Annotated in this window: 57 protein-coding genes, 1 tRNA gene and 1 pseudogene (1 of these 59 cut by a window edge); 36 read left to right on the forward strand and 23 right to left on the reverse strand. The window is 71.2% G+C overall.

Translation table 11 applies throughout. The annotated features are described in order from the left end of the window. Positions 1 to 317: pseudogene (locus ABD844_RS36180) on the reverse strand (L-talarate/galactarate dehydratase); the annotation flags it as partial. A 105-nt stretch (positions 318 to 422) separates the two neighbouring features. On the opposite strand from ABD844_RS36180, the gene ABD844_RS36185 reads away from it, so the two are divergent. Beyond that, positions 423 to 1,226 carry an NAD-dependent epimerase/dehydratase family protein gene (locus tag ABD844_RS36185; protein ID WP_344888177.1) on the forward strand — a complete coding sequence of 268 codons (804 nt, stop codon included), beginning with the start codon at positions 423 to 425 and terminating at the stop codon, positions 1,224 to 1,226. Between the two features lie 133 nt (positions 1,227 to 1,359). Then, entirely contained in the window at positions 1,360 to 2,319 is a 960-nt protein-coding gene (locus tag ABD844_RS36190) for an RNA-binding protein (protein WP_344888180.1), read from the forward strand. Between the two features lie 275 nt (positions 2,320 to 2,594). Here ABD844_RS36190 and ABD844_RS36195 read toward each other — a convergent pair whose 3' ends face one another. After that, positions 2,595 to 2,981, reverse strand: coding sequence for a tautomerase family protein (locus tag ABD844_RS36195; protein WP_344888183.1), 387 nt, complete (start codon positions 2,979 to 2,981; stop codon positions 2,595 to 2,597). A gap of 767 nt (positions 2,982 to 3,748) precedes the next feature. Between ABD844_RS36195 and ABD844_RS36200 the strand changes: the two genes are divergently transcribed. Both ABD844_RS36200 and ABD844_RS36205 read left to right on the forward strand, forming a co-directional pair. Then, complete coding sequence (locus ABD844_RS36200) at positions 3,749 to 4,081, forward strand: hypothetical protein (RefSeq protein ID WP_344888186.1); 333 nt, start codon at positions 3,749 to 3,751, stop codon at positions 4,079 to 4,081. A gap of 36 nt (positions 4,082 to 4,117) precedes the next feature. Continuing rightward, positions 4,118 to 5,053, forward strand: a complete 936-nt coding sequence (locus tag ABD844_RS36205) for a phosphotransferase family protein (RefSeq protein ID WP_344888189.1) — start codon at positions 4,118 to 4,120, stop codon at positions 5,051 to 5,053. A gap of 75 nt (positions 5,054 to 5,128) precedes the next feature. Here ABD844_RS36205 and ABD844_RS36210 read toward each other — a convergent pair whose 3' ends face one another. Together ABD844_RS36210 and ABD844_RS36215 are read right to left on the reverse strand one after the other, a co-directional pair. Further along, positions 5,129 to 5,938 carry a hypothetical protein gene (locus tag ABD844_RS36210; protein WP_344888192.1) on the reverse strand — a complete coding sequence of 270 codons (810 nt, stop codon included), beginning with the start codon at positions 5,936 to 5,938 and terminating at the stop codon, positions 5,129 to 5,131. A gap of 168 nt (positions 5,939 to 6,106) precedes the next feature. Further along, complete coding sequence (locus ABD844_RS36215; RefSeq protein ID WP_344888195.1) at positions 6,107 to 7,012, reverse strand: hypothetical protein; 906 nt, start codon at positions 7,010 to 7,012, stop codon at positions 6,107 to 6,109. A gap of 473 nt (positions 7,013 to 7,485) precedes the next feature. Here ABD844_RS36215 and ABD844_RS36220 point away from each other — a divergent pair, with 473 nt between their 5' ends. Further along, entirely contained in the window at positions 7,486 to 8,079 is a 594-nt protein-coding gene (locus ABD844_RS36220; protein ID WP_344888198.1) for a DUF4240 domain-containing protein, read from the forward strand. A gap of 329 nt (positions 8,080 to 8,408) precedes the next feature. Here ABD844_RS36220 and ABD844_RS36225 read toward each other — a convergent pair. Next, positions 8,409 to 8,485, reverse strand: a tRNA-Pro gene (locus ABD844_RS36225). A gap of 96 nt (positions 8,486 to 8,581) precedes the next feature. On the opposite strand from ABD844_RS36225, the gene ABD844_RS36230 reads away from it, so the two are divergent. The 3 genes from ABD844_RS36230 to ABD844_RS36240 all read left to right on the forward strand — a co-directional run bounded on the left by ABD844_RS36230 (position 8,582) and on the right by ABD844_RS36240 (position 9,839). Further along, positions 8,582 to 9,007, forward strand: a complete 426-nt coding sequence (locus ABD844_RS36230; protein WP_344888201.1) for a hypothetical protein — start codon at positions 8,582 to 8,584, stop codon at positions 9,005 to 9,007. 276 nt (positions 9,008 to 9,283) lie between these two features. Beyond that, positions 9,284 to 9,634 (forward strand): hypothetical protein, encoded by a 351-nt coding sequence (locus tag ABD844_RS36235; RefSeq protein ID WP_344888203.1) that lies wholly within the window; start codon positions 9,284 to 9,286, stop codon positions 9,632 to 9,634. 1 nt (position 9,635) lies between these two features. After that, positions 9,636 to 9,839, forward strand: coding sequence for a hypothetical protein (locus tag ABD844_RS36240; protein WP_344888206.1), 204 nt, complete (start codon positions 9,636 to 9,638; stop codon positions 9,837 to 9,839). Positions 9,840 to 9,882: 43 nt separating this feature from the next. On the opposite strand, the gene ABD844_RS36245 is transcribed toward ABD844_RS36240, so the two are convergent. Together ABD844_RS36245 and ABD844_RS36250 are read right to left on the reverse strand one after the other, a co-directional pair. Next, a complete protein-coding gene (locus ABD844_RS36245) occupies positions 9,883 to 10,404 on the reverse strand; it encodes an ATP-binding protein (protein ID WP_344888209.1) in 522 nt (173 codons plus the stop codon). Between the two features lie 19 nt (positions 10,405 to 10,423). Further along, on the reverse strand, positions 10,424 to 11,194 hold the full coding sequence (locus ABD844_RS36250) for a SigB/SigF/SigG family RNA polymerase sigma factor (RefSeq protein WP_344888212.1): 771 nt from the start codon (positions 11,192 to 11,194) through the stop codon (positions 10,424 to 10,426). A gap of 175 nt (positions 11,195 to 11,369) precedes the next feature. On the opposite strand from ABD844_RS36250, the gene ABD844_RS36255 reads away from it, so the two are divergent. Continuing rightward, entirely contained in the window at positions 11,370 to 11,726 is a 357-nt protein-coding gene (locus ABD844_RS36255) for an STAS domain-containing protein (protein ID WP_344888367.1), read from the forward strand. A 13-nt stretch (positions 11,727 to 11,739) separates the two neighbouring features. On the opposite strand, the gene ABD844_RS36260 is transcribed toward ABD844_RS36255, so the two are convergent. Next, positions 11,740 to 12,459, reverse strand: a complete 720-nt coding sequence (locus tag ABD844_RS36260; RefSeq protein ID WP_344888215.1) for an ANTAR domain-containing protein — start codon at positions 12,457 to 12,459, stop codon at positions 11,740 to 11,742. Positions 12,460 to 12,547: 88 nt separating this feature from the next. Between ABD844_RS36260 and ABD844_RS36265 the strand changes: the two genes are divergently transcribed. From ABD844_RS36265 to ABD844_RS36275, 3 genes are all read left to right on the forward strand, one after another. Then, a complete protein-coding gene (locus tag ABD844_RS36265) occupies positions 12,548 to 14,380 on the forward strand; it encodes a SpoIIE family protein phosphatase (protein ID WP_344888218.1) in 1,833 nt (610 codons plus the stop codon). A gap of 106 nt (positions 14,381 to 14,486) precedes the next feature. Continuing rightward, the gene (locus ABD844_RS36270; RefSeq protein WP_344888220.1) at positions 14,487 to 15,590 is read left to right on the forward strand and encodes a glycosyltransferase; all 1,104 of its coding nucleotides are present in this window, start codon (positions 14,487 to 14,489) and stop codon (positions 15,588 to 15,590) included. A 164-nt stretch (positions 15,591 to 15,754) separates the two neighbouring features. Further along, positions 15,755 to 16,603, forward strand: a complete 849-nt coding sequence (locus ABD844_RS36275) for an alpha/beta fold hydrolase (protein ID WP_344888223.1) — start codon at positions 15,755 to 15,757, stop codon at positions 16,601 to 16,603. Between the two features lie 28 nt (positions 16,604 to 16,631). Here ABD844_RS36275 and ABD844_RS36280 read toward each other — a convergent pair whose 3' ends face one another. Then, positions 16,632 to 17,702: a PucR family transcriptional regulator gene (locus ABD844_RS36280; RefSeq protein ID WP_344888226.1), complete on the reverse strand. Its 1,071-nt coding sequence runs from the start codon at positions 17,700 to 17,702 to the stop codon at positions 16,632 to 16,634. 76 nt (positions 17,703 to 17,778) lie between these two features. Here ABD844_RS36280 and ABD844_RS36285 point away from each other — a divergent pair, with 76 nt between their 5' ends. From ABD844_RS36285 to ABD844_RS36300, 4 genes are all read left to right on the forward strand, one after another. Next, on the forward strand, positions 17,779 to 18,696 hold the full coding sequence (locus ABD844_RS36285; protein WP_344888228.1) for a proline dehydrogenase family protein: 918 nt from the start codon (positions 17,779 to 17,781) through the stop codon (positions 18,694 to 18,696). Beyond that, on the forward strand, positions 18,697 to 20,322 hold the full coding sequence (gene pruA, locus ABD844_RS36290) for an L-glutamate gamma-semialdehyde dehydrogenase (protein WP_344888231.1): 1,626 nt from the start codon (positions 18,697 to 18,699) through the stop codon (positions 20,320 to 20,322). 162 nt (positions 20,323 to 20,484) lie between these two features. Then, positions 20,485 to 21,447 (forward strand): GlxA family transcriptional regulator, encoded by a 963-nt coding sequence (locus tag ABD844_RS36295; RefSeq protein ID WP_344888234.1) that lies wholly within the window; start codon positions 20,485 to 20,487, stop codon positions 21,445 to 21,447. Positions 21,448 to 21,453: 6 nt separating this feature from the next. Beyond that, a complete protein-coding gene (locus tag ABD844_RS36300) occupies positions 21,454 to 22,092 on the forward strand; it encodes a DJ-1/PfpI family protein (protein WP_344888236.1) in 639 nt (212 codons plus the stop codon). 173 nt (positions 22,093 to 22,265) lie between these two features. Here the strand turns inward: ABD844_RS36300 and ABD844_RS36305 are convergent, their stop codons facing one another. Next, positions 22,266 to 22,865 (reverse strand): ArsR/SmtB family transcription factor, encoded by a 600-nt coding sequence (locus tag ABD844_RS36305; protein ID WP_344888239.1) that lies wholly within the window; start codon positions 22,863 to 22,865, stop codon positions 22,266 to 22,268. 67 nt (positions 22,866 to 22,932) lie between these two features. Between ABD844_RS36305 and ABD844_RS36310 the strand changes: the two genes are divergently transcribed. Further along, on the forward strand, positions 22,933 to 24,180 hold the full coding sequence (locus ABD844_RS36310) for an MFS transporter (RefSeq protein ID WP_344888242.1): 1,248 nt from the start codon (positions 22,933 to 22,935) through the stop codon (positions 24,178 to 24,180). A gap of 56 nt (positions 24,181 to 24,236) precedes the next feature. After that, positions 24,237 to 25,043 carry a serine/threonine-protein kinase gene (locus tag ABD844_RS36315; RefSeq protein WP_344888244.1) on the forward strand — a complete coding sequence of 269 codons (807 nt, stop codon included), beginning with the start codon at positions 24,237 to 24,239 and terminating at the stop codon, positions 25,041 to 25,043. A gap of 109 nt (positions 25,044 to 25,152) precedes the next feature. On the opposite strand, the gene ABD844_RS36320 is transcribed toward ABD844_RS36315, so the two are convergent. Further along, a complete protein-coding gene (locus ABD844_RS36320) occupies positions 25,153 to 25,902 on the reverse strand; it encodes a lysophospholipid acyltransferase family protein (protein WP_344888246.1) in 750 nt (249 codons plus the stop codon). A 19-nt stretch (positions 25,903 to 25,921) separates the two neighbouring features. Further along, complete coding sequence (locus ABD844_RS36325; protein WP_344888248.1) at positions 25,922 to 27,088, reverse strand: cytochrome P450; 1,167 nt, start codon at positions 27,086 to 27,088, stop codon at positions 25,922 to 25,924. A gap of 54 nt (positions 27,089 to 27,142) precedes the next feature. Here ABD844_RS36325 and dhaK point away from each other — a divergent pair, with 54 nt between their 5' ends. The 3 genes from dhaK (at position 27,143) to ABD844_RS36340 (ending at position 29,193) form a co-directional block, all read left to right on the forward strand. Further along, positions 27,143 to 28,123, forward strand: a complete 981-nt coding sequence (dhaK, locus tag ABD844_RS36330) for a dihydroxyacetone kinase subunit DhaK (protein ID WP_344888250.1) — start codon at positions 27,143 to 27,145, stop codon at positions 28,121 to 28,123. Further along, positions 28,120 to 28,740 carry a dihydroxyacetone kinase subunit DhaL gene (gene dhaL, locus ABD844_RS36335; protein WP_344888253.1) on the forward strand — a complete coding sequence of 207 codons (621 nt, stop codon included), beginning with the start codon at positions 28,120 to 28,122 and terminating at the stop codon, positions 28,738 to 28,740. Before dhaK ends, dhaL begins: the two co-directional genes overlap by 4 nt. A gap of 87 nt (positions 28,741 to 28,827) precedes the next feature. After that, positions 28,828 to 29,193, forward strand: a complete 366-nt coding sequence (locus tag ABD844_RS36340; protein WP_344888256.1) for a PTS-dependent dihydroxyacetone kinase phosphotransferase subunit DhaM — start codon at positions 28,828 to 28,830, stop codon at positions 29,191 to 29,193. Between the two features lie 50 nt (positions 29,194 to 29,243). Here the strand turns inward: ABD844_RS36340 and ABD844_RS36345 are convergent, their stop codons facing one another. From ABD844_RS36345 to ABD844_RS36360, 4 genes are all read right to left on the reverse strand, one after another. After that, positions 29,244 to 30,917 (reverse strand): thiamine pyrophosphate-binding protein, encoded by a 1,674-nt coding sequence (locus ABD844_RS36345; protein ID WP_344888259.1) that lies wholly within the window; start codon positions 30,915 to 30,917, stop codon positions 29,244 to 29,246. After that, the gene (locus ABD844_RS36350) at positions 30,914 to 31,687 is read right to left on the reverse strand and encodes a cyclase family protein (RefSeq protein WP_344888262.1); all 774 of its coding nucleotides are present in this window, start codon (positions 31,685 to 31,687) and stop codon (positions 30,914 to 30,916) included. Before ABD844_RS36350 ends, ABD844_RS36345 begins: the two co-directional genes overlap by 4 nt. A gap of 115 nt (positions 31,688 to 31,802) precedes the next feature. After that, positions 31,803 to 32,255 (reverse strand): hypothetical protein, encoded by a 453-nt coding sequence (locus ABD844_RS36355; protein WP_344888265.1) that lies wholly within the window; start codon positions 32,253 to 32,255, stop codon positions 31,803 to 31,805. Positions 32,256 to 32,295: 40 nt separating this feature from the next. Then, positions 32,296 to 32,724, reverse strand: a complete 429-nt coding sequence (locus ABD844_RS36360; protein WP_344888268.1) for a CBS domain-containing protein — start codon at positions 32,722 to 32,724, stop codon at positions 32,296 to 32,298. 130 nt (positions 32,725 to 32,854) lie between these two features. Here ABD844_RS36360 and ABD844_RS36365 point away from each other — a divergent pair, with 130 nt between their 5' ends. The 11 genes from ABD844_RS36365 to ABD844_RS36415 all read left to right on the forward strand — a co-directional run bounded on the left by ABD844_RS36365 (position 32,855) and on the right by ABD844_RS36415 (position 43,993). Further along, positions 32,855 to 34,246 (forward strand): aminopeptidase P family protein, encoded by a 1,392-nt coding sequence (locus ABD844_RS36365; protein WP_344888271.1) that lies wholly within the window; start codon positions 32,855 to 32,857, stop codon positions 34,244 to 34,246. Between the two features lie 166 nt (positions 34,247 to 34,412). Next, positions 34,413 to 35,204 carry an MlaE family ABC transporter permease gene (locus ABD844_RS36370; protein WP_344888274.1) on the forward strand — a complete coding sequence of 264 codons (792 nt, stop codon included), beginning with the start codon at positions 34,413 to 34,415 and terminating at the stop codon, positions 35,202 to 35,204. Between the two features lie 10 nt (positions 35,205 to 35,214). After that, positions 35,215 to 36,066 (forward strand): ABC transporter permease, encoded by an 852-nt coding sequence (locus ABD844_RS36375; RefSeq protein ID WP_344888277.1) that lies wholly within the window; start codon positions 35,215 to 35,217, stop codon positions 36,064 to 36,066. Positions 36,067 to 36,070: 4 nt separating this feature from the next. Beyond that, positions 36,071 to 37,090: an MlaD family protein gene (locus tag ABD844_RS36380; protein ID WP_344888280.1), complete on the forward strand. Its 1,020-nt coding sequence runs from the start codon at positions 36,071 to 36,073 to the stop codon at positions 37,088 to 37,090. Between the two features lies 1 nt (position 37,091). Continuing rightward, on the forward strand, positions 37,092 to 38,135 hold the full coding sequence (locus tag ABD844_RS36385; protein WP_344888283.1) for an MCE family protein: 1,044 nt from the start codon (positions 37,092 to 37,094) through the stop codon (positions 38,133 to 38,135). Further along, positions 38,135 to 39,160 (forward strand): MlaD family protein, encoded by a 1,026-nt coding sequence (locus ABD844_RS36390; protein WP_344888286.1) that lies wholly within the window; start codon positions 38,135 to 38,137, stop codon positions 39,158 to 39,160. Before ABD844_RS36385 ends, ABD844_RS36390 begins: the two co-directional genes overlap by 1 nt. Next, the gene (locus tag ABD844_RS36395) at positions 39,157 to 40,182 is read left to right on the forward strand and encodes an MCE family protein (protein ID WP_344888289.1); all 1,026 of its coding nucleotides are present in this window, start codon (positions 39,157 to 39,159) and stop codon (positions 40,180 to 40,182) included. The genes ABD844_RS36390 and ABD844_RS36395 overlap by 4 nt, the downstream gene beginning before the upstream one ends. Then, positions 40,179 to 41,192 (forward strand): MCE family protein, encoded by a 1,014-nt coding sequence (locus tag ABD844_RS36400; protein WP_344888292.1) that lies wholly within the window; start codon positions 40,179 to 40,181, stop codon positions 41,190 to 41,192. The genes ABD844_RS36395 and ABD844_RS36400 overlap by 4 nt, the downstream gene beginning before the upstream one ends. Before the next feature lie 13 nt (positions 41,193 to 41,205). Further along, positions 41,206 to 42,585: an MlaD family protein gene (locus ABD844_RS36405; RefSeq protein ID WP_344888295.1), complete on the forward strand. Its 1,380-nt coding sequence runs from the start codon at positions 41,206 to 41,208 to the stop codon at positions 42,583 to 42,585. Further along, entirely contained in the window at positions 42,582 to 43,373 is a 792-nt protein-coding gene (locus ABD844_RS36410) for a hypothetical protein (RefSeq protein WP_344888298.1), read from the forward strand. Before ABD844_RS36405 ends, ABD844_RS36410 begins: the two co-directional genes overlap by 4 nt. Next, on the forward strand, positions 43,370 to 43,993 hold the full coding sequence (locus tag ABD844_RS36415; RefSeq protein ID WP_344888301.1) for a 4'-phosphopantetheinyl transferase family protein: 624 nt from the start codon (positions 43,370 to 43,372) through the stop codon (positions 43,991 to 43,993). Before ABD844_RS36410 ends, ABD844_RS36415 begins: the two co-directional genes overlap by 4 nt. Before the next feature lie 140 nt (positions 43,994 to 44,133). Here the strand turns inward: ABD844_RS36415 and ABD844_RS36420 are convergent, their stop codons facing one another. After that, the gene (locus ABD844_RS36420; protein WP_344888304.1) at positions 44,134 to 45,060 is read right to left on the reverse strand and encodes a cation diffusion facilitator family transporter; all 927 of its coding nucleotides are present in this window, start codon (positions 45,058 to 45,060) and stop codon (positions 44,134 to 44,136) included. Positions 45,061 to 45,094: 34 nt separating this feature from the next. Here ABD844_RS36420 and ABD844_RS36425 point away from each other — a divergent pair, with 34 nt between their 5' ends. From ABD844_RS36425 to ABD844_RS36435, 3 genes are all read left to right on the forward strand, one after another. Continuing rightward, the gene (locus ABD844_RS36425) at positions 45,095 to 45,553 is read left to right on the forward strand and encodes a MarR family winged helix-turn-helix transcriptional regulator (RefSeq protein WP_344888307.1); all 459 of its coding nucleotides are present in this window, start codon (positions 45,095 to 45,097) and stop codon (positions 45,551 to 45,553) included. Positions 45,554 to 45,671: 118 nt separating this feature from the next. Further along, on the forward strand, positions 45,672 to 46,322 hold the full coding sequence (locus ABD844_RS36430) for an LppX_LprAFG lipoprotein (protein ID WP_344888310.1): 651 nt from the start codon (positions 45,672 to 45,674) through the stop codon (positions 46,320 to 46,322). A 10-nt stretch (positions 46,323 to 46,332) separates the two neighbouring features. Further along, the gene (locus tag ABD844_RS36435; RefSeq protein WP_344888313.1) at positions 46,333 to 47,955 is read left to right on the forward strand and encodes an MFS transporter; all 1,623 of its coding nucleotides are present in this window, start codon (positions 46,333 to 46,335) and stop codon (positions 47,953 to 47,955) included. 40 nt (positions 47,956 to 47,995) lie between these two features. On the opposite strand, the gene aspS is transcribed toward ABD844_RS36435, so the two are convergent. The 5 genes from aspS to ABD844_RS36460 all read right to left on the reverse strand — a co-directional run bounded on the left by aspS (position 47,996) and on the right by ABD844_RS36460 (position 53,804). Then, complete coding sequence (gene aspS / locus ABD844_RS36440; protein WP_344888316.1) at positions 47,996 to 49,258, reverse strand: aspartate--tRNA(Asn) ligase; 1,263 nt, start codon at positions 49,256 to 49,258, stop codon at positions 47,996 to 47,998. 272 nt (positions 49,259 to 49,530) lie between these two features. Beyond that, complete coding sequence (gene der, locus ABD844_RS36445) at positions 49,531 to 50,922, reverse strand: ribosome biogenesis GTPase Der (protein ID WP_344888319.1); 1,392 nt, start codon at positions 50,920 to 50,922, stop codon at positions 49,531 to 49,533. Between the two features lie 39 nt (positions 50,923 to 50,961). Beyond that, on the reverse strand, positions 50,962 to 51,690 hold the full coding sequence (cmk, locus tag ABD844_RS36450) for a (d)CMP kinase (RefSeq protein ID WP_344888322.1): 729 nt from the start codon (positions 51,688 to 51,690) through the stop codon (positions 50,962 to 50,964). A gap of 78 nt (positions 51,691 to 51,768) precedes the next feature. Next, entirely contained in the window at positions 51,769 to 53,121 is a 1,353-nt protein-coding gene (locus ABD844_RS36455) for a carotenoid oxygenase family protein (RefSeq protein WP_344888325.1), read from the reverse strand. Next, positions 53,121 to 53,804: a TetR/AcrR family transcriptional regulator gene (locus ABD844_RS36460; protein ID WP_344888328.1), complete on the reverse strand. Its 684-nt coding sequence runs from the start codon at positions 53,802 to 53,804 to the stop codon at positions 53,121 to 53,123. The genes ABD844_RS36455 and ABD844_RS36460 overlap by 1 nt, the downstream gene beginning before the upstream one ends. 160 nt (positions 53,805 to 53,964) lie before the next feature. On the opposite strand from ABD844_RS36460, the gene ABD844_RS36465 reads away from it, so the two are divergent. Beyond that, a complete protein-coding gene (locus ABD844_RS36465; protein WP_344888331.1) occupies positions 53,965 to 54,159 on the forward strand; it encodes a DUF2795 domain-containing protein in 195 nt (64 codons plus the stop codon). Positions 54,160 to 54,228: 69 nt separating this feature from the next. Here the strand turns inward: ABD844_RS36465 and ABD844_RS36470 are convergent, their stop codons facing one another. Continuing rightward, a protein-coding gene (locus ABD844_RS36470; RefSeq protein WP_344888333.1) for a prephenate dehydrogenase crosses the window boundary here: on the reverse strand, positions 54,229 to 54,388 show its 3' portion. It continues 929 nt past the right edge of the window; the window shows 160 of its 1,089 coding nt (coding positions 930-1,089); the start codon falls outside the window, past its right edge — the gene reads right to left on this strand; its stop codon occupies positions 54,229 to 54,231.

Raw genomic sequence — 54,388 nt, forward strand, 5'->3', positions numbered from 1 at the left:
GCCACCCCCGACCTGCCCACCGACGCCCCGGCCCACAACAACGACTCGTACACCCTGCCGACATCCGACGGGTCCTGCCCGATCAGGTTCGCGCCGACCTCCTTCGCGTGCGCGTACTGGGCCGGGCCGCCCGCCCGCTTGGAGTAGCCGAAGCCGGTGCCGCCGTGCCCGTCCTCGGTGGTGATCTCGGCGAACAGGAAGGCGATCTCGGTCATGGGCTTCTGCCGCCCGGTGAGCACCTTGGCGTCGCTGACGGGGACGTCCAGCGGGAGCGTGACGGAGGAGAGAGCGACGTGACGTATGCGGTCGGAAGCCATGAAGGGTCCTCGGGGGTCGGCGGTGCGATTCCCGAGTCATCGTATGAATTCATAAGTTGTATGACAACCTCGAAATGTCGGGGCCCGATGGCACACTCATCTCCCATGACAGTCGAAACGGTCGTCCTCACCGGTGCCGCCGGGCGCGTCGGGTCCGTGTTGCGCGAGCCCCTGCGCCGCCGGCTCCACCGCCTGATCTCGGTCGACCGCGCCCCGCTCGCCGCCGGATCGGCCAACGAACGGGTCCACACCACGACGCTGAGCGGCGTCACCGACCTCCTGCCGATCGTCGAGGGCGCCGACGCGATCGTCCATCTGGCGGGCATCCCCGACGAGGCCCCGCTCCCCGACCTGCTGGAGGCCAACGTCCAGGGCACCCACCACGTCCTGGAGGCGGCCCGCCGCACGGGCGTCGGGCGCGTCGTGCTGGCCAGCAGCAACCGCCTGACCGGCTGCTACCCGGCCGCCCAGACGATCCCGGCCGACCTGCCACCCCGCCCCGACGGCCTGTACGGCGTCAGCAAGGCCGCCATGGAGGCCCTGGCCCGCCTCTACACCGACAAGTTCGGCCTGGAGGTGGTGTGCCTGCGCATCGGCAGCCTCGAACCTGAGCCCGCCGAGCCCCGCCACCTGGCTACCTGGCTGAGCCCGCGAGACTGCGCCGGCTTCTTCTGGGCCGCCCTGACGGCCGCCGTCCCCGGCTTCACCGCGGCCTACGCGGTCTCCGCCAACACCCGCCGCTTCTGGACCCTCGACGACCGGCTCCCCTACCACCCCCAGGACAACGCCGAGACGTACGCGCACCGCTTCCCGGCCGCCGACGCCTTCTTCACCGACGACCGTCCGCAGGGCGGCGCCTTCGCCTCCCCCGCGTACACGCTGCGGCACCTCACCCCAGCACAGGAATAGAGCGCTCAACCGCACGACCGTCCCGAGCGAGCACGCCCCCGACGGAAGACTTAACCATTGGCCGGACACACCAGGCCACCACCAGGATGGCCTGGTGAACGTCTCCACGGCCGGCTTACTTCCGAGGAGGGGCATGGGGCGCCGCGTCTACCGAATCACGAAGTATGACCCGGCGGACCGCGACGAGCACGGCCACTACCTCGGCCCTGAAGACGTGTACAGCGATCACGGCCCGGTCGAAGCGGCCTACCTGGCAGCAGTGGCCGCTTTCGCCCAAGCGACCGCCGTCACCCACCTCACGATCAGAGACCCCGGGGTGACCGGCATCGTCACCTTCGGCACCGAGCCCCCGATCGACGGCCATGGGCTGGCCGGACTGTTCCCACCCGATCTGACCGGCTACCACGACGGCGCGCAGGTGCCCATCGCCGTCGCCCTGGAACTGGTCCGGGCGATGCTGCGCGACAACGGCGTCTGGTGCCGCCTTGAGGCCGAGAACCGCTTCTCCGTCCACGTCGGATACGACCAGTACGTCTACGTGGGCAGTGCGCTACCGTGCTCGCACGCGGTGACGCTCACCCACCAGCGCGGCCTCTTCGCCGAGCCCATGGACCGGTCACCGTACGACCCGGAGTTCGACGAGAACGATCTCACGCGACGACGTCCGGCCGGCCCGACCTTCTGGGACGAATTGGAAGCCCTCATCGGTCGGCGCGGCGGGGTAGTACTGGAGGAGGAACACGTCCACAACGCCTCACGCTGGCACCGGGTCACGACCATGGCTGAGGTCGCCGCGATACGACCCCGGCTCACCCCCAGAGCCATGCTGCGGGTCTGGCCTGATCTGTCAACAGACGTGAACGCAGCCCTTGCCGAGCTACCCGACGAGGGCCTCAGCACAATCGTCCGCCAGAATCCGCAGGGGCACATCAGCGCTCTGACAGTCGACGAAACCGACTACCCGTCGCTGCCCACCGCACTGGCTGACACCCGCGCCATGCTCATCCTCCCCTCCTACGACGAGCGCCAACCGCTGGCGGCCGCTGTGCTCCCCGACCCCGACGGAGTGCTCCGCGCACGCTGGACACCTTGAGGTCACCAAGGCCGGGACGACGATCGCGCCCGCTGCCGAGATCAGCAGTCATCGCCACCGGCCGCCACCACAAGGCCGGCTACTGAGCGTGACTGGGTACACATATGCCGCCACAGTCGAGACAGCGAGCGAAGCGATGGCCATCGCAACATGACCTCTCCGATGAGGAGTGGGAACGGCTGGAACCGCCGCTGCCCCGCGACCCCGGTCTGGCTCCGCGACCCCGTCACGTGGTCCGGGGAAGAGTCTCACCTACCCGTGCCCAGTGGGGTCCTTCACAGGTTGACGGGGTAGCCGAGCGACAGCTCATCCGCCGGAACGCCCCGGATTCCCCAGTTCACTTTCGGCATCTCGACAATGGCGAGCTCGATGTCATCGACGGGCAGGTCGAGGTCCGGCGCCAGCCGCTCGTACACGGTACGGATCAGCTCACGCTTGGCGTCGTCGGAACGACCCGTGAAGCACAGGACCTCGATGATCAGATAGCGGTCACTTCGTTGCGGGCAGATCATGTCCTCGGGATCGAGCAGCAAGAAGCGGTGGAACCGCTTGTCCGACGGCAGCCTCCACGCCGACCCCAGGCACTCCTGCAGCAGATCGGAGATCCTCCGCTGCTTCCCCGCCCATATATCGCGCCGACCATAGACCTTGATCTGAGCCATTTGCCCAGTCTGCAGCGTACCGCCCGAGATGGCGAACCAAGATCCAGGAAACACGACCTCGGAAGTCCTGACAAATGATCAGAGCCGCGCCGAATGACGCCGCGGTTCGTTGATCTTCGGATGCAGCGGGCCGAGCGGCCGAAACCTACAACGACGGCCTGATCATCCCGCGCGTCGAGCCAGGGGCAGGCGCGACCCCACCACCCATCTTCCGAAGGGCCGCATTCCTGGTGCAGGCCGTACAGCAAACCTCGGCCCAGGTTTTCGTTCGGCGCGTCGACAGTAGCGGACTTTTGACCGAGAAGAGACGGGCTCCGGCGCCTATTCCGGACGCGGCACGGGGCGTCCACCTACCCGCAGAAGAAGCAGTTGCTCGGATTCTCCTACTCAAGCAAATCTCAGGGCATTCCCAGTTTTTCTGTCTACACCACGCCGATCGGGACGGCGAACGGATCGATCGGGCTTCAGGTCTACGACTACGCCGGTCCCGCGCCGTACTGATCGCGGACCGGCGGCGGGGAACGCCGACTACGCCCCGCCGCAGCGGCAGCCGACCGCTCGCCGGCACCCCCAAGACCGTCACGAGGGAGGGACGCCACCCGCGCCCCTCCCACTCGGCTACAGCGAGAGAGCAAAGCACAACAAAGATCATCTTGTTGGACGCACTTAGACTAACGCGGCTTGACGTTACAGAGAGTTGACAATCAATCACATAAGGTGATCAAAGTAAGGGCCGTATCTCGGCCGCGCCCACCGAAGGAACCCGCATGCGTATCCCAACCACCACCGTGGCCCTGGCCGCCGCAGGCGTCATGGCCATGGCTCCGCTGGCTCCAGCACAGGCTGCAAGGGGCTTGCTCATCATCGACGACCGCCACTACGAGAACCCGAGCGGCTGCCACCCCCTGAGCTCGAACGACGGGTCGCGGTTCGTTCACAATCTCACCGGCCAGAGCGCCTACTTCTTCTCCCAGGAAGATTGCCAGGGCCTCCCCGTAGATCAAGTGCACCCGGCCGAAACCGGGCGCGTCGACCACGTCAGAAGCTTCCACATCGCCCGACACCAGGCGCCTCCTGGCGGCAACGCCGAAAACCGGTGAGACAGCTCCCGGCCGCCCGTGTCAGCATGCTCGATCATGCTGGAATACGAGCCGAGCGACGAAACCTTGGCCGCCATCGCCAGTCGGCACGGTACGACCGCCGCGCAGGTGCGCCCGCTGCCCGCAGGGGTGGCCAACCGCGTCTTCCTGCTCGGAGACGACCTGGTGCTGCGCATCCCACGGACCAAGCGGTTTCTCCCGGACCTGGTCAAGGAGGCCGCGGTCATCCCCGTCGCCCTGCGTGCGGGCGTACGCACTCCGCGGGTCGTCGCCTTCGACGACACCTGCTCGGTGGTGGACGTGCCCTACATGGTGCTCACCCGAGCCCGGGGAGCCGACCTCGCGCGCCTCGACCTGCCTCCCTCGGACACCGACCGCGTCTTCCGCCAGGCGGGGCGAGAGCTGGCCAAGCTGCACCGGCTGTCCCCGGACACCACGCCTGCCCTTCCCGCCATCCCCACGGATGACGACGCCACAGACGCCACAGACCCCTGGGCACTCACCGACCGCCTTCTGATGGAAGGCTGGCTCGACACCGAGACCGCCCGCTGGCTCAGTGGCTGGTTCGACCGGCTCTCGAAGCAGCTCCCCGCGAGCCCGCCTCTGGTCCTGGTCCACGGCGACCTCGCGCCACAGAACCTGCTCGTCTCCCCGAAGCCGGCTCAGCTCAACGGAATCGTGGACTGGGGGGACGCCCAATGGGCCGACCCTGCCGTCGACTTCGCCAAGGTCCCCCTCACCGGCGTCCCGGCCATGCTCGACGGCTACCGGCAGGAGAGCGGCGCAAGCTCGACGACCGCGCCGACCTGGGAAGCCCGCGTCCTGTGGTGCCACCTCACCTGGGCACTCGGGCGCCTGGCAGACCCCGTCCCGCGCCCGGACGTACGCCACTGGACCCCCCTCCCGCCAGCCGCCTCCTGGCCCTGCTCCGCTTCTTCACCTCAGCCCCACCAGCCCCTTGGGCCGATCTGACCTGATCCAGCGCCGGCCCTTCGGCACGGCCGACCGCGCGTCGCTGTTCGCGGTCCGGGAGGCCCTCGGCTTCTCCTAGAAGGCGGCCTGTCCCGCCTCGACGACCCGGCGTGCGATCGACACGAGGGCTTTCGCCGCCTCGTTGGATTCTCTCGTGAACGCGACGAAGAGGTCGTTGTCGTCGTGATCCAGGCTCTGCCGGCAGTTCCCGCCGGCTCTCTCCGTCTGGGTGATGAACGTCCGCCACAGGCCCTGGATCTCGAGGTCGGGGGCCGGGAAGTAGCGGCCGGCGTCGCGGGCGATCTGCCCCAAGTTGCCGCACAGGGGGCGGAGGAGGGCCGGGTCGATGTCGCCGTTCCTCGAGTCCGCGGCATCTTTCTGGGCCGCGATGAGACGCTTGATGACGGTGATGTAGCGATTCTGCAGGTCCATCCCGCCGCGGAACCACCAGGCCATCAACTGCAGGCGCCTGGTCGTGTCAGGCATGGCCACGTCGTCGACGGATACCATCTGTCGCGCCTCGATCCCGGGGGTGCCCCCGGGCGGGCTCTGCTGTCCGGTGGCCGCAACGGTTGCCGCCACCGCCGCGGCGGACAACGCGTACACACAGAGGCGACGTACGGTGAGCCCGCTCCGCACCCCTCCCGACCGCGGTTCGGGGAGCGTGGCTTCCGTTCTGGACCGCCACGCCCTGTGCGCGGCCGACACGATCGCGGCCGCGATGACGGCGGCGATCGCGGTGAGCACAAGGACAAAGCCCAGGAGGGTGTGGACGAGCGGCCAGGCCACGCCCGGCCGCCACTGGCAACTGGTCGCCGGCGTGTTGAGCGGCTGGAAGCATCTCGTCCTCTGGCGCTCAGCAAGAACGGAGTCCTCGCCGATCAAGTCGGCAGAGAGCACGGACGGTCATGGTGAGGCTCGTCTGCACCGACAACTCGCGACAGTTCAATAAACGAGCCCACCAGTACGGCTCCCCAGGCAGGCGCAGCAGGTCGAAAATCACGTAATGAACAGACTCGCTGCTTTCAGCGGGGGCCCAAAAGCGTGACCGCGTCAGCTGCCGTATTCCTCGGCGACCTTCTGATAGATGGCCTCCGACTTGGGGGTGTAGACCCGATAGAAGTCCTTGCCGCACTCCAGATCGTCCAGAGCGGCCTTGATCTCCTTGTCCAGGTACGGTTTGGCCTGGGCAGACGTGAGCTGGGCTCCGAATTTCTGCACGGTGCCCTTCTTGGAGGGCGAGGGCATCTCGGGATCTTTCTCGCGCTGCCTGCGGCCGACCTCGTCCTCCAGATCAAGGAACGCGCCCCAGCCACGGCCCGCCATTTGTACCGGCCTGGTGTCGGAGACCTCGTATCCCTTGCCCGTCAGGCACGTGGCCATGTTCGATGCCAGCTTGACCAGTTCGGCGTCGCCGTCGATCTCGCGCTCAGTCGCCTTGTCCGAGGCTGCGGCGCGCTGATCCCACAGGTCCGTGTCGGACGTCACCTTCTTGCCGAGAACCTGCTTGGCCGCGACGACGATGCAGGCGCTCACGGCCTTCCAGTAGCTCTTGTACTGAGCCGGGGAGAGGTTCGCCCGGATCTTCCCGTTGGGGTCGCCGTCTGGGTACGGCATGCTCTCGGGGGCGTCTGGCCCCTTCGGCTGGACGTACAGCGAGAAGACCCCGAAGCCGTACTTCGCCCGCTGGGCCTTCAACGCCTCATAGTCGCCGGCTCTGCGCTTGGCCTCATCGTCGGTGAGGGGATCTTCCGGTGGCACGAAGGCGATGTACCTGAAGCCCTTCTGCTTCATGCAGTCCGCCTTGACGGACTCGAACTGGCGCCTCTTCTCCTGTGCCGTCGCGGCCGACGTCGAGGGAGGTGAGGCGCCCTTGGCAGCCGGTTCGGCGTCGCCCCCGCAGCCGCTGAGCACGGCCGTCGCAGCCAGGACCAAGGCGGACATTCTCATGGTGTTCATGATCGCTCTCCCCGTATTTCGACGTCACGCGCGCACGCGACCGCCGAGGCACCTGTACGGCTCGTGGTGGTGTCCGGCGCACCCGCCGGCGCGCGTGATCTGCTTCTTCCGTGGCTCACCTGCGAGCCGGCTACCGTCCGATCTGGCAGGTCGTGCGGGTCCGGCCACAAGCGACCCACGCGGCTGGCGCCGAGCGCTGCCGCAGCCGTCGCCCAGCCTGGACGTGCTGCGGCCCGTCGCCTGCGCCCTGGTCAGAGGCCGTGGACGCGACTGTCACGATCAGCGCCAATGTGGATCTTTCTAACATGCCCGGCAACCATACTGCGTTCAATGAAGTATGGTCAATCGCAGCCGCCTCCACGACTCCGCCCGGGTTGCACGACCAGCCCGTGGACACCTCAACCCCGCCTACCTTCGAAGAGCCGATCGATGTCTCTTGGCCGGCTGTACCGCGTCTGCGAAGATCACTCGTCGTGGACATCGACGAATTCTGGTTCCTGATCGAACAATCCGCACGAGAAACCACCAGCAAAGAGACACGTCTGAAATGGCTTCACGAGCGGTTGGCGCAACGTCCTGCCGAGGAAATCGTCGACTTCGGTGCCTGGATGCTCACGGCTCGGCGCCAGATTGACACGTGGCTGATGTGGAGTGCCGTACGCGCCCTGTACTTGGACGGATCCGACGATGGCTTCTGGTACTTCCAGATGTGGCTGGTCGGCCTGGGCCGTGAGACCTTCGAACGGGTCGTCCGTGACCCTGACACTCTGGTGGATGTGCCAGCGGTCCGGCGACTTGTCGTCATGACGCAGAAACGGCAGTCGTGGACCAACGATGACTGGCCCACGTTCGAAAGCCTGGATTACGTAGCCATGTCGGCTTGGGAACAAGCGACAGGCAAGGGACATGAGAAACTGTCAGAAGCCCTCAGGTCTCGCGGCTTCGAATTGTTCGCGCTGCCCAATCCTACGGACGAGGCATGGGAGCTCGACAATGCGGAAGAGTCGGCTCGCAGGCTCCCTCGGACACACCGATACATGCGCGAGCTTTACAGCCGCCGCACTTAGACCACGAGGTCTATGCCGTTGTCGCCGAGTTCCGGCAGGCAGAGAAGGACACCGGGGCGCCCACCTGCTGCTGGACGCCAGATGCGGCACAGCTTCGTCTCGCTGCTGTCCCACTCCGGAGGCCGACTGAAAGACATCGCCCGCCTCGTTGGCCACAGTGGCACCACTGTGGCACCACTGTCACCGAAGCCGTCCACCGTAAGCAGATCCGCTCCATACTCCTGCGAGGAACTGCGGCGATGGACGCCCTCTTCACTCAGTTAGTCACTCACCAACGCGAAAGGGTGCCACCCAAGAAGAGTGACACCCTGCTCGACCAGTAAAGAATCTGGTCGGGACGACAGGATTTGAACCTGCGACCCCTTGACCCCCAGTCAAGTGCGCTACCAAGCTGCGCTACGTCCCGGTCGTGTCGGCCGCCCCTCTGCGGGGCGGGACGTCATAACCTTAGCGCACATCGGAGGTGCACGCGTACACGTGAAGCGGGAGCGGAGGCGGCCAGGTGGGGCGTAAGCCGACCATTGATCGGAAGGAGTTGGCGCGGCTGGTCACCGAGGGCAGGAGCGTTCAGGAGCTGGCCGCGCACTTCGGGGTCAGCGAGTCCGGGGTGCTGCAGGCGAAGCGGGCGGCCGGGCTGGCCAAGCCGATGCTCGACCACAGTGCCGCCCTCCCCTGGAAGCTGGCCCGCGCGCACTCCCAGTCCGGGCCCGCCACCAATCTGCGCAACCTGTCGGCGGCGGCGCAGGGCAAGCCGCCGGCGGCCGAGCGGTTGAACACCGCGCTGCGGTGGGCGCAGCGGCTCGTCGACTCCGGCCTCGACATACGGTACGACGCCGCCGAAGGGTTCAGCGAGATCCCGGCTCCGCCGTCGGATTCCCACATCGCGAACGTGCTGGACGCGGCCAGGAAAGCGCTCGAAGCCCGCTGAGGCGGGGGTTTCGGCCCGCCCTTCGAGGGCAGTCTCCGGTCTCAGCACAGAGACCGGAGGCGAACATCATGACCACCTGGACCTGGGTGGCCGTCGTCGTGGTCGCGGTGATGGCGCTCACCGCAGCGAGGTACCCCGTGCCGCAGCGGAAGCGCCGCACCCGGCTCCGCGAACGCGTTCGGCTCTGACGAGTACGAACTCCGGCAGCCCCTGGTGCACTGCCGGCGTGCTGTTCGAGGAGTTACCGCAGACACCACGCGAGGACGGTGAAACGATATGAGCAGCGACGAGCTGAAAGTGCCGTCGCAACGTCAGAACACGACCGATTCGCCACACCGCGACCGCCTCATTGAGGCCACCAGCACCACCGAGCGCGATCGGCTCATCGACCCCAGCGAGGGCGACGGTCCCAATGCCGTCTCTCGCCCTTCACGAGACCCCAAAGATCCCAAAGATCCCACAGCGTCCACGGGGCTCACCGAGCGCGATGAGCTGGCCGACCGTGGGCGGCTCGCCCCAGGTGTCCCGGAGGCCACGCAGGGGGCGGCGCACGTTCCCACCGACCCCATCAAACCCCACCGAACCACCATCGAACCCACGTCACACCAGGATCAGGAAACGAGGTGACATGACCATGCTCGCAGTCATCGCGGCCATCATCTTCGGGTTGGGCTTCCTACTCGACCTGGTAGGCGCGTCGATTCCCGGCGGGTTCTCCGGCATGACGTTCGTCCTGCTGGGGCTGACTCTGCTGGCTCTGCATCAGGCGGGGGTCGGCACGGCCGGTATCCGCACCGGGTCCGGCAACTGGCGCAGCCGCGCCCGCCGATAGACGGCTTAATCGAACGGCGTAATCGAACGGCCTAGTCGAAGGGTCAGGTCTTGCCAGGGAAGCGCATGACGACTGTGCTGCCGCCGTTCCCGGTCCGCAGGGTCAGCTCTGTGGCCAGCAGGCGGGCCACCTGCAGGCCCATCCCGCCCACCGCGCCGGGTCTTGGGCCGGGCTGCCACGTGCCCCCGTCGTGCACCTCGATGACCAGGTCGCCGTCGGCGACCCAGGAGCGCAGGCGCGCGTCGGCGGCCCCGTGGGTGACGGCGTTGGTGGCCACCTCGTTGACGGCGATGACGAAGTCGGCGACGGCCTCGTCGGGCATGTCGACCGCGCGGGCCTCGTCCTCGGCGAAGCGCCGCACTTCTGGCAGGTCCGGCAGCCGGAAGGTGAGTTGTCTGACGGCCGCGCCGGGCGGCGGACCCAGCATGGCCGCGCCGGGCGGCGGACCCAGCATGGCCGCGCCGGGCGGCGGACCGGTCACGGGCGCACCGGCTGGCGGTCCCAGCATGGGCGCGCCGGGTGGCGGGGCCGTGTGGCCCGACGGAGGCTCGACGTCCTCGTTCACCCGGCGACCGTCCTCGCTACTAGCCGACCAGCTCCGCCCGCAACTGGTCGAGAACCTTGCGGAGGATGCGCGAGACGTGCATCTGGGAGATGCCGAACTCGGCCGCGATCTCGGCCTGTGTCATGTTCCCGAAGAAGCGCAGCAGCAGGATGTGCTTCTCGCGGGACGGGAGCGCGTCGATGAGCGGCTTGACGGCCTCCCTGTCGACCATGGTGCTCAGGGTGTCGTCGTCCTCCGGGATGACGTCGCCGAGCGAGGCGGCGTCGTCGTCGGTGCCCAGGGGCGCGTCCAGCGAGAGCGTGCTGTACGCGGCGGAGGCGTCGAGCGTCAGCAGGACGTCCTCCTCGCTGATGTTCATCTTGGCGGCCAGCTCCGCCACGGTCGGGGACCTGCCGAGGTCCTGGCTGAGGTCCGCGACCAGCCGGTTCAGCTCGGAGCGCCGCTCCTGGTAGAGGCGGGGCACCCGGATGGCCCAGGTACGGTCGCGGAAGTGCCGTTTGACCTCGCCGGTCATCGTCACCACCGCGTAGCCCCTGAACGCGTGGCCGAGGCTCGGGTCGAAGCCGTTGACGGCCTTCATCAGGCCGACGTACGCGGCCTGGAGGAGATCCTCCAGCGGTTCGCCGCGGTAGCGGTAGCGCCGTGCGATCTCCATGGCGAGCGGCCTGTGCATCTCGACGATGCGTTCGCGCAGGCGCTCCTTGTGACTGTCGGGTGTCTGCTCCCCGGCCATCTCGGCCAGGAGTTCTTCCGCGGTCATCTCCTCGAGGACGTATTCCTGCACAGCCATCGCTGCTCCTCATATGGATCGCAGGCGGCCTCCGGCAAAGCAAAAAAGCCCATGCAGAGGCACGCCTCGCTCTGGTCTCGAGACCGAAGCCCTCTGCTGGACTTCGCCTCCAGTGTCCCCCCTGTGGCGCGAAGTATTCCTCGATCGCGCGGGACAGTAGGGTTGCTCCGTGACAATGCCGGAGAACGGCGGGGAGCCGGTGGCGGCCCTGCGCCTGACGTCGTCGACTGTCGACGGGATCACCGTGGTCAGGGTCGACGGCGTGCTCGACGCCACGACACGCGCGCAGTTCGCCGACTATCTGGCGATGGCGGGCTCACACCTGATCCTCGACCTGGCCGGGGTGACGTTCATGGACTCGCGCGCGCTCGGGCTGATCGTGCACCACTGGCAGACGAGCCTGGCGGCAGGGGCCACGTTCGCGCTGATCGGGGTTGAATACTCCAAGTCCAAGGTGATGTGGATCACGGGGCTGGCGCAGCGGCTGCCGCTCTACGACACGCTGGACGACGCGCTGGCCGCCCGCAAATAGGGTCCGAATAGGGTCAGCGGCCGGAAGACTTGCGCTGGTGCTCGTCCACCAGGAGCCTGGCGAGGTCGGCCACCTTGACCTGGTGGTGCTGGGAGATCCGGCGCAGCTCCTCGAAGGCGGCCTCGGCGGTGCAGCCGCTGGTCTGCATGATGAGGCCCTTGGCCTGGTCGATGACCGCCCGTCCCACCAGGGCCTCCTGGAGCTGCGCGGCGTCGGTACGCACCTCCTCGAACTCCCAGATGTTCGCCATGGCCACGCCGACCTGCTCGGCCAGCATGTCGGCGAGGGATCCGGCCCCCTGGGGGGAGAACGCCCCCGGGCGTACCGAGTAGAGCCCGACGACCAGCAGCGCGGGCGGCGCCTCGATGGGCACGACGAGCGCCGAGCGCACGCCCCAGCGGGTGGCCAGCGCGTCGTAACGCGGCCAGCGCGTCTCTTTGAGCACATCTGTCACTGTGGCGCGCCCGCCGCTCTGCCTGGCCTCGATGGAGGGGCCCTCCCCCAGCTCGCGTTCGCCCTCGACGAGCAGGATCAGCTCGCTGTGCGAGCCGGAGACCAGCACCCGGTGGTCGCGCCAGTGTTCGGCGGAGGCCCCTGAGCAGCCGGGTACGCCCGCCGCCAGCGCCGTGGTGAGACCGCGCAGCACGCTCTCCGTCGAGGTGCCCTCGCCCAGCCGGCCCAGCGCGGCGAGCTCGCGGGCGAGACCGGGGGTGATCATAGCGGTCGATTCCATGGTGAAAGGGTTCTACCCGGCCGATTCCATAGCAAGATGCTTCTACCCCTTATGGCTGGCATTATCCCGGGTGGCGTAGCGTCAGACCATGACCATGCCGGACCTCGAACACGCCCTGGACGCGCTGACCGCACGCGTGTCCTCGTTGCATGACGCGAGGGCCGCATACCCGGCCGACCTGGCGCCCACGCTCGACGCCGCGCTGGCCGAGCTCGACACCGCCGCCGAGTTGCTGGCCGAGGCCCGCGAGGAGCTGCGCAAGGCCCCCAAGCGCGCGGGCGGCAGGAAGGACGGCACGCAGCGGGAGCTGAAGCTGCTGCGCCAGCTCCTGCGGGCCTTCCCGGTGCCGGTCATCGTGCTCGACGGCGGCGGCGTGGTCAGGCGGATCAACCCCGAGACCGCGCGCCTGCTGGGCAGCCCCGACGGCTATCTCGTGGGCCGGTCGTTCCCGCTGCTGGTGGACGTGTCGCGGCGGGCGGCGTTCCGCTCGCACCTGACGTCGGTGCTGCAGACCGGGCAGCCGACGGCGTTCGAGACCCGGCTGGCGCACCAGGGGCGCACGCACACCGTGCAGCTCGCGCTGACCAGGCTGACGATGCCGGGCGAGCCGCAGCAGATGGTGGCGGCGGTGGCGCTGCCGACCGAGGTGCGGCTCCCCGAGCCGAGCGCGCGGCGGGCCGAGCTGACCGACGGCGTGCTGCTGCTGGCCGCGGCCAGGCGGCAGGACCTGCTGACGCGGATGGCCGGGCTGCTACTGGACGAGGAGGCGCTGCTGCGCCCGGTCGCGCTGCAGCGGGCGATGCGGCTGCTGGCGGCGGAGTGGGCCGACTGGGTGATCGCCGACATGGTACGCGACGGGATCCCGCGCCGTTCGGCCGTCATGGCGCCGAAGGACCACCCGCTGGGCGACCTCGTACGGCAGGTGGAGTCGGCCGATCCCGCGGGCGGCCAGGTGGTGTCGCAGGTGCTGGAGCGTGGCTCCGGCGTCGTGCTGGAGATGGTGGACGACGAGACGCTGCTCGGCTTCTGCGCCGAGGGGCCGCTGCTGACGGCGATGGGCGCGGGGTCGCTGGTGTGCGTGCCCATCGGGCGTTCCGACGGCGTGCTGACGCTCGTGCGTACGCACGACAAGCCCCCGTACGCGCTGGCCGACCTGGCCGTCATGCAGGAGGTGGGCCTGCAGATCGGCCTGGCCGTACGCGCGCAGGGCAGCTTCCAGAGCCGTTCGCGGGCCGCGGACGCGCTGTCGGCCAGCGTCGCCCCGCGCAACCTGCCCGACGTGCCCGGCTACGAGGCGGCGGCCGTCTACCACCCGGGGGCGTCGGTGGGGGCCGAGTTCTACGACGTGTTCCCCGTCGCGCACGGGTGGGGGTTCGCGCTGGGCGGGGCGGCGGGCAAGGGCGAGGAGGCGGCCTCGGTCAGCGCCATGGTACGCGGCGGCCTGCGGGTGCTCAGCACCTGGGAGTCCGATCCCGACCTGGTGATGCGCAAGGTCAACGAGGCCCTGGTCGCGCAGGGCACCGGCATGTTCGTGATGGCGGTGGCGGGGTTCGTCAGAGGGCGCGAGATCCGGCTGTCGTCGGCCGGGCACCATCCGGCGGCGATGCTCCAGCCGGACGGCGGTGTGCGCTTCACCGCGGGCGGCGGGGTGCCGCTGGGCATCTCGCCGGAGGCGGAGACCGAGGTGGAGACGCTGACGGTGGCCGCTGGGGAGACGCTCGTGCTCTATTCGGAGGGCCTGGTCTCCTCACGCGACGAGCGCGGCGAGCCGTACGGGGAGGAGCGGCTGGCCGACGTGCTCAGCCGGTGCGCGGGGCAGTCGCCGTCCACCGTGGTCAAGACGGTGGAGGCGGACCGGCACGCGTTCTCGGGCGGCCTGGTTTGGGATGAGATCGTGGTTTTCGCGCTCCGAGGTGTCTGATCTGCGGTGGTTTGCGATCGCCGGATACCTGGGTATGGTCGAAATCGGAGAACGACGTGCCTAAGACGCAGGCACACCTTCGAGGCTTTCCACGCTGAGGTGTGCCATGAATATCGCGATCGTCGCTTCCGCCCACGGCAACCAGCGCCATCGCATCGTGTCGGTAGCCCGCGAGCTGGGCCGTGAGCACCACGTCACCATCTACTCCCGCCGTGACAACGCGGAGGGCAAGCCCAAGACGCGGGTGGCCCCGGGAGTCACGCTGGAGAACATCGACGTGGGCCCGGCCAAGGAGCTGGCGGCCGACGACCTGGTGCCGTACCTCAACGAGGTGGGCAACCAGCTCATGCGGCGCTGGAGCCAGGACCTTCCGGACGTCATCCACGCGCACTCGTGGACCGGCGGGCTGGTCTCGGTGGCGGGGGCCGAAGGGCTGGGCGTCCCGGTGACGCAGACGTTCCACACGGTCGACGCCACGCACCTGGAGCTGGAGCGGGCGCTCGGCCGCCGGGCCGACGCGGTCATCGCCGGCTCGGGTGACGAGGAGTCGGCGCTGATCCGGCTGGGGGTGCCGCGCGGCAACATCGCCGTGGTGCCGTACGGCGTGGACACGGAACGCTTCCAGCGCCGTGGCCCGATCGCCACGCGCGGCACGCGCAAGCGCCTGCTGCACCTGGGGCCGCTGACGATCGAGCGCGGTGCGCACACCGTCGTACGCGCGCTGCAGGGCCTCGACGACGTCGAGCTCGTCATCGCGGGCGGGCCCGAGCCCGAGGAACTCGACGAGGACAGGGACGCGCGCCGCCTGCGCGCGCTGGCCGACCAGCTCGGCGTGGCCGACCGGGTGACGCTGCTCGGCCAGGTGAAGCGGGCCGCGGTGCCCAAGCTGATGCGCAGCGCGGACGCCGTGGTGACGGTGCCGCGCGAGGCCGTGACAGGGGTCGTCGCACTGGAGGCGATGGCCTGCGGCGTGCCCGTGATCGCCTCTGCCGTGGGCGCCCACCTCGACTCCATCATCGACGGCGTCACCGGCCTGCTGGTGCCGCCGGACCGGCCCGCGCGCACCGCGCGGCTGGCCCGCGAGCTGCTGTACGACCCCACGCTGCGGACCGCGCTCGGCTACGCGGGCGCCGACCGGGCGCGCTCGCGCTACTCGTGGGAGCGGGTGAGCCAGGAGCTCGTACGGGTCTACGAGGCCACCCTCGCCTGACCGTTCCCCCCGCGCGCCTCCCGTCGGAACCCCGGCAGGCGGCGCGATGCCCGGACCGGCTCGGGGTGTGCCGGTCCTGCGCGTGTGAAGATCGAGGGGCGCCGGGCGATGAGTTTCCGCCGCCGCACCGGTCTGCACAGCAGACGCGAAAAAGGAGCCTTCACATGTCCCACACCCTTGAGGTGCCCGGCGCCGTCCTGCACTACGACGTGCGCGCGGCCGAGGCGAGCGGCAGGCCGGTCCTGCTCATGATCGGGTGCCCGATGGACGCCACCGGGTTCACCGCCCTGGCCGGTCTCTTCCAGGACCGTACGGTGGTGACGTACGACCCGCGCGGCATCGGCCGGAGCGAGCGGACCGACGACGCCCGCGAGTCGACGCCCGACCAGCACGCCGACGACCTGCACCGGCTGATCGAGGCGCTCGGCGCCGGGCCGGTGGACGTGTTCGGCAGCAGCGGCGGGGCCGTCAACGGGCTGGCGCTGGTGGCCAGGCACCCCGAGCAGGTGCGTACGCTGGTCGCGCACGAGCCGCCGGCCGCCCAGGCCCTGCCGGACCGGGAGAACGCGCTGGCCGCCGTGCTGGACATCCGCCGGGCGTACGAGCGTGACGGGTTCGGCGCGGCGATGGCCAAGTTCGTCGCGGTCACCGGTCTGCGCGGCGAGATCCCCGCCGACTTCGCCGACCGGCCCGCCCCGAGCATCCCCGGGATGCCGGAGCACGACGACGGCACCGGGAACGACCCGTTGTTCGGGCAGAACCTCATCGCCGTCACCCACTACGAGCACGACTTCGGCGCGCTGCGCGCGGCCTCGACGCGGGTCGTGATCGCGGTCGGCGCCGAGTCGGAGGGCGAGATGGCGCGCCGCTCGGGCGAGGCGGTCGCCGAGCGCCTCGGTACGAAGCCCGTCGTCTTCCCCAGCCACCACGGCGGCTTCATGGACGGCGCGTTCGGCATGGCCGGCGAGCCGGAGGCGTTCGCCGTCAGCCTGCGTCAGGTCCTCGACGACTAGCCTGCCGCCGCCGGACCCCGGGCCGCCTTCAGGCCCCGGGGTCGGGGACGAGCAGGTGGGCCGCCTTGAGGCCCAGGTGCACCGCCAGCCGGTCGTCGCCGTCGGAGAGGTCGCGGTGTGTGAGCCGTTCGGCCTTGCCCAGCCGGTAGTAGAGCGTCTGGCGGTGCACGCCCAGCTCGGCGGCCGTCTTCTGGACATGCCCGCCGCGGTCGAGGTAGACCTCCACGGTCTGGGCCAGCTCGGCGTCGAGCGCCGCAGTCTCGGCGGCCAGCTCGCGCAGGTCGGCCTGGCCGAGGCGAGCCAGCAGCCGGTGCACGCCCAGGTCCTCCCAGCGGGCGACCGGCCCGTAGCGGGGGAAGTGCTCGGCGACGCGCAGCGCCTGGCGGGCCTCCCGCCAGCTCAGCCAGGCGTCGGCCGGGTCGGACCGGGCGGCGCCGATGCCGGCCGCGGTGCCGTACGCGCCGCGCATGGTCTGGGCCACCTCACCCGCGAGGTGGGCGGGGGCGAGCAGGGCGACCGGCGAGCCGGGCCTGGCCAGGACGCCGCGCGGCAGCGTCCAGAGGGCGGCCACGCGCTCCTGCGACTCGCGTACGGCGATGGCCGCCACCGGGCCGGTCACCTCCAGCGAGACGCCGGCGCGTTCCTCGGGGTCGGCCGAGAACAGGGCGCGCAGGCCGCGTCCGAGGTCCTGCCTGCTCCTGGCCTCCTGCGCGAGCTCGGCGGCGGCCCTGGCCACCAGCGGCGCGGCGGCGGCCAGCCGCGCGTCGGGCAGCTCCCCCGAGTCGAGCAGCCACAGGTAGCCGTAGGTGACGTCGGCGTGGCGCAGCGGCCAGCAGACTCTGGCCAGCACCTTCAGCTCGGCGTCGGCGGGGATCCTGACCGGGCCGCCGGCGCGGGCGATGCCGTAGCGCTCGAAGTAGTCGCGCACCTCGCCGCTGGCCCGCCGGCGCAGGATCGACTCCTGGCGGACCGTGTCGATGTCGCCGTGCTGCGCGCCGTAGGCCAGCAGCCGGAACGAGCGGTCCTCCAGCGTCGCGGACGCCCCCAGGCGGGCGGCGATCTCGTCGACGATCTCTTGTAGGTCTGCCGAGTTGTGCATTTGTACGACAGCCTCCCACACCCGGCGTTACGCGCGTCGATGGCCCCCTCTGAGCTGCGTTTTTACACTTGGACACATGCTGGGTCAACTGCTGCTCGCCGCTTCCAGGAGCGGTGCCGTACGCCGCGCCGTGTCGGGCTTCACGCCCACGAAGAAGGTCGTGAAGCGGTTCGTCGCGGGAGAGAGCGTCCAGGAGGCCCGCGACGCCGTCGAACGGCTGCGCGACGCCCGGCTCGCCGTGACCGTCGACCACCTCGGCGAGGAGACCCTCGACGCGCGGGCCGCCGAGGCCACCGCCGGCGCCTACCTCACGCTGCTCCGGGCGATCAGGCCGCTGGGGCTCGGCTCCCGGGGCGAGGTGTCGGTCAAGCTGTCGGCCGTCGGGCAGCGGCTCGACGACACCATGGCGCTCGAGCACGCCCGCGAGATCTGCGCCGCCGCCGCGGCCGGCGGCTCCACCGTCACGCTCGACATGGAGGACCACACCACCGTCGACTCGACGCTGTCGATCCTGCGCAAGCTGCGGGAGGACCATCCGGCGACGGGCGTGGCGATCCAGGCGTACCTGTTCCGCAGCGAGCAGGACTGCCGCGACCTGGCCTCGGAGGGCTCCCGCGTACGGCTGGTCAAGGGCGCCTACCGCGAGCCCGCCTCGGTCGCCCACCAGGGCAGGGCCGCCGTCGACAGGGCGTACGCGCGATGCCTGCGCATCCTCATGGCGGGGCAGGGGTACCCCATGGTGGCGACGCACGACGACCGCATGATCGCGATCACGGAGCTGCTCGCCGACCGGTTCGGGCGGGCGATCGGCGACCACGAGTTCCAGATGCTCTACGGAATCAGGACCGACCGGCAGGAGGCCCTGGCCGGGGCCGGTCACACGGTCCGCGTCTACGTGCCGTACGGAGACGACTGGTACGGCTACTTCATGCGCCGCCTGGCGGAGCGGCCGGCCAACGTCGCCTTCTTCCTTCGTGCCCTTGGGGGTAAGTAAATGGATGCCATCAGCAACGTTCCCGTGCCCGCGAACGAGCGCGTGTACGGCTACGCGCCCGGCAGCAGCGAGCGGGCGGCGCTGGAAGACCGCATCAAGGAGCTGGCCGGGTCGTCGCTCGACCTGACCATGACGATCGGCGGCGAGCAGCGCCTCGGCGGCGGCGCCCCCATTGACGTGGTTCAACCGCACAACCACGCCTCTGTCCTGGGCCGTACCAACGACGCTACGGCCCAGGACGTGCAGGACGCCGTCGACGCGGCGCTGCGGGCCGCGCCCGCCTGGCGGGCGTTGCCGTTCGACGAGCGGGCGGCGATCTTCCTGAAGGCGGCCGACCTGCTGTCGGGCCCGTGGCGGGCGACGCTGAACGCGGCGACCATGCTGGGCCAGTCGAAGTCGGTGCAGCAGGCGGAGATCGACGCGGCCTGCGAGCTGATCGACTTCCTGCGGTTCAACGTGGCCTATGCCCGTCAGCTCTACGCCGACCAGCCGATCTCGTCGCCGGGCGTGTGGAACAGGATGGAGTACCGGCCGCTCGAAGGGTTCGTGCTGGCGATCACGCCGTTCAACTTCACGGCCATCGCCGGGAACCTGCCGACGTCGGCCGCCCTGATGGGGAACGTCGTCGTCTGGAAGCCGTCGCCCACCCAGCAGTTCGCCGCGCACTTCACGATGCGGCTGCTGGAGGCGGCCGGGCTGCCCCCCGGGGTGATCAACCTGGTCACCGGCAACGGGCAGGCCGTCTCCGAGGCCGCGCTCACCCACCCGGCGCTGGCCGGCGTCCACTTCACCGGCTCGACCGCGACGTTCCAGCACCTGTGGCACACGATCGGCACGAACATCTCCGGCTACCGCACCTATCCGCGCCTGGTCGGGGAGACCGGCGGCAAGGACTTCGTGCTCGCCCACCCCTCCGCCGACCCGGCGGTCCTGACCACGGCGCTGGTCAGGGGCGCGTTCGAGTACCAGGGGCAGAAGTGCTCGGCCGCCTCGCGGGCGTACGTGCCGCGCTCGGTCTGGAACCGCCTGCGTGACGACTTCGTCTCCGCGGCCGAGTCGCTGACCGTGGGCGACGTCACGGCCGACGTGTCGACGTTCATGGGCGCGGTCATCGACGGCCGGGCCTTCGCCAAGCACAAGGAGGCCATCGACCGGGCGCGGGCGGCCTCGAACATCGACGTGCTCACCGGCTCGTACGACGACTCCGTCGGCTACTTCGTCAAGCCGACCATCGTGGAGTGCGCCGACCCGGCCGACGAGATGTTCGTCAAGGAGTACTTCGGGCCGATCCTCGGCGTGCACGTCTTCGAGGACCGCGACTTCGACACGGTGCTCGACCAGATGGAGGGCATCGCCCCGTACGCGCTGACCGGGTCGATCGTCGCCCAGGACCGGTACGCGATCGCCGCCGCCTCCGAGCGGCTGCGCTTCGCGGCGGGCAACTTCTACGTCAACGACAAGCCGACGGGCGCGGTCGTGGGCCAGCAGCCGTTCGGCGGCGGGCGCGCCTCGGGCACCAACGACAAGGCCGGCTCGATCTTCAACCTGACGCGCTGGGTGAGCGCCCGCGCGATCAAGGAGACGTTCGTGCCGCCGACCGACCACCGTTACCCGCACATGGGCTGAACCCCTCCTCAGCCCATCTACGGCGAGAGCCCCCGGCCTGCCCCGGGGGCTCTCGGCGTTCCGCCCCGGGCGCGGCGCCCCTCTGCTTCGCCGGTGGACGTGGCGTAATGTGCAATGACCGTGTCGTTGACGCCATGGGCGGGCCCCGCCCAGCATGAAGACATGCAACGACGGGTCCTGATCGTCGTCTTCCCCGGGTTCCAGCTCCTCGACATGGCCGGCCCTGCCGACGTGTTCGCCACGGCCGGGCTGCTCGCGCCGGAGCACCCGTACGCGGTGGAGGTGGTGGCGCCGGGGGGCGGGGCCGTACCGGCGGGCAACGGCGTCACGGTGACCGCCGCCGCGCTCGGCGAGACCACGGGCCCGGTCGACACGCTGCTGGTGGCGGGCGGTCCCGCGCTGCCCGCGCGGCTGGCCGACCGGGAGCTGGTCGCGGGCGTCGCCCGTCTGGCCGCCGGCGCCCGCCGGGTCGCCTCGGTCTGCAACGGCGCGTTCCTGCTGGCGGAGGCCGGGCTGCTGGACTGCCGCCGGGCCACCACGCACTGGCTGTCGGCCGGGGAGCTGCAGAGCCGGTACGCGGGCGTCGAGGTGGACGCCGAACCCCTCTACATCGAGGACGGCCACGTCTGGACCTCCGCCGGCGTGCTGTCGGGCGTGGACCTGGCGCTCGCGCTGGTGGCCAGGGACCACGGCCACGCCCTGGCCGGCGACGTCGCCCGCGGCCTCGTGGTCTACCTGCACCGGCCGGGCGGGCAGAGCCAGTTCAGCACGCCCATGCGGGCCATGACGCCGCGCAGCGAGCCGCTCAGGGAGTTGCAGACCTACATCGACGCGAACCCGGGCGCCGACCTGAGCGTGCCCGCGCTGGCCGTACGCGTCGGGATGAGCGCACGCCACTTCTCGCGCGTCTTCACCGAGCAGACCGGCCTGTCCCCCGGCCGGTACGTCGAGCGCAGCCGCGCCGACACCGCCAGGCGGCTGCTGGAGCTGACCGGCCTGCCCCTGGAGGCGGTGGCCAGGGAGTCGGGGCTGGGCTCGCCGGAGACGCTCTACCGCGTGTTCCGTCGGCACTGGCGGGTCTCTCCGGGCGACCACCGCCGCAGATTTCAGTCGAAGGAAAGGTAAGACGACATGCACATCGCCATTCCGCTCTACCCCCGGTTCACGGCGCTCGACGCGGTGGGGCCGTACCAGGTGCTGTCCTTCGCGCCGGGCTGCACGGTCACGTTCGTGGCCGCGGAGCCGGGGCCCGTCGGCGACGACCACGGAACGTTCCTGCTGACCGCCACGGCCTCCTACGAGGACGTGCCCGCGCCGGACGTGATCGTGGTCCCCGGCGGCAGCGGCACCTTCGAGGCGCTGGCGGACGCGGACCTGGTCGCCTGGATCAAGCGGGCCGACCAGCACACCCGGTGGACCACCTCGGTGTGCAGCGGCTCGCTCCTGCTCGGCGCGGCCGGGCTGCTGCAGGGGCTCAAGGCGACCTCCCACTGGGCGCTGCTCGACGAACTGCGCCGTTACGGGGCCGAGCCGGTGAGCGAGCGCGTGGTCACCTCCGGCAAGACCGTGACGGCGGCGGGGGTGTCGGCGGGCATCGACATGGCGCTGACGCTGCTGGCCCAGGCCCAGGACGTGGAGACGGCGCAGAGCGTGCAGCTCCTGATCGAGTACGACCCGCAGCCGCCGTTCGACAGCGGCTCGCCCAAGTCGGCCCCGGAGGGCCTGGCCGAGCGCGCCCTCAGCCTCCTCCCCTCACCGACGCCGTCCTGACCGGCACTCCCCCGACCGACACTCTCTTGACCGACACTCCCCTGACCGACGCCGTCTGACCGATGCCGTCCTGACCGGCACTGCCCTCACAGACACCGCCCTCACAGACACCGCCCTGACCGGCGCCGCCCCCGACGACGACGGCGGCGGCGCCGCGCCGTCCGGTCCCGCGTTCAGCGGTCGCGGACGGCGCCCAGGGGGAGGACGTCGAAGTGCACGATCACGTGCCCGGCCTGCCCCTCCCCCTCGGGGTGCTCCTCCTGCCGCTCGTCCGACAGCGCCCGGTAGCGCTCCAGCACCCCGAACACCTCGTCCCGCATCCGCGCCGTCTCCTCCGCCGTGAGCCGCAGCGACCGCCGCCCGAACCCGCTGGCCTGGATCCACTCCTCCGGCGCCCGGTCGCCCTCCTGCCGCCACCGGGACAGCTCCGCGCCGCGCTGGCGTACGAGGTCGTCGAGCAGGTAGTCGAGCGCGCCGGCCGCCTCGGGGTCGGCGGGCGGGTCGCCGAAGGAGAAGCCGCCGGGCGTGACCCGCCAGTATTTCTCCTTGCCCCGCCCCATCCCCCGCACCACCTCGATCATGCCGTGCTTGGCCAGCTCCCGCAGGTGGTAGCTGGTCGCGCCGCTGTTCTGCGCCAGGAGGGCGGCGAGCCGGGTCGCCGTGGAGGGGCCGTTCTCGTCGAGAAGCTCGTAGATCCGCAGCCGCATCGGGTGGGCGAAGGACTTCAGGGCGTTCGCGTCGAGCGTACGGGCGGAGAAGCTCTTGATCTGCATCCCGTGCAAGCCTATCTTTGCAAAGAAACGTATGCACACTTTCCCTTACACACTATCGGAGTGAGACGTGGCCGGTCTTGGTCGATCGTTCGCCTTCCTGTGGTCGTCCACCGCCCTGTCCAACCTGGCCGACGGCGTGCTGAAGGTCGGGGCCCCGCTGCTGGCCGTGTCGATGACGCGCTCCCCGGCCCTGGTCTCCCTCGTCGGGGCCGCGGCCACGCTGCCGTGGCTGGTGCTGGCGCTGCACGCGGGGGCGCTGGCCGACCGGGCCGACCGCCGCCGGATCATGGTCAGGGCCAACCTCGTGCGCGCCGCGATCCTCGGCACCGCCACGCTGCTGGCCGCCCTCGGCCTGCTCAACCTGTGGCTGCTGCTGGCCGCCGTGCTGCTGGCGGGGGTGAGCGAGGTCTTCGCCGACCTCTCCGCGCAGTCCATCCTGCCCATGGCCGTCCGCACGAACGACCTGACCAGGGCGAACGGCCGCGTCTCCACGGCCCAGATGATCGGCAACGACTTCGTCGGCGCTCCCGTGGCGGGCCTGCTGGTGGTGTCGCTGCCCGCCGCCCTCTACGGGGCGCCCGCCCTCCTGTACGCCCTCGCGGGGCTGCTCCTGCTGGGCATGCGGGGCGCGTACCGGGTGGACGGCCCGCGGGAGCGGCGGCCGATGCGCGCGGAGATCGCCGAGGCCCTGCGTTACCTGTGGTCGCATCGCGTCCTGCGGAGCCTGGCGATCACCGCGGGCCTGCTCAACTTCGCCAACTCCGCCTACTTCGCCGTATTCGTGCTGTGGGCGGTCGGCGACGGGTCCGCCATCGGCCTGGCGCCCGGCGAGTACGGCCTGATGACCACCGCCTTCGCGGTCGGCGCGGTGCTGGGCTCGCTGCTGTCGGGCCGGGCGGCGGCCTGGTTCGGCGAGTTCAGGGCGCTGCTCGGCAACTGGCTGCTCAGCAGCCTGCTGCTCCTGGTGCCGGTGCTGGTGCCGTCGCCGTGGACGCTCTACCCGACGGCCGTCCTGTGGGGGCTGATCGGCGCGGCGGGGAACGTCCTGGTGATCTCGGCCCGGCAGCGGCTGATCCCGCCGGAGCTGCTCGGCCGGGTCAACTCGGCCTACCGGCTCGTCGGGATGGGCGGGATGCCGATAGGAGCGGCTCTGGGAGGCGTCGTGGCCGAGTTCGCGGGGCTCGCGGCCGTCCTCGTGGGCGCGACGGGAGTGTGTTTGGTGGGTGTCTTCCTGGTGTGGCGCGCCCTGTCGGACCAAATTTCTGGGCCTCTGACCAGCGCGCCTACACTTTCCGACATATCCAGATCACGTTAGGCACCCTAGAGCCTGGGTGGAAGTGACATGATTATCCCCGAGCTTGAGGGGATGGTATGCGGCAGATCGGCGGACGGTATCTCCTGAACGAGGAGGCCGGTCGTGGGGGTATGGGAGTCGTCTGGCGGGCGTTCGATCAGCTCCTCCACCGTACGGTGGCGCTCAAGGAGCTGACCTTGGCCGGTGAGGTCGAGATGGTGCGACGCCGGGTGTTGCGTGAGGCCAGGATGGCCGCCGGGCTGACGCATCCCAACATCGTGACGGTGCACGACCTGATCGAGGAGGGCGGCAAGCTCTGGATCGTGATGGAATACCTCGACGGGCTCTCGTTGCACCAACTGCTCTCCCAGGTGGGCACGCTGCCCGCGCAGTCGGTGGTGGCGATCGGGCAGCACCTGCTCGCGGCGTTGCGCACCGCGCACCAGGCGGGCGTGCTGCACAGGGACGTCAAGCCCGCCAACGTCATGCTGACCGGTGACCGCGTGGTGCTGACGGACTTCGGCATCGCGACCGCCGAGGGCGACATCCGCATGACGACCTCGCGGCGCCTGCGCGGCACGCCCGCGTTCATGGCTCCTGAGCGGCTGCACGGCGGCCCGGCCAGCAAGGAGGCCGACATGTGGTCCTTCGGGGCCACGCTCTACAGCGCGATCGAGGGTCAGCCGCCCTACCCCGGGCAGGACGCCGCGACGGTGCTCGGGATGGCCAGGAGCGGCCCCTACCCGCCGCCCCGGCGAGCCGGGGTGATGCGGCCGCTCATCGAGGGGCTGCTGCACCGCGACCCGGTGCACCGGTTCACGCCCGAGCAGACGGCCGGGTTGCTGGCGGGCATGCGGGCCAGCGCGTACCAGGCGGCCATCTGACGCGCCGCGTACCAAGCGGCCATCTGACGTGCGGGGCGGCGACCACCTGCCCCGGCCTGAGCGCCCGCGGAAACCTGCCGGGCGCTCGCGACAGACGACAGTGCCGTGGCTACTCCGCCTGCTGGGCGCGGGCCTCGGCCTCGGCGGCGTCCATGGCCGCCGCCTCCTCCGGCGTCGGAGCCGAGCCCCCGAGGTGGGCCGGCTGCCACCACACCCCCGGCGGCACCTCCGGATAGGTGCGCTGCGCCCGGTCGACCAGCTCCGACAGCCGCCGGTGCAGCTCGGCCGTGTGGTCGTTGACGTTTTCGCCCCGCTTGGGATAGATCGGCTCGCCCACCAGGATGGTGAGCGGCACGTGCCGCTGCAGCAGCTTGCGCGGGCGTCCCTTGGTCCACAGCCGCTGGCCGCCCCACAGCCCGACCGGGATGACGGGCGTGCCGGTCGCCTGGGCCATCCGGATGGCGCCGCTCTTGATCTCTTTGACGGTGAACGAGCGGCTGATCGTGGCCTCGGCGAAGACGCCCACCACCTCGCCCGCCTTCAGCATCCGCAGCGCCGTGGCGTACGAGCCGGCCCCGGCCCCCCGGTCCACCGGGATGTGGTGCATGCCGCGCATCAGCGGCCCCGAGACGCGGTGCTCGAACACGTCGTGCTTGGCCATGAAACGCACCAGCCGCTTCGAGGGCAGCGCGGCGAACCCGGCGAAGATGAAGTCGAGGTAGCTGACGTGGTTGCTGACCAGCACCGCTCCCCCCGACCGCGGCACGTGCTCGGTCCCCTCCATGTGGAAGCGGATGTCGAGCACGCGAAAGAGGGTCCGCGCGGCGGCGATCACCGGCGGGTACACGATCTCAGCCATGAAGCAGACCGTAACCTACTCAGGCGGGTTTGACGGTAGTCGGGAGGCTGACCATGCCCCTGACATTGCCGTGCGCCGTCCGCCTGATGCGGGTGTGGTCGATGTCGTAGCCGGGCGAGACGGCCTTCGTGAGCTCCTCCAGCGCCACCCGGCCCTCCAGACGGGCCAGCGGGCCGCCCAGGCAGTAGTGGCGGCCGGCGCCGAAGCTGATGGCGCGGGCGGTGTCGCGGCCCAGGTCGTAGACGCCGGCGTCGGGGAAGGCGGCCTCGTCGCGGTTGGCCGCGCCGATGAGCAGCCAGACCTTGGAGTCCGCAGGGACGCGGGCACCGTGCCACTCAGTCTCCCGCGTGAGGCGGCGGGCGATGCCGTGCGCCGGGGTGTCGTAGCGCAGCGACTCCTCCACCCACGGCTCGATCGCCCCGGCGAAGGCCGCGGCGCGCTGGCCGGGGTTGCGCCACGCCCAGTACCAGGCGGCGCAGAGCAGGTGGGTGGTGGTCTCCGCGCCCGCGCCGATGAGCAGGAACAGGAACGCCACGACCTCGTCGTCGGTCAGCTCGTCGTCGGCCACGAGCGCGGAGACGAGGTCGTCGCGCGGCGTGGCCCGGCGTTCGGCCACGATCGAACGGTAGTAGCCGCCGAGCGAGACGATGCCCTTGACGCCCTCCTCCGACATCTGGCCCTCGGGGTCGTAGGCGAGCACGAAGCTGGAGTCGCGCCGCACGTTCGCCCGTTCCGACGGCGGCACCCCCACCAGCTCGGAGATCACGTCGAGCGGCAGCCTGGCCGCGAGGTCACGGGCGAAGTCGAACGTCCCCCGCTCCACGGCCCGCTCGATGTGGCCGCGGACGATCTGCCTGATCATGGGTTCGAGCGCGGCCACCCGGCGCGGCGTGAAACCGCGGGAGACGGCGGCGCGCATGCGGGTGTGCTCGGGCGGGTCCATCGCGACGAACGACAGGAACCTGCGCGCGTGCCTCCCCCAGGCGCCCGGGTCCAGCAGCGGGCCGTGGTCGCTGGACAGCAGGACGTTGTCGGCGAGCGCGGCCGAGACGTCTGCGTGCCGGGACAGCGCCCAGAAGCCGAGGTCGGGGTTGTGGTAGAGCGGTGCCTGCGCGCGCAGGCGAGCGTAGACGGGGTACGGGTCGTCGTTGATCGCGGGATCGTACGGGCTGTATACGACATCCACGCCGCCCACGCTACGACGCTTGCGCGGTCGTGAAAACGGGCAGATGTTGTGACCATGAAGAAGCTCATCAACGCGGCCGACTCGGTCGTCGCGGACGCGCTCACCGGCGTGGCCGCGGCCCATCCGTCGCTGAGCGTCCGCGACCAGGTGGTCTACCGCGCCGAGGGCCCGCGCCCCGGGAAGGTGGGCCTGGTCTCAGGTGGCGGCTCCGGCCACGAGCCGCTGCACGTCGGCTTCGTCGGCCACGGCATGCTCGACGCCGCCTGCCCCGGCGAGATCTTCACCTCCCCCGCCCCCGACCCGATCATCGCGGCCACCACGGGCGTGGACGGCGGCGCCGGGGTGCTGCACATCGTCAAGAACTACACCGGCGACGTGCTCAACTTCGAGATGGCCGCGGAGCTGGTCGAGGGCGTCGAGGTGGCCAGCGTGCTGGTGGACGACGACGTCGCCGTCCAGGACTCCCTCTACACGGCGGGCCGCCGCGGCACCGGGGCGACCGTCTTCGTGGAGAAGATCGCAGGCGCGCTGGCCGAGGAGGGCGCGCCGCTGACCGAGGTGGCCGCCGTGGCGCGCGAGGTGAACGAGCGCAGCCGCTCGTTCGGCATCGCGCTGACCTCCTGCACTCCCCCGGCCGCGGGAAAGCCCATCTTCGACCTGCCGGAGACGGACGTGGAGCTGGGCATCGGCATCCACGGCGAGCCGGGGCGGGCCCGGGTGCCCGCGGCGTCGGCGCACGAGCTGGCCGGGGTGGCGATGGAGGCCGTCCACCGCGACCTGCCGCTGCGCGGCGACCTGCTCGTGCTGGTGAACGGCATGGGCGGCACCCCGCTCCTGGAGCTGTACGTGGTCTTCGCGGAGGTGGCGGCGTTCGCCGAGGGCAAGGGGGCACGCGTGGCCCGGTCGCTGGTGGGCAACTATGTGACGAGTCTCGACATGCAGGGTTTCTCCGTCTCGATCTGCCTGCTCGACGACAGGCTGACCCGCCTGTGGGACGCACCGGTCGAGACACCCGCGCTGCGCTGGGGGCGATGATGGACACCGAGTTGTTCGTGGCCTGGTTCGAGGAGGCCGCCAGGCTGATCCACCGCGACCGCGACCGGCTGACGCGGCTCGACGCGGCGATCGGCGACGCCGACCACGGCACGAACCTCGACCGCGGCCTCACCGAGGTCCGCAAGGTGCTGGCCGACTCGGCGCCGGGCTCGGCCACGGAGGTGCTGACGACGGCGGGCACGACGCTGATCCGCCGGGTCGGCGGCGCCTCCGGCCCGCTGTACGGGTCGGCGTTCCGGCAGATGGGCAAGACGCTGACGTCGCCGGTGACGCTGGCCGGGTTCGCGGGGGCGTTCGAGGAGGGCGTGGTGGCGGTCGAGCGGCTGGGCAAGGCCGCCCTGGGCGACAAGACCATGGTGGACGCGCTGGCGCCCGCCTCCCGCGCGCTGGCCCTGGCCGTACGCGACGGGGTGGGCGTGCGCAAGGCGCTCGACCAGGCGGCGCTCGCGGCCGTCGACGGCGCCAAGGCCACGATCCCCATGCAGGCCAGGCGTGGGCGGGCCAGCTATCTCGGCGAACGCAGCATCGGGCACGAGGACCCCGGTGCGGCCTCGGCGGCGCTGTTCATGGAGGCGCTGGCCACGGTGGCGGGATGACCTCCCCAGGTGGCGCCGGCCAGGCTGCGGGATGACGGCGGCGGGCAGATGTCTGTGCGATGGCGGGACGGTGTGATGGTGGGAGTCGTGCTGGTCTCGCACAGTGCGGGCCTGGCGGCCGAGGCGGTGGCGCTGGCCCGGGGCATCGCGGGCCAGGACGCGCCCCTGGCGGCGGCGGGCGGCACGCAGGACGGCGGGCTGGGCACGAGCGTGGACCTCGTCGAGGCGGCCGTACGCAGCGTCGACCGGGGCCACGGCGTGGTGATCATCCCCGACCTCGGCAGCTCGGTGCTGACCGCCCGGCTGCTGGCCGAGGCCGCACCGCGGGTGGTCGTGGCCGACGTGCCGTTCGTGGAGGGGGCCGTCGCGGCGGCGGTGGCGGCGGGTGCGGGCGCTCCGCTGGCCGACGTCCTGGCCGCGGCAGAGGAGGCCCGCACCTACCGCAAGCTCTGACCCCACACCCCCCGAGCCGCCACCTGACCCCCCGGCCCCGCAGTGACCCCTCAGTGGCCTTTGAACGCCTCCTCCAGCCACCACGAGCCGTGTTCGCGCGTCACCTTGGCGTGCACCAAGAGCGGCCGGTCGCGCGGCCCGTCGAGCCACTCCGACACGCCCGCCAGGTCCGCCCGCCGGGTGACGGTCACGGCGGCCAAGCCGTGGCCCCTGGCGATGGCCGCCAGGTCGGCCGGGGGGAACGTGACGGTGCCGAGCGGGTGACCGTGCGGGCCGAAGTGGTGCACCTCCGCCCCGTACGCCTCGTCGTCGTAGACCACGATCACCATGGGAAGCCCGAGCCGGACCACGGTCTCCAACTCGGCCAGGCCCATGAGGGCGCCGCCGTCGCCCAGCGCGGCCACCGGGAGCCGGTCGGGGCGGGCCAGGGCCGCGCCGATCGCCGTGGCCAGACCGAGCCCGATCGACTGGAACGCCTGGGTGAAGCAGAAACCGCCCTCGTCCGGGACGTCCATGAACATCGACGGGTAGCCCATGAAGTTCCCCGAGTCGATGGCGAGGACGCGTTCGCTCGGCAGGAGGCCGTCCAGGGCGATCGTCAGCGTCCGGGGGTCGATCCTGCCGTCGCCGCTCTCGTCCTCGTACGGGACCGCCTGCCAGCGTCCCTCGTCCCGGATGCGGGCGGCCAGCGCGGGCGAGCGGTGGCCCGCCTTCCCTGACGTGAGACGCGCCGCCACCGACCGGGCGACGTGCGCCACGTCGCCCACCACGCCCAGGTCGGCCGGGACGTGCGTCTTGAGCGCCGCCGCGTCGAGGTCGACCTTCGCCACCGTCGCGCCGGGTGAGATGAGGGAGCCGTGGCGGGTGGTCCACATGTTCAGGGCACACCCCCAGGCGACGACGAGGTCGGCGGCCCGGATCAGCTCGGCGGTCAGGGGCGTGGCGAAGCCGCCGGACACGTCGAGGTCCCACGGGCTGCCCCGGAAGAGCCCCTTGGCCACCGCGGACGTGGCCAGCAGCGCGCCCGTCCGCTCCGCCAGATCCACCAGCTCCCGCCGCGCGTGCCGGGCGCCGCGCCCGGCCACGAACACCGGCCGCTCCGCCGCCGCCAACGCCCCGGCCAGCTCGGCGACGCCGCCCACCGCCTCCTCACCGGGCGACCGCCCATCCGCGCCGGACGACGACGGGGACGACGACAGGGACGACGACAAGGGCCGGGCGGGAAGGTCGAGAGGACCGTCGTACGGGGCCGCCTGGACGTCGAGGGGCAGGTTGAGCAGCACGGCGCGGCGCTCCTCCACCGCCACCCGGTATGCCGCCACGACCTGCGTCACGGCCTGCGCGGTCCCCGTGACCCGCATCGGCACCGCGCCCACCGCCGCCGCCAGCCCCGCCTGGTCGATGTGGAAGTTCGACCGCGCCTCCGTGGCCTCACCTGCCACGACGATCAGCGGGGTGCGGCTCTTGGCGGCCTCGGTGAGGCCCGTCATCGCGTTGGTGAGCCCCGGCCCTTGGTGCACCGACACGATCCCGGTCCGTCCGCTCATCCTGGCGTACGCGTCGGCCATGGTGGCGGCCCCGCCCTCGTGGCGGGCGGCGACGAAGCGCGCGCCGGAGGCCACGAGGGCGTTGGTGACGTGGAAGTTGCCGCTGCCGACCACCCCGAAGACGGTCTCCGCGCCGCAGGCGGCCAGGGCCCGGCCGACGGCCTCGGCGACGATCAACGTTCCACCAGGGCGAGCACGCGTACCGGGCTGCCCGAGCCGCCCACGATGGGCAGCGGCGGCGCGACCACGACGGCGCCGGTCACCGGCAGGCGGTCGAGGTTGCGGAGCTGGGTCAGGCCGTACTTGCCCGCGCCCAGCAGGAAGGAGTGGCAGGGGAAGGCCGGGTCGAAGGAGTGCGCGGCGCCCGCGTCGGTGCCCACGGTCTCGACGCCGATGCCGAGTACGGGGGTCTCGGACGCCAGCCAACGGGCGCACTCCACCGAGACACCGGGGGTGTGGGGCCCGGTCTCGTCGGCGTTCAGGAAGGCGGCCTGGTCGGTGGAGCGGGCGTCCCAGCCGGTGCGGTAGAGCAGCCAGCCGCCGTCGGGGAGCGGGCCGTTGACCCGCTCCCACTCCTTGACGTGGTCGACCTGCAGGAGGAAGTCGGGGTCCTTGGACGCCTCGGCGGCGAGGTCGAGCACCACGGCGGGCGCGATGAGGCTGCGCGCGGGCACCTCGGAGACGTCCTGGCCGTCGCGGGCGGTGACCCAGTGGACGGGCGCGTCGAAGTGCGTGCCGGTGTGTTCGCCCAGGTGGAGGTCGTTCCAGTACCAGGCGGGGCCGCGGTCGTCGTAGCGGCTGATCTCCTCCAGGCGGAACGGGATCGTGTTGCCGAACGGCTCGGGCAGTTGGAGGACCGGCGTGTCCGCCGTCAGGGGCGCGGTCAGGTCGATCACCTCGATCGCCCCGCTGCGTACGCTGTCCACAAAGCTCTGCAACACCGACATTTCTTCCTCCTTGGTGGGCTGAGCGCATCCTCCTACGCCCGCTCTACCAGTGCAAACACCGCTGTCAGCGGAGGAGTGGCGGCCCGGCGGGCCCGTCCGGGGGTGCCGGGCGGCCTCAGGCGCCGCCATTCCGCCCGAGCAGATCCTGTTCCGGTTGGCCCTGCGCGGGAGGGGTCTGGCCCGGCGGCGTCTGACTGGGTGGGGTCTGACCGGGTGGGGTCTGGGGCGGCGTCTGACCAGGAGGGGTCTGGCCAGGGGGCGTCTGCGCGGGAGGGGTCAGGCCGGGCGGCGTCTGGCTGGGGATGGTCTGCTGCGGCGGTGTCCCGGCGGGAGGGGTCGGGCCGGGGTCGGAGGGGAGAGGGTCCTGCGGCAGGGCGGGCTCGGTCTCCGTCACCGTGACCGTGGGCGCGGGCTCCGCGGCCGTCGTCTGCGCGCCGAAGCCCACGAACACGCCCAGCAGGAAGCCCAGCAGCGCGGCCAGCCCCGCGACGAGCACGATGATCGGCGGGCTGCTCGTCGCCGGAGGGTACGCAGGGTACTGGTCAGGGGGAGGGGGCCCGTACATCACGGACCAAGCCTGCCATCCCTGTCAACGACGGAGATAGTCGTCAGCGATGCAGATAGTCAACGAGCGACGCCTTCTCCGTCTCCAGCTCCTCGATGGCGCTCTTGACCACGTCGCCGATGCTGACGATGCCGACGAGCCTGCCGTTCTCGACGACGGGCAGGTGACGGAAGCGCTGCGTGGTCATCGTGCGCCGGACCGAGTCGACGTTCTCGTGCGGCCCGACCGTGGTGACCTCGGTGGTCATGATGGCCGAGACCGGCAGGTCGAGCACGGCCGCGCCGCGGTCGTGCAGGCGGCGCACGACGTCACGCTCGGAGACGATGCCCCCGATGGTGACTCCGTCGGAGGAGACGACGACGGCTCCGATGTTGTGCCCGGCCAGCTCGGCGAGCAACTCCCGGACGGTCGCCCCAGGCGCCACGGTCGTCACGTCACTGCCTTTGTTACGAAGGATCGTTCCGATGAGCATGTGCACCACCTCTTTCCCTCATAGTTCCAAGCCTGCGTCCAGGCAAACAAGGCGGCGGGCGGGGAGTCAAGCCGGGGCCACGTAGGCTGCTCCCGTACCGAACACCGGATCGACACCCGAGGACCGCCGCATGAACGAGCCGCTCAACATCGGAAGCCACGATCTGCCCATCACCGACGAACTGGCCGCGTTCATGCGCACCGGCTGGGCGCGGGAGAGCAGGGCCGAGGTGAGCGCGCGGCCGATCGCGCCGTGGGCGGCCAAACGGCGGGCCACGCTGGCGCAGCGCTTCCCCGGCGAGCGGCTGGTGATCCCGGCGGGCACGCTGAAGGTGCGCAGCAACGACAGCGACTACCGGTTCCGGCCGCACAGCGCGTACTCGTACCTGACGGGCGCGAGCGAGTCGGACGACGTGCTGGTGATCGAGCCGTCCGGCCAGGCGGTCCTGTACGTCCGGCCGCGCGCCCCCCGCGAGGAGGGCGAGGAGTTCTACCGCGACCGCCGCTACGGCGAGTTCTGGGCCGGTCCGCGCCCCGACCTGGCCGAGGCCGCGGAGCTGTACCAGATCGAGTGCGCCCACATCCGCGATCTCGAGCTGGCGGGCCCGGCGCGGGTGCTGCGCGGGGTGGACGCCTCGGTCGACGCGGAGGTGCCGCGGGGCGCGGATGACGACGAGCTGGCGGCGTTCCTGTCGGAGATGCGGCTGGTCAAGGACGAGTGGGAGCTGGGCGAGCTGCGCTCGGCCGTGGAGGCGACCGTACGCGGCTTCGAGGACGTCGTACGCGCGCTCCCCCAGGCCCTCGGTCACCCGCGCGGCGAGCGGTACCTGGAGGGCGTGTTCGGGCTGCGTTCGCGGCTGGAGGGCAACGCGGCGGGCTACGAGAGCATCGTGGCCTCAGGAGCGCACGCCTGCGTGCTGCACTGGATCCGCAACGACGGCGCCCTGACCGCCGGTGACCTGCTGCTGCTGGACGCGGGGGTGGAGGCCGACACGCTCTACACGGCCGACGTCACCCGGACGTTCCCGCTGTCGGGCCGGTTCGGCTCGGTGCAGCGGCAGGCGTACGAGCTGGTCTACGAGGCCCAGACCGCGGCCATCGCCACGCTGCGGCCCGGCGCCCGGTTCCGTGACTTCCACCTGGCGGCCATGCGCGTCATCTGCGACGGCCTGCGCGACTGGGGCCTGCTCAAGCAGTCGACCGACGAGCTGATGGAGACGGGCCTCTACCGGCGTTACACGTTGTGCAGCAGCGGCCACATGCTCGGCCTCGACGTGCACGACTGCGCGAAGGCCCGGGCGGAGGTCTACCTGGACGGCGTACTGGAGGAGGGCCACGTGCTGACCGTGGAGCCGGGTCTCTACCTGCAGCCCGACGACCTGACCCTGCCGGAGGAGCTGCGCGGCATCGGCATCCGCATCGAGGACGACCTGGTCGTCACCGCCGACGGCGCCACGATGCTGTCCGCCGGGCTCCCCCGGCACCCGGACGAGATCGAGACGTGGATGGCCGCCCTCTCGTGACGACCCCGCCCGCACGACGGCAATAGGTAATGAGCCTGTCACGTTTAGTGCCCGGCTGACAAGGCGCGACCCGGCCCTCATACCTTTTCCGCAAATTCTCACTAAAGCATCGACTGCTGGACAGCCCGTCAGTAGCGTTGCCACTCCGTAGGCGGCGGAGGTGGTGATGGCCTGGTCCGGGCACGTCGGACGCCGGGCCGGCTCGGCCCTCGGCCAGGTCGGAGACCTGTTCGTCATCGTGCTGGAGGGCCTGCGCCGGAGCTGGGACGTCCGGCACTGGTGGTGGGAGTTCGTCGGCCAGTGCTGGTTCCTGGCCCGTGTCACCAGCGTCCCCGTGCTGCTGGTCTCGCTGCCGCTGGGCGCCACCGTGGCGTTGCAGGTGGGCGAGCTGGCCCGGCAGCTCGGCGCCGGCTCCGCCACCGGCAGCGCCGTCTTCGTCGGCCTCGTCCGCGAGGTGGCCCCGCTGGCCAGCGCGCTGCTCATCGCCGGGGCCGGCGGCAGCGCGATGACCTCCGACATCGGGGCCCGCCACATCCGCGACGAGCTGAGCGCGATGGAGGTCATGTCGGTCAACCCGATCCACCGCCTGGTCACGCCGCGCATGTGGGCCGCCAGCACGATCGCGGTGTGCCTGTGCCCGCTGGTCATCGTGGCAGGCGCGGCCGGCGGCTACTTCTTCAACGTGATCGTGCAGGGAGTCACGCCTGGCGCGTACTTCGACGGGGCGCTGTCGCTGGTCGTCGCCTCCGACCTGTACGTCACGCTGTTCAAGGCGTGGATCTTCGGGTTCGTCGCGGCCGGCGTGGCCTGTTACAAGGGCATGACGTGCGCCACCAGCCCGGTCGGGGTGGGGCGGGCGGTCAACCAGTCGACCGTGGTGACGTTCATGCTGGTGTTCGCGTCCAACTACGTGATCTCGGCCGTGTACTTCCTGGCCTACCCGCCGAGGTCGCTCTGATGGGGACACCGTGACCGGCGCCAGGACGGCCGGCCTCGCCCTCAGGGGGCGGGACGTCGCCGAGCGGTTCGCCGCGCTGGCCGACTGGCCGCTGTTCGTGTGGAAGGTGCTGTTCTACTCCGTACGCGACATCGTGCTGCGGCTCAAATACGTCAAGGTCGTCCTCCGGCAGGTCAGCGACGTGGTCGTGGGCGTCGGCGCGACCGTCATCGGCGGCGGCATGATCTTCGTGGTGTTCACGATGGCGTTCGTCGTGGGCGCGACCGTGGGCCTGCAGGGCTACCAGGGCTTACAGGCCATCGGCGCGGAGTCGTTCATGGGGCTGGTGGGCAGCTTCGCCAACGTCCGCGAGATCACCCCGATCATCGCGGCCACGGCGCTGGCGGCGCAGGTCGGCTCGTCGTTCACGGCGGAGCTGGGCGCGATGCGGATCTCGGAGGAGATCGACGCGCTGGAGGTGATGGGCATCAACGCCTTCACCTACCTGATCTGCACCCGGGTCGTGGCCGCGCTGCTGGCGCTGGTGCCGATCTACCTGATCGCGTTGTTCGCCAGCTTCTTCGCCACCCGGCTGATGTGCACGGTGCTGTTCGGGCTGGCGCCGGGGGTCTACGACTACTACTTCTACCTGTACCTGCCGGTCAGCGACATCGTGTTCAGCGTCGCCAAGGTCGCCGTGTTCGCCTTCGCGGTCATCGTCATCCACTGCTTCCACGGCTTCCACGCCACGGGCGGGCCGGTGGGCGTGGGCGTGGCGGCGGGCCGGGCCATCCGCCAGTCGATCGTCACGATCGTGCTGCTCAACCTGTTGCTGTCGTACCTGTTCTGGGGTGGCGGCGGCAACATACCTCTGACGGGGTGAGCCGGTGGGCCGAGCAGAACTCTCCCTCCCCGCCCGGCTGGGCGTCTCGCTCGCCGTGCTCGTGGTGTTCGCCGCGGCCACCCTGTACGCGGTGCGCGCCGCCACCGAGGTCACCGGCACCCGCTACGACGCCGTGTTCGGGCGGGCCGGGCAGGGCCTGACGACCGGCTCGCCGGTCAAGATCCGCGGCATCACGGTCGGCGAGGTGACCGGCGTCGCGCTCGACGCCAGGGGCCGGGCCGTGGTCACCATGCACGTCGAGGCGGCCGTCAGGGTGCCGGGGACCGCGGTGGCGTCCGTGGAGCCTGCGTCGGTGTTCGGCCCCAAGTTCGTCGACCTGCGGCCCGGCTCCGGCGAGACGGAGGGCCCGTACCTGGCGGCCGGCGCGGTCATCCGCGACACCGAGGAGCCGCTGGACCTGTCAGACACGCTCGGCGACGCCTACCGCGGCCTGGACGCGGTAGATCCGCGCGAGGTCACGGTGATCGTGCACACGCTGGCCAAGGGCCTCGAAGGCCAGGGCGCGAACCTGCGCGAGCTGATCGGCGACGCCGGCACGCTCGTCGGCGTGGCGCATCGGCAGCGCGACCGGGCGCGGCGGTTCCTGCGCGACACCGCGCTGCTCGGCACGGCGCTGTCGGACAAGGGCGACGAGCTGGTCTCCATCTCCTCCGACCTGAACGTCATCACTCCCGACCTGCTGAAGCGGGCCGACAAGGTACGCGCCCTGCTCCAGGAGATCACCTCGGTCTCCGGCCAGGTCACGCACGGCCTGGCCGAGCATCGCGGGAACCTGCGGGCCGGCGTGCGCTCCGGCGAGCGGGTGGCCGCGCTCATCTACGCCCAGCTCGGCCTGACCGGCGACGGCGTACGCGGCCTCAACCGGCTGGTGGACCTGCTGAACGAGCTGATCGAGGCGCCAGGACCCGACGGCAGGCGCCAGCTCCAGGTGGAGGCGTTCGTCGCCACGGACGTGTGCGAGCTGATCGTGGGCCTGTGCGGCCCGACCGACGGGAGGCGCTGAGGTGGAACGCGTCCGGCGCAGGTGGACCCTCGTGCGCTTCGTGCTGTTCGTCGGCCTGTGCGTGTCGCTCATCGTGGTGATCGGCGTGCAGGTCGCGCGGGTGGGCACGGGCGGCGGCTACCGGCTGGTGGCCCTGTTCGACGACGTCTCCGGGCTGGTCGAGGGCGACCAGGTCAAGATCGCCGGAGCGCCCGTGGGCCGGGTCGACACGATCAGGGTCGTGGACGGGCGGGCGGAGGTGACCATGGAGGTGCAGGACTCGATCAGGGTGCCCACCGACACCGAGGCCGCCGTACGCTGGCGCAACGCCGTGGGCCAGCGCGTGGTCTACCTGCTGCCCGGCACCGCGCCCGGCAGGCTGCCCCCCGGCGCGCGCATCGCGCGCACCTCGTCCGTCGTCGACATCGGCGAGCTGATCAGCGACCTCGGCCCGCTCACCCGCAGCCTCGACCCCGAGCAGATCAACCAGCTCCTGACCGCCGCCGCCACGTCGCTCAAGGGCAACGACCGTAACATCCCGCGCCTGCTCGACAACGTCAACGCCATCACCACCACGGTCAACGAGCGCAGGAAGACCATCGAGCGGCTCCTGGACGACTACGCCACGGTGACCGGCGTGGTGGCCAGGCGGGACGAGCAGATCGAGCGGCTCGTGGACAACCTCGTCACGCTGTCGGAGGCGTTCGCCGACAACCGGGAGCTGGTGGACGAGGCGCTGGTGGAGCTGTCGGCCACCTTCCGCACCTCCAACGAGGTGCTCGGCAAGAACGCCGGTGAGCTGGGCCGTCTGGTGGACAACCTGTCCGGGCTGACCGGCGGCATCCGGCGGAACGTGGGCGCGATCGACAAGACGGTCAGCACGTTCCAGCCGCTGTTCGCGCGGGCGTACTCGTCGGTCAACCGCGGGCACTACTTCATCGCGGCGGTCCCCTGCGTGGCGCTGAGCGCCGCGCCCTGCCCGTACGGGATGAAGACGCCGCCGCCGCTGCGCAACACCAGGATCCAGAGCGAGAAGGACCTGCGGAAGCTGCTGGTGGGGCAGTGATGGCCGGCAGATCCTTCCGCGACCGCGACAAGCACGCCGTCGGCCTGGTGTCGCTGGCCACGCTGGCGGCGGTCCTGGTGGGCACGTTCCTGGTCGGCAGCCTGGGGCTGCTGGAGGGCGGCTACACCGTGTCGGGCGTGTTCACGGACTCCGGCGGGCTGCGCACCGGCAACGACGTACGCGTGGCAGGGGTGCGGGTGGGCGAGGTCACCGAGGTCCGCGCCGACTACGCCCAGGGCCAGGTGGTCGTCACCTGGCGGGTGGACGACGGGGTACGGCTCGGCCGCGGCACCCGCGCCGACATCACCCTGTCCAACCTGCTCGGCGGCCGGTACGTCAAGCTCACGGGCGCGGTCTCGCCCCCGTACCTCGACCAGCTCCCCGAGGCCCGGCGGCGCATCCCCGTGCAGCGGACCGGCGTGCCCACGCTGATCAACGACGCCGTCAAGGACGCCACCCGGCTGGTCGAGCGGCTCGACACCGACGCCGTCGACGACCTGCTCAAGGAGCTGGGCAAGCTGGACACCTTCAAGCGCGGCCGTGTCACCCGCCTGCTCGACAACATCGGCGACCTGTCCGACACGATCAGGAAGAGCGAGCCGCAGCTCCAGCGCCTGCTCGACAACGGCACCCGGATCATGGACGTCCTGGAGAAGAAGGACGCGCAGCTCGGGCGGCTCGTCGACGCGGTCGAGGCCATGCTGAGCGAGCTGCGCCGCCGCAGGAACGAGCTGCGCACGCTGCTCGGCGACGGCAGCGACCTGGTGCGCAGCACCACCCGGCTGATCACCGAGCACGAGGGCACGCTGGTCAAGGTGCTCGACGACAACGCCGCCATCACGACGCGGCTCAGCGGCAGCACCGAACGGCTCAACTCGCTGCTGGCGTGGGCGGGGCCGACGTTCTCCGGGCTGGCCACCATGGGCGGCCAGGGCCCCTGGCTGGAGGCCATCGCCACCGGCCTGGGGCCCATCGACCCCGAGGTGCTGGGCGCGATCGCCAAGGACAGGAAGGGCGACGGATGAGACGGCTCGCGGTGGTGCTGCTGGTGGGGGCGTTCCTGGCGTCGGGGTGCTCGGTGACCGGGGCAGAGCCGTACCGGCTGGTGGCGATCTTCGCCAAGGCGCCGTCCCTGTACGAGGAGGCGCGGGTGAAGGTGATGGGCCTCGACGCCGGGTACGTGGACCGGATCCGGATCTCCGGCGACCGGGTGCGCGTCGAGCTTCGGGTCGACCGGCACGTGCCGCTGCCGTCCGACGTCAAGGCCGTCGTCGCGCCGCAGAACACGCTCGGCGAGCGCAACGTCGTCCTCTACCCCCCGTGGAAGCCCGGCGAGCAGCGGATCCAACCCGGCGCCACGATCCCGCTGGAGCGCACCGACCTGCCGGTGGAGATCGACGACGCGCTCGACGCGTTCACCAAGCTGACCGAAGCGCTCGACGACGAGAAGCTCGGCCACGTGGCCGGCGACCTCGCCGACGGCGTCAGAGGGCGGGGCAGGACGATCGGCAACGCGCTCGCCGACACCTCACGGCTCACCGGCCTGCTGGCCGCGCAGGATCAGCGGCTCGTCGACCTGGCCAAGGGCCTCAACGCGCTGGCCACCGGCCTCAACGAGCGCGAGCGCCAGGTGACGGGCGCGATCGACGCGTTCTCCGAGGCCGGCGCGATCCTGGCGGAGGAACGGCAGCGGCTGCGCGGGTTCGTCTCCTCGATGGCCGGGTTCGTCCGGCGCGGCGACGTGATCATCGAGCAGTACGCCGAACGGCTTCCCGCCGCCGCCACGACGCTGGCCGAGCTGGTGCTGACGGTCCGGGCCAACAGCGCCTCCATGGCGCGGGCGGTCAAGGGCGCGGCCGACCTCGCCGACGTGCTGATCGAGTCGTGGGACCGCGAGCAGCACGTGCTCAAGATCCGGGTGGTGCTCAACGCGATGACCAGGACGTGGCTGACTCCGCTGTTCGACGCGCTGAACCTGGGCGAGGTGCCGTGCCTGCCCGGCGGGCTGAGCAACTGCCCCTTCCAGCGGCGGGGAGGCCGGCGATGAGAGCACGCCTCCTGGTCGCGCTGGCCACCGTGGTGTCCTGCACGGTGGCCGGCACGACAGGCTGCTCGCTGCAGACGCTCGGCGCGACCACCGGCGACCTGACCCTGCACGCGGTCTTCGACGACGTGCAGAGCCTGGTGGCCGGGCACAGCGTGCAGATCTCCGACGTACGGGTGGGCACGGTCACCGGCATCCGCCTGGAGGGCTACCGGGCCAGGGTGACCATGTCGGTCCAGTCCGCGCACCGGGTGCCCGAGGGCAGCACCGCCACCGTGGCCAAGACGTCGGTGCTGGGCGAGAACTACGTCCTGCTCGCCCCGCCGGCGGGCAAGGACCTGGCCACGGGGCCGTATCTGAAGGACGGCGCCACCATCTCCGAGACGTCGGTCGAACCGGACATCGAGCAGGTCACCGCCAAGGCGGGACCGCTCATCGAGGCGCTCGGCGCCCAGGACGTGAACGCGGTGCTCGACGCCGCCTCGACCGCGTTCGCCGGGCAGGGCGACGACGTCAACAAGCTGATCAGGCGGACTGCGGAGGTCACCGACGCCTACGCCGCCGCCCGCGGCGACCTCGCCACCAGCATCGACGCGCTGGCCCGGCTCGGCGACGACCTGGCCAAGGGCAGCGCCGAGCTGGACCGCCTGCCCGGGACGCTGGCCGCCGCCACCGAACGCCTGGCCCACGGGCGCGGGCACGTGAAGAAGACCATCGTCGCCCTGACGAAACTGGCCAGGGAGGCCAACCTCACCGTCTACCCGCGCCACGCCGCGCGGCTGCGCACCCTGCTGCGCGAGCTGGAGGCGATCTCGTCGTCGATGCGGCGGGGCAAGGAGGACCTGAAGGCGCTGGTGGGAAAGATCCAGAAGTTCATCGACGCGCCGCCGATCACCGTGAACGGGCAGGTCCTGATCTACCTGTGGCTGAAGGGCGTGCTGCTGCCCGCGCGGCAGAACCCCGTACGCGACCGGGTGGAGGACTTCCGCCTGCTGCTGGAGCCGCCACGATGAGGACGGGACCGCGATGAGAGGACACCGCATCTACCTGAACCTGGGCTTCTTCGTGCTGCTCGGGATCGTCATGACGGTCTGGGCGTTCAGCACGATCATCCGGCTGGACGCGATCGAGCGGCCCTACCGGGTCTCGGCCGAGTTCATCTCCTCCCCCGGGCTGGTCCGGGGGTTCGACGTGGCGTACCTGGGGGTCCGGGTCGGAAAGATCGGTGACGTGCGCCTGGCGCCCGGCAGGATCGTGGTGGGGCTCGACCTCGACAGGGAGGTCCGGCTGCCGAAGGGCGTCACGGCCGAGGTGCGGCGCAGGTCGGCCATCGGGGAGCCGTACGTGGAGCTCTCGCCGCCCGCCGCCGGCGTCACCGGGCCGTCACTCGCGGCGGGCGACACGATTCCGCTGGCCAGGACGACCGTGCCGCTCGACTACAAGAAGCTCTTCGAGGGCGTCGGCAAGCTGCTGAACGCGGTGCCGCCCGAGGACGCCGACACCATCGTGCACGAGCTGGCCGTCGCGCTCGACGGGCGGGCGCCCGCGATCAGGCGCATCATCGAGGACGCCCACACGCTGACCGGCACGCTCGCCGACAACGCCGAGGTGCTCGACGACCTGTCGGTGCAGCTCACCCGGCTCACGCACACGCTGGCAGGCAAGCGGGACGAGCTGGCCTCCGGGATCACCGACCTGAGCACGGTGACGGCCACGCTGCGGGAGTCGAGGGCCGACCTCAACGCCTTCCTCGACCGGGGTCCCGGGGTGTTCGCCCAGCTCGACGCGGCCGTGCGGGCGTCCAGGCCGGGGTTCTCCTGCCTGCTGACGGCGTCCGGGCTGCCCCACGAGCCGGCGTTCTCCGCGCGTACCGGGCAGAACGTGCACCATCTGCTCAGCATCATGCCGACCGCGCTGAGCCTGGCCGACGACGTCACCGAGCGGCGCGGGGACACCGTGTACGGCAAGGCGGCGTTCATCTTCAGCGTGCCCGGGGCGCCGCCGCCCGCCGAGGAGTACGCCGGTCCGCTGGGACCGCCCACGGTGCCCAAGCTCCGCGCCTGCCCCGGCCGCGCCCCCGTGCCCGACGTCCAGAACACCGCACGGGACGCCGCTCGGCGGGCCCAGGACACCCGCGACACCGGCCGGAGCACCGGCCCCGGCGAGGCCGCCGCCGCCCGGCCCGGCGGGTCCGGCCGTCCCTCGCCCGAGAAGACCGAAACGTCCCCGAAGCAGCACCCCACCGAGCCACCCGAGGGCGTGGCCGCCACCCGCACCGCGTCCGGTACCGCGCCGAACACCGCACCCCTGATTGCCGCGATTTTCCTCGCCGTGGTGGCGAGCGGTGGCATCGTGGGCTGGGTCGCCGCGGGCCGGGCCGCCCGCCGCCGTGAGGAGCCGAGATGACCACCGGACACGACCTCCCCGACACCGAATCCACCTCCCAGCCCGCCGCCGACACCGGGACGGCGGCCGAGGAGGCCACGGCGACGACGACCGGCGAGAAAGCGACTGGCGAGAAAGCGGGCGACGAGACGGCGGGCGGACCGACGGCGGGCGGAGAGGCCGCGGACGGAGAGACGGCGGACGGAGAGACGGCGGGCGACGGGAGTGAGGCGGGCCGGGCCCGTTCGCGCCTCACCCGGGTCAGGCTGCTGGGCGCGCTGGCCGCCATGCTCGTGGCCGCGATCGCCGCCACCGCCGTCCTGCAGTGGATCTCCGCCGCGCAGGCCCAGGACGCCCGTTCCAGGCTGGAGTCGGAGCGCGCCCTGCGCCTGGAGGTCTCGGGCGCGGCGAGCGCGTTCAGCCGCGCCCTGCTCAGCTACGACTACCAGGGCCTGCAGAACACCCGCTCCACCCTGGCCGCCCAGGCCACGGGCGACTTCCTGTCGACCTACGACGCGGCGTTCGGCGGCGCGATGGCACAGGTCATCGTCAAGCTCAAGGCCACCTCGCAGGCCACCGTGCGCGAGGTGTACCTGGCCGACGTGGACGAGGCCACCGCCCACGCCATCGTCGTCGTGGACCAGCAGGTGAACACTTCAGAGGCCATCCGCTCCGTCAAGGACTCGCACCTTAAGATCAGCCTTGTGAAGGAGAAGGGGAGCTGGAAGATCAATGACGTGACCGTGCTCGGCGCGGCATCGGAAGACCAGTACAACCTCGACGGCGACGACGCGAAGACGAAGGAGTGACGATCGGCCCCTTAGCGATGGGCGGCCACCCCGACGAGGTGCGCGCGCCGGAAGACTGGCTCACCGAGGTGGAGAGGGAGCGCGCGGCGCGCTTCAGGTTCGAGCACGACCGCGACTGCTTCGTCGCCGCCCACCTCCTCGTACGGCTGTGCGCCGCCGCCGTGCTCGACGCCGACCCGGCCGGGCTGACGCTGCTGCAGTATTGCGACCTGCACGGCTACGGCCACGGCAAGCCGCACATCGAGCAGGCCCCCGAGCTGGGCGTCAGCTTCAGTCACACGCGCGGCTACGTGTGCGCGGTGGCCGGGCCGGGCAAGGTCGGCGTGGACGCCGAGCGCGTACGTCCCGGCCCGCTGGACACGATGCTGGCCGACCGGGTGCTCACCCCGCGCGAGCGGGCGCTGGTCACCGGCAACGACGAGCTGATGCGGCACTGGACGCGCAAGGAGGCGCTCATCAAGCGCGGCGAGCTGACGCTCGACAAGCTCGGCGAGGGCGGCGACGACCTGACCGGCCGGCACCTGCTGGAGTGGAGCGTCGGGCCCGACATCAGGGTCGCGGTCGTCACCGACACCCCCGCCAGGCGCGTGCCCATCCCGGAGCCCGGCGGCGGCCCGTGACGGCGGAGTCCCGGGCGGCGCTCGGTCGCAACGTGCCATGGTCCGGCGACTCCCACCAGATCCGGATCCGCCCTTCTGGCGTGCTCGCGTGGATTCGCGCGGATTCGCGTGGGTGAGAATCGCCGCGGTTGATTCACGTGTCAGCGGGGGCGTTTCGGGGTGGGGTCGAGGAAGACCTGCCTGACCCCGGGAACCCGCGCGCGCAGCCGCCGGTCCACCTCGTCGCAGGCGATCTCCACGCCCGCCGCGCTCGCCTCGTCCCGGAAGTCGATCTTCGCGGCCACCAGGATCTCGCCGGGCCCGATCATCATGGTGAGCAGCTCGACCACGTCCTCGACCTCGGGCTGCTCCAGCAGCACGGCGCGGATGTCGCCCTCGACACTCCGGGGCGCGGCCTGCCCGACGAGCAACGACAGGTTCGACTGGATCAGGGTGAGCGCCGCGACCACCAGCAGCAGGCCGATCGCGACGGACGCGGCGCCGTCCCACAGCGCGGAGCCGGTGAGCTGCGAGCCGAGCAGCCCCGTCCCGGCGATCAGCAGCCCGACGAGGGCGGCGGCGTCCTCGAACAGCACGGCCTTGAGCGGGGTGTCGGAGGTGAGCCGCACCAGGCGCAGCGGGTTGACGTCGTAGCGGGTGGCCTGGCCGCGCAACTGCGAGAGGGCCTTCGTGAACGAGACGCACTCGATGACGAACGAGACCGCCAGCACGATGTAGGACGGGGTGAGGTTCGACAGCTCCTCACCGTGGCCGATCACGTGCAGGCCGTGCGTGATGGAGAACCCGGCCCCGCCCACCAGCGTCGCCACCGCCGCCATCATGGCCCAGACGAACCCGGCCTTGCCGTGCCCGAACGGATGCCGCCGGTCGGCGGGCCTGGCGGCACGGCGTACCGCCACCAGCAGCAGCAGCTCGGTCACCGTGTCGGCGGCGGAGTGGGCCGACTCCGACAGCATGGCCGCCGAGCCGCTCATGAGCCCGGCGACGAGCTTGGCCAGCGCGATGGCGAGGTTCGCGGCACCGGCCACGAGCACGGTGCCCAGACTCTCCCCCGACCTGTCCTCCATGGCACACCACACTATGTGCGCTAAATTGGGGATCATGAGCGCGCCTCGCTGGCTTTCGCCCGCTGAACAACGTGCCTGGCGTACGCACTTGGCGCTGCACAAACTGCTGATGCACCGGCTCGACCGCGAGCTGCAGGAGTACGCGCTCTCGCTGAACGACTACGAGATCCTCGTCAACCTCTCCGAGAGCCCCGGGCGCCGCATGCGGATGAGCGACCTGGCCGACGCGACCATCCAGTCACGCAGCCGGCTGTCGCACCAGATCTCCCGCATGGAGGCCAAGGGCCTGGTCACCAGGGAAGACTGCCACGACGACCGGCGGGGCACGTTCGCGGTGCTGACCGACGAGGGGTGGGAGACGATCCAGCGGGTGGCGCCGCACCACGTGGGCGGCGTGCGCGAGCACTTCGTCGACCTGCTCACCGACGATCAGCTCGACGCGATCGAGGCGGCGTACGCGCCGATCGTGGAGCACCTGAAGAAGCTGCGCTGACCGGGGAGCGGCTGACGAGGCCGCGCAGACCGTGAAACGGTCGGTGGAGCCGCGCCGACATCCAACCGATATCGGCGACGCCACACGGAGTTCACGGCCGGTCGCTAGCATCCGGGGCATGCTCAGAAAGCTACTGATCGTGGTGGTCCTCGCGCTGGCGTCGGCGTGCTCGTCGAGCGGCGCGGGGGGCGAGCTGCCCGCCGGGCCCGACCTGATGGCGAAGGCGGCCGAGGCCATGAAGGCCGTCAAGTCGGCCAGGTTCTCGATCACGACCGAGGGCAAGCCGAACGTGCCGGTCAAGAAGGCCGACGGCCGGCTCACCTCCGGGGGCGACGCCGACGGCACGATCACGATCGAGGCGCTGGGCAACCTCCTCGAGGTGACGTTCGCCGTGGTCGGCGACACCGTGCACTTCAAGGGCGCGACGGGCGGGTTCCAGAAGATGACGCGGGAGCAGCTCGCCCAGATCTACGACCCGTCGGTGATCCTCGAGCCCACCAAGGGCATCGCGCAACTGCTCGCCTCGGCCACCGACCCCAAGGTGGAGGGTGTGGAGAGCGGGGCGTACCGGGTGGCCACGACCTTCCCGGGGAACGTCGTGGGCCAGATCATCCCCGGCGTCACGCAGGGCGTGAGCGGCAGGATCTGGCTCGACCAGGCCACCGGCAGGCTCACCAAGGCGAGCCTGCCGCTGCAGAACGGCACGGTGACGGTGGCGTTCAGCGAGTACGACGCGCCGGTCACGATCACCCCGCCCCCCGCCGAGTGAGGCACACCAGATGACGCACGCCCGCCGGGTGGTGCTCGGCGCCGGTGGCGCGGTGGTGCTGCTGGCCGCGCTGGACGCCTACGTGGTGGTGACGGTCCTGGTCGGCATCGCCGAAGACGTGGGCATCCCGCTCAACCACCTCGAACGCGCCACGCCGATCGTCACGGGCTTCCTGCTCGGGTACGTCGCCGCGATGCCGCTGCTCGGCCGGCTCTCCGACCGGTACGGGCGGCGGCCGCTGATCCACGCCTGCCTGGCGGCGTTCGCGCTCGGCTCGGTGCTGACGGCGCTGGCGTCCGGGGAGGTCATGGTGGTGGCCGGGCGTACCGTGCAGGGGGTGGCAGGGGGCGCGCTGCTGCCGATCACGATGGCGCTCATCGGCGACCTGTGGGCGGAACGCGAGCGGCCGCTCGCCCTGGGCGCCGTGGGGGCGGCGCAGGAGCTGGGCAGTGCGCTCGGGCCGCTGTACGGGGGGTTGCTGGCGGGGATTCCGAGCACGGTGGTGGCGGGGGTGGAGCTGGGGGGCTGGCACGCCATCTTCTGGATCAACGTCCCGCTCGCCGCCCTGGCCGCCGTCGCCGTCCACCTCACCGTCCCGCCCCGTACCCGGGTCCCCGCCCTGCACACCGCCGACGACCATCCTGCCCCCGCCACGCCCCTCCCGCCGGACCCCGGCACCGCAGCCGCCACAGCGGAGGCAGCACAAGCACCCGGCGTCCGGGCGGCCCACGGCGTGGACGGCCGGGCGGATGATCGGGTGGACGTGGTCGGCGGGGTGTTGCTGGCCCTGGCGCTCGCGCTGCTGATCATCGGCCTCTACAACCCCGACCCCGCCACCGCCGTCCTGCCCCCTTGGGGCCCGTACCTGATCGCGGCCGGGGTGGCGGTGGCGGCCGGGTTCGTGTGGTGGGAGATCCGCTCCCCCGTGCGCCTGCTCGACCTCACCGCCACCCGCAAGGTCCCGCTGCTCGCCACCCTGGCCGTGGCCTTCCTGGCCGGGGCCGCGCTGCTGGTCACCATGGTGTTCGTGCCGCTCACCGCGCAGACCCTGCTCGGCGCCGACGAGCTGGGCGCGTCGCTGGTCCTGGGCCGCTTCCTCGTCGCCCTCACCGTGGCGGCGCTGCTCGGCGGCCTCCTGGCCCGCAGGCTGGGCGACCGCGTGGTGGCCGTGGCGGGCATGGCGGTGGCGACGGCCGGCTACTGGCTGATGAGCCGCTGGCCGTCCGACCTGTCCGGGGCGGGCCTCGCGGTGGATGTCGCGCTGGTCACGGCGGGCCTGGGCCTCGGCCTGGTGATCGCCCCGATGTCGGCGGCGGTGCTGCGCGTGACCGCCTCCGGTCAGCACGGCGTGGCGTCGGCGGCGGTGGTCGTGGCCAGGATGATGGGCATGCTGATCGGCATCGCCGCCGTGTCGGCGTGGGGGTTCTACCGCTTCCGTTCGCTGACCGCCGACCTGGACACGCCGCTGCCGTTCGGCGTGGACGGGGTGACGTACCAGCGGCAGCTCGCCGACTACACCGCCAAGGTGCAGGCCGCGCTGCACATCGAGTACACCGAGATGTTCCTCGTCACGGCGTTCGTCTGCCTGGTGGGCGTGGGCGTCGCCGCGTTGATGCCGTCTCGCCGACGATAGGGGCGGCCCTCGGGAAGGGCCGCCCCGTCAGCCTGTCACGTCACGGGGACAGGCGGTGCAGGTCCCGGGGGAACGCGGTGGTCTGGCGGATGTTGGCCGCGCCCGTCAGCCGTGCCGTCCACCGTTCCAGCCCCAGCGCGAACCCGCCGTGCGGCGGCATCCCGTACCTGAACGCCTGCAGATACCCCTCGTACGCCTCCGTCCCTTCCCCACGGGAGGCCAGCGCCCGCACGTAGTCGTCGTACCGGTGCAGCCGCTGCCCGCCCGTGACCAGTTCCAGGCCACGGAAGAGCAGGTCGAACCCGTTGGAGTGGCCGGGCCGCGCCGGGTCGGGATGGGTGTAGAACGGCCGCTTGGACATCGGGTACCCGGTGACGAACAGGAACTCCGACCCGTGCTCCCGCTCGGCCCACTCCGACAGCAGGCGTTCCTGCGCGGGCGACAGGTCGGGCTCGTCCGACGAGGTGAGCCGCTGCGCCTCGGTGAAGTGGATGGCGGGGATCTCCTCGGGCACCCGTGGAAGCCGGACGCCGAGCAGGTCGAGGGCCGACGGGGCGCGGCGGCGTACGGACTCCAGCATGCCCGCCACCGCCTCCCGCAGCACCGCCATCACGTCGCGGTGGTCGCGGACGAAGCCCAGTTCGGCGTCCAGGCTCGTGTACTGGGCCAGGTGCCGCACGGTGTCGTGCGGCTCGGCGCGGAAGACGGGCCCGACCTCGTAGACCCGCTCGAACACCCCGACCATCGCCTGCTTGTAGAACTGCGGCGACTGCGCCAGGTAGGCGGGCCGGCCGAAGTAGTCGATGCCGAAGACGTTCGCGCCCGACTCGGTGGCCGAGCCGACGATCTTGGGGGTGTGGATCTCGGTGAAGCCCAGCCGGTCGAGCGCCTCGCGGAACCCGGCCACGCTGGCGGCCGAGAGCTCCAGCGGCGCCCGCAGCAGCGGGTGCCGCAGCGCGACCGGCGCGTGGTCGAGCACGGTCGGCAGGGCCGCCCCGACCACGGGCCGATACAGGTCGAACGACGGCGCCACGGAGGGCTCGGCCAGCACCTCGATCTCCGGCGCGACCAACTCGTAGCCGCCCGGGGCCTGCGGGCTGGTGGCCACCGTGCCGGTGACCTCGACGACGCTCTCCTCGGGCGGCAGGTCGCGCGCGGTGACCGCCTGGGCCAGCCCGCACCGGTCTCTGACGACGAGGAAGGACACGGATTTGAGTTGCCGGCGGCGATGGACCCAGCCGGCGATCGTCACTCGTTGCCCGGCGTGCTCAGCGAGCTCGGCGGACAGGACACGAGAGATCATTACAGCTCCTCTGCGGAAGTGCATGACCCCTTGGGAGTGCGGGGGAGAAGGGAGCTCCCGGTGCCACCGCACTTTCGCCGCCCCGTGCGCGGGGCGGCCTCCACGACCCTGTGACGGGGGTCAGACCGGCGGGGCATTTCCTCCCCGCACTCGGGAGTGTCTTCACCGGCGGGGCACGGCGCCGCCTTCGCAGCTACCGGCGGCTCTCTGGGGCCGTGCGGCCCGCTGGCTACTCGTCTCCGTCAGCGTGTTGCGGTCGATCTTACCGCAGGTCACTTGTCTTTCTTGGCGCGCTTTTCGCGGATCTTCATCGTCACCTCGATCGGCGAGCCGGCGAAGCCGAACTCCTCCCTGATGCGCCGCTCGATGAAGCGCCGGTAGGTGTCTTCCAGCCAGCCCGAGGTGAACAGCACGAACTTGGGCGGCTCGACCGACGCCTGCGTGGCGAAGAGGATCTTCGGCTGCTTGCCGCCCCGGACCGGCGGCGGCGTCTGGTGCACCAGCTCGGTGAGGAACGCGTTGAGCCGGGCCGTCGGCACCCGCGTGGACCACGAGTCGAGCGCCTTCTCCAGGGCCGGGACCAGCCGGTCGACGTGGCGGCCCGTCTTGGCGGAGATGTTGACGCGCAGCGCCCACGGCGTGCGGACGAGCTGCCGGTCGATCTCCTTCTCCAGGTAGTAGCGCCGGTCCTCGTCGAGCAGATCCCACTTGTTGAAGGCCACCACCATGGCCCGGCCGGACTCGATGACCAGGCCGATGATGCGCAGGTCCTGCTCGGTGAGCGGCTCGCTGGCGTCGATCAGCACGATCGCCACCTCCGTACGCTCCAGCGCCGCCCGCGTGCGCATGGCCGCGTAGAAGTCGGCCCCCTGCAGCTCCCGGTCGCGCCGCCGGATTCCGGCGGTGTCGACGAAACGCCAGGTGCGCCCGCCCAGCTCGATCAGCTCGTCGACCGGGTCGCGCGTGGTGCCCGCCATCGGGTCGACCAGCACCCGCTCTTCCCCGGCCAGCTTGTTGAGCAGCGAGGACTTGCCCACGTTGGGCTTGCCGAGCAGCGCCACGCGGGCGGGCCCGCGCTCGGCCTCGAACGTGAGCTGCGGCGTCTCGGGCAGCGCGTCGAGCACGACGTCGAGCAGGTCGCCGCTGGAGCGCCCGTGCAGGGCGGAGACCGGGTAGGGCTCGCCGAGCCCGAGCGACCACAACGCGGCGGCCTCCAGCTCGAGCTGCTGGTTGTCGACCTTGTTGGCGGCCAGCACGACCGGCTTGCCCGACTGGCGCAGCACCGAGCCCACGACCTCGTCGGCGTCGGTGGCGCCCACGGTGGCGTCGACCACGAACACGATCACATCGGCCAGCTCGACTGCCACCTGAGCCTGCTCGGCGATGCGCAGGTTCATGCCGGTGGCCTCGGGGTCCCAGCCGCCGGTGTCGACCACGGTGAAGCGGCGGCCACGCCAGTTGGCGTCGTAGGTGACGCGGTCGCGGGTGACCCCCGGCACGTCTTCGACGACCGCCTCACGGCGGCCGATGATGCGGTTGACCAGCGTGGACTTGCCGACGTTCGGCCGCCCCACGATGGCCACGACCGGCATCGGCGCGCCGTGCTCGTGCTCGCCGATCTCAAGGTCGTCGAGGTCGGCTTCGACCCAATCCCCCGTTGTCACGATTATTCGTCCTTTGTGAGTACCGCACCTGAGCCTGTCTCAGGTGCGCTCGTGGATACGGCCGCGCCCGCTTCCGGACCCGCCGGGACGCGGCTCGCGCGCTCCGTCGGCTTCCGTCCGCTCCGCGACCAGCCTCAGCACCTCCGCGATGACCTCTTCGAGGTTGAGCGCGGTGGTGTCGAGCTCGACGGCGCCGTCCGCCATCGACAGTGGGTCGGTCTTGCGTGTCGAATCGAGGGTGTCACGCCGGGCCATGGCCTGCTGCTGCGCCTCCACCGTGGACCCGGCCAGCTCGGCGCTGCGGCGGCGGGCGCGGGCCTCGGCGCTGGCCGTCAGGTAGATCTTGACGGTGGCGTCCGGCCAGACGACCGTGCCGATGTCGCGGCCCTCGACCACGATGTCGCCCGTGCCGATGATCTCCCGCTGCAGCGCCACCAGCAGCGCCCGCACCTCGGGAACGGCCGCGACGACCGAGACCCCGCCGGTGACCTCGGCCTCCCTGATCGGCCCCGCCACGTCGACACCGTCGACGTGGATGGCCGGGGCGTCGGGGTCGGTGCCGGAGACGATGCCCGGCTCGCCGCAGCGCGCCGCGATCGCGGCGGGATCGGCCAGGTCGACGCCCTGCCGGAGCATCCACCAGGTCATCGCGCGATACATCGCGCCGGTGTCGAGGTAACGCAGGCCCAGCGCGCGGGCCACGCCACGCGACACGCTCGACTTACCCGACCCCGAAGGGCCGTCCATGGCGACGACCAGACCGGTCACGGCGCTCCCTCTTCAATCACGTCTTGTCCGACGCGAAGAGGCTACCGCCTCCGGCCAGGTCGGCGATCCAGCTCCCCTTCAGTCGGCGATCCAGCTTCCGTGGAAGCCGAGCGGCACCCGGGCCGGCAGGTGCACGGTGGCGACCGGCTCGCCGGTGAAGTCCTGCGACTGAAGGATCACCAGGTCGGTTGCTCCCCTGGCCGGGTCGTTGACGTACGCGATCAGCCAACCGTCGTCCTCGGCCGCCCCCGAGCCGACGAACACCGGCTCGCCCACGTACGCGCCGCGCCCGAACACCCGCGACTCCTGCGTGCCGCGCACCAGGTCGTGCTTGATGAGCGTGTTCTCGAACGCCTCGTCGGGCAGGTCCTCGAACTCGTTCCCGACGATGTCGCGCAGCTCCGTGGTGGCGGCCGTGTAGCCGTAGCGGTAGGGGCGGCCGGTGCGGCGCTCGTCCATGCGCGGGAACTCCTGCGCGCGGTCGTCCAGGCGCGTCACCGCCGTCCTGCCGGTGGTCAGGTCGATCCGCCAGCGGTCGAGCGTGGGCGGGCCGCCCAGGTCGAGACGCGCGTCCACGAAGCCCTTGGGGTAGCTGACCACGTCGACCACCACATGATCGCCGTCGTCGTAGGCGTTGAGTGTGTGGAAGACCCAGCAGGACGGCGCCTCCACCCACCGCACCTCGCCGCTCTCGCGTGACAGCAGCCCCACGCGCGGGGCGTGCGCCTCGTTCCACGCGTACGGCAGCAGCGCCCCCTTCTCCGCGTGCCCCATGCTGAACGTGACCGGCAGGTCGTAGATCACCACGAACCGCTCGGTGATCGCGAAGTCGTGCACCATCGGCGAGTCGGGCACCGGGATGTCCCTGACCTGCGTGACCGTCCCCTTGGGGTCGATGACGATGTGCTGGTGGTGGTCCCAGGCGAAGAAGTACGCCAGCGCGTGCAGCTCCCCGCTGGCCGGGTCGAGGTGGGTGTGGGCGGCGTACCCGCCGGGCAGGCCGCCGTCGAAGTCGCACGAGCCGATGGTGTCGAGCTCGTAGCCCAGCTCGTACGGCAGCGCCCCCGCCTCCACCGTCGCGAACGTGCGCCCGGCCACCCCGATGACGTGCGTGTTGGCCGCGAAGTCCATGCCCTCGTGCACGGGCCCTGGACGGGGCCGCTCGCCGAGCCGCTCGGCGACCCGGGCGGAGCGCACCCACCGGTTGCGGTACCACTCGGCGCGGCCCTCACGCAGCCGTACGCCGTGCACCATGCCCTCGCCCAGGAACAGATGCCCGGCGGAGGGGTCGTCGAGGCTGAGCGGGTTGGGGCCGTTGCGCAGGTAGCGGCCGTTCAGCTCGTCCGGGATGCGGCCGGTGACCTGGAGGTCGAAAGCGGTGATCTCCTCGGCCACCGGGGTGAATCCATCGCTGAAGGGAGATTTCCTCATCACACTTCCCTCTCGTCTGCGTCCGTCTCACGGGTGTCCGTCTCACGGGCGTCCATCTGGCGGGAGGCCATCTGGCGGGAGGCCAGGAACGGCGTGAGCACCGACGTGCAGAGCAGCCGGTAACGCGGCTCAGCCTCGACCCGATCGAAATAGCCCGAAATTTCCAGACTCACCGCGCCATGCATGGCCATCCACAGCACATCGGCGATCTCCGCCGCCTCGGCCCCCCGCAACACCCCGGCCTCCAGGCACTCGGCCACGCCGCGTACCAGCAGGTCGAACGTGCGCTTGGCCGCCAGCAGCGCCTCCGGCCCCGGGCGGAACCCCGGCATCGCCCCCTGGAACATCACCCGGTAGTAGTCGGGCTCGCTCAGCGCGTACTCGCGGTAGGCCAGGAGCCCCGCGTGCAGCCGGGCGAGCTTGTCGTCGTCCGGCGGCACCTCCACCAGCCGCCGCTCGAACCTGGCGAACCCCTCCAGCCAGAGCGCCTCGCTCAGCCCGTCCTTCCCGCCGAAGAGCGTGTAGATCACCTTGGTCGAGCAGCCCACCTCGCCCGCGATCCGGCGTACGGTGAGCGCCCCCGGCCCCTCGGTCGCCAGCAGCCGCTTGGCCGCCTCCAGGACGGCCGCCCTGACGACGCCCTGCCCTTCCCGCTGAGCCTGCTGATACGCGGATCCCGCCATGCCCGGTAACACCGTTTCTGATGGGTAACATTGTTACCGTCTTTCTACGTCACGCCCGACCACCCGTCAACGCCCCGGACGAGACAGGGGAACCGGAAAGTTCCAGAAGAAATCTCGAAGTCACTCGTTACGCATCGTGAGCGAAGGGCAGCAGAGGGCCATGACAACAGCACCGAACCCGATCGACCTGCAGAAACACCTGAGCGGCGTCGACTACCCGGCCACCAAGGAAGACCTGATCAGGGCTGCCCGCAAGCACAACGCGAGCGACGCCATAGTCAAGGCGCTCCAGGCCATGCCCGACCGTCAATACGACGGCCCGAACGCCGTCAGCCAGGCGATCAACAAACACTGATCAGTAAGAACGCCGCGGGCGGGACCGATGACCCGGTCCCGCCCGCGGTGCTGTCTGTGACCTCGGAGGTCAGGGCACCTGCCAGCCCCGTTCGCGCAGGGCCTGGGTGAGGGTGGTGGCCGCGTCGGGCTCCACCGACAGCTCCGCGATGCCCAGGGGCAGGCCAGGGGCGTGCTCGAGGCGTACGTCCTCGACGTTGACCCCGACCTCGTCGCACACCTGGAAGAGC

The organism is Nonomuraea antimicrobica (assembly GCF_039536965.1).
GTDB classification, from domain to species: Bacteria; Actinomycetota; Actinomycetes; order Streptosporangiales; family Streptosporangiaceae; genus Nonomuraea; species Nonomuraea antimicrobica.

What these genes read in the sequence shown, in the direction of transcription:
- ABD844_RS36185 (WP_344888177.1), top strand. Translation starts at nt 423, where the DNA reads ATGACAGTCGAAACGGTCGTCCTCACCGGTGCCGCCGGGCGCGTCGGG.
- ABD844_RS36190 (WP_344888180.1), top strand. Translation starts at nt 1,360, where the DNA reads ATGGGGCGCCGCGTCTACCGAATCACGAAGTATGACCCGGCGGACCGC.
- ABD844_RS36195 (WP_344888183.1), bottom strand. Translation starts at nt 2,981, where the DNA reads ATGGCTCAGATCAAGGTCTATGGTCGGCGCGATATATGGGCGGGGAAG.
- ABD844_RS36200 (WP_344888186.1), top strand. Translation starts at nt 3,749, where the DNA reads ATGCGTATCCCAACCACCACCGTGGCCCTGGCCGCCGCAGGCGTCATG.
- ABD844_RS36205 (WP_344888189.1), top strand. Translation starts at nt 4,118, where the DNA reads ATGCTGGAATACGAGCCGAGCGACGAAACCTTGGCCGCCATCGCCAGT.
- ABD844_RS36215 (WP_344888195.1), bottom strand. Translation starts at nt 7,012, where the DNA reads ATGAACACCATGAGAATGTCCGCCTTGGTCCTGGCTGCGACGGCCGTG.
- ABD844_RS36235 (WP_344888203.1), top strand. Translation starts at nt 9,284, where the DNA reads ATGAGCAGCGACGAGCTGAAAGTGCCGTCGCAACGTCAGAACACGACC.
- ABD844_RS36240 (WP_344888206.1), top strand. Translation starts at nt 9,636, where the DNA reads ATGACCATGCTCGCAGTCATCGCGGCCATCATCTTCGGGTTGGGCTTC.
- ABD844_RS36250 (WP_344888212.1), bottom strand. Translation starts at nt 11,194, where the DNA reads ATGGCTGTGCAGGAATACGTCCTCGAGGAGATGACCGCGGAAGAACTC.
- ABD844_RS36255 (WP_344888367.1), top strand. Translation starts at nt 11,370, where the DNA reads ATGCCGGAGAACGGCGGGGAGCCGGTGGCGGCCCTGCGCCTGACGTCG.
- ABD844_RS36260 (WP_344888215.1), bottom strand. Translation starts at nt 12,459, where the DNA reads ATGGAATCGACCGCTATGATCACCCCCGGTCTCGCCCGCGAGCTCGCC.
- ABD844_RS36265 (WP_344888218.1), top strand. Translation starts at nt 12,548, where the DNA reads ATGACCATGCCGGACCTCGAACACGCCCTGGACGCGCTGACCGCACGC.
- ABD844_RS36270 (WP_344888220.1), top strand. Translation starts at nt 14,487, where the DNA reads ATGAATATCGCGATCGTCGCTTCCGCCCACGGCAACCAGCGCCATCGC.
- ABD844_RS36275 (WP_344888223.1), top strand. Translation starts at nt 15,755, where the DNA reads ATGTCCCACACCCTTGAGGTGCCCGGCGCCGTCCTGCACTACGACGTG.
- ABD844_RS36280 (WP_344888226.1), bottom strand. Translation starts at nt 17,702, where the DNA reads ATGCACAACTCGGCAGACCTACAAGAGATCGTCGACGAGATCGCCGCC.
- ABD844_RS36285 (WP_344888228.1), top strand. Translation starts at nt 17,779, where the DNA reads ATGCTGGGTCAACTGCTGCTCGCCGCTTCCAGGAGCGGTGCCGTACGC.
- pruA (WP_344888231.1), top strand. Translation starts at nt 18,697, where the DNA reads ATGGATGCCATCAGCAACGTTCCCGTGCCCGCGAACGAGCGCGTGTAC.
- ABD844_RS36295 (WP_344888234.1), top strand. Translation starts at nt 20,485, where the DNA reads ATGCAACGACGGGTCCTGATCGTCGTCTTCCCCGGGTTCCAGCTCCTC.
- ABD844_RS36300 (WP_344888236.1), top strand. Translation starts at nt 21,454, where the DNA reads ATGCACATCGCCATTCCGCTCTACCCCCGGTTCACGGCGCTCGACGCG.
- ABD844_RS36305 (WP_344888239.1), bottom strand. Translation starts at nt 22,865, where the DNA reads ATGCAGATCAAGAGCTTCTCCGCCCGTACGCTCGACGCGAACGCCCTG.
- ABD844_RS36315 (WP_344888244.1), top strand. Translation starts at nt 24,237, where the DNA reads ATGCGGCAGATCGGCGGACGGTATCTCCTGAACGAGGAGGCCGGTCGT.
- ABD844_RS36320 (WP_344888246.1), bottom strand. Translation starts at nt 25,902, where the DNA reads ATGGCTGAGATCGTGTACCCGCCGGTGATCGCCGCCGCGCGGACCCTC.
- dhaK (WP_344888250.1), top strand. Translation starts at nt 27,143, where the DNA reads ATGAAGAAGCTCATCAACGCGGCCGACTCGGTCGTCGCGGACGCGCTC.
- dhaL (WP_344888253.1), top strand. Translation starts at nt 28,120, where the DNA reads ATGATGGACACCGAGTTGTTCGTGGCCTGGTTCGAGGAGGCCGCCAGG.
- ABD844_RS36350 (WP_344888262.1), bottom strand. Translation starts at nt 31,687, where the DNA reads ATGTCGGTGTTGCAGAGCTTTGTGGACAGCGTACGCAGCGGGGCGATC.
- ABD844_RS36360 (WP_344888268.1), bottom strand. Translation starts at nt 32,724, where the DNA reads ATGCTCATCGGAACGATCCTTCGTAACAAAGGCAGTGACGTGACGACC.
- ABD844_RS36365 (WP_344888271.1), top strand. Translation starts at nt 32,855, where the DNA reads ATGAACGAGCCGCTCAACATCGGAAGCCACGATCTGCCCATCACCGAC.
- ABD844_RS36370 (WP_344888274.1), top strand. Translation starts at nt 34,413, where the DNA reads ATGGCCTGGTCCGGGCACGTCGGACGCCGGGCCGGCTCGGCCCTCGGC.
- ABD844_RS36390 (WP_344888286.1), top strand. Translation starts at nt 38,135, where the DNA reads ATGGCCGGCAGATCCTTCCGCGACCGCGACAAGCACGCCGTCGGCCTG.
- ABD844_RS36395 (WP_344888289.1), top strand. Translation starts at nt 39,157, where the DNA reads ATGAGACGGCTCGCGGTGGTGCTGCTGGTGGGGGCGTTCCTGGCGTCG.
- ABD844_RS36400 (WP_344888292.1), top strand. Translation starts at nt 40,179, where the DNA reads ATGAGAGCACGCCTCCTGGTCGCGCTGGCCACCGTGGTGTCCTGCACG.
- ABD844_RS36405 (WP_344888295.1), top strand. Translation starts at nt 41,206, where the DNA reads ATGAGAGGACACCGCATCTACCTGAACCTGGGCTTCTTCGTGCTGCTC.
- ABD844_RS36410 (WP_344888298.1), top strand. Translation starts at nt 42,582, where the DNA reads ATGACCACCGGACACGACCTCCCCGACACCGAATCCACCTCCCAGCCC.
- ABD844_RS36420 (WP_344888304.1), bottom strand. Translation starts at nt 45,060, where the DNA reads ATGGAGGACAGGTCGGGGGAGAGTCTGGGCACCGTGCTCGTGGCCGGT.
- ABD844_RS36425 (WP_344888307.1), top strand. Translation starts at nt 45,095, where the DNA reads ATGAGCGCGCCTCGCTGGCTTTCGCCCGCTGAACAACGTGCCTGGCGT.
- ABD844_RS36430 (WP_344888310.1), top strand. Translation starts at nt 45,672, where the DNA reads ATGCTCAGAAAGCTACTGATCGTGGTGGTCCTCGCGCTGGCGTCGGCG.
- ABD844_RS36435 (WP_344888313.1), top strand. Translation starts at nt 46,333, where the DNA reads ATGACGCACGCCCGCCGGGTGGTGCTCGGCGCCGGTGGCGCGGTGGTG.
- aspS (WP_344888316.1), bottom strand. Translation starts at nt 49,258, where the DNA reads ATGATCTCTCGTGTCCTGTCCGCCGAGCTCGCTGAGCACGCCGGGCAA.
- ABD844_RS36455 (WP_344888325.1), bottom strand. Translation starts at nt 53,121, where the DNA reads ATGAGGAAATCTCCCTTCAGCGATGGATTCACCCCGGTGGCCGAGGAG.
- ABD844_RS36460 (WP_344888328.1), bottom strand. Translation starts at nt 53,804, where the DNA reads ATGGCGGGATCCGCGTATCAGCAGGCTCAGCGGGAAGGGCAGGGCGTC.
- ABD844_RS36465 (WP_344888331.1), top strand. Translation starts at nt 53,965, where the DNA reads ATGACAACAGCACCGAACCCGATCGACCTGCAGAAACACCTGAGCGGC.